Origin of the sequence: Micromonospora sp. NPDC005087, from assembly GCF_042872965.1 — a bacterium.
Taxonomy (GTDB): Bacteria; Actinomycetota; Actinomycetes; order Mycobacteriales; family Micromonosporaceae; genus Micromonospora.
Genome location: NZ_JBIALB010000007.1, coordinates 113,849 through 170,727, shown reverse-complemented (window position 1 = coordinate 170,727; position 56,879 = coordinate 113,849). Strand labels below are relative to the sequence as shown.

Annotated in this window: 53 protein-coding genes (2 of these 53 running past the window's edge); 44 read left to right on the top strand and 9 right to left on the bottom strand. The window is 72.6% G+C overall.

All coding sequences use genetic code 11. The features are described from left to right. From ACFYPS_RS18530 to ACFYPS_RS18510, 5 genes are all read left to right on the top strand, one after another. A protein-coding gene (locus ACFYPS_RS18530; RefSeq protein ID WP_121654462.1) for a branched-chain amino acid ABC transporter permease crosses the window boundary here: on the top strand, window positions 1-817 show its 3' portion. It extends 65 nt beyond the left edge of the window; only the last 817 of its 882 coding nucleotides appear in the window; the start codon falls outside the window, past its left edge; the stop codon is at window positions 815-817. After that, window positions 814-1,827, top strand: coding sequence for a branched-chain amino acid ABC transporter permease (locus ACFYPS_RS18525; protein WP_354964192.1), 1,014 nt, complete (start codon window positions 814-816; stop codon window positions 1,825-1,827). Before ACFYPS_RS18530 ends, ACFYPS_RS18525 begins: the two co-directional genes overlap by 4 nt. 78 nt (window positions 1,828-1,905) lie before the next feature. Beyond that, entirely contained in the window at window positions 1,906-2,538 is a 633-nt protein-coding gene (locus ACFYPS_RS18520; protein ID WP_354964193.1) for a transcriptional regulator, read from the top strand. Window positions 2,539-2,881: 343 nt separating this feature from the next. Next, window positions 2,882-4,450, top strand: a complete 1,569-nt coding sequence (locus ACFYPS_RS18515) for a DHA2 family efflux MFS transporter permease subunit (RefSeq protein ID WP_354964194.1) — start codon at window positions 2,882-2,884, stop codon at window positions 4,448-4,450. 11 nt (window positions 4,451-4,461) lie between these two features. After that, window positions 4,462-5,070 (top strand): TetR/AcrR family transcriptional regulator, encoded by a 609-nt coding sequence (locus ACFYPS_RS18510; RefSeq protein WP_354964195.1) that lies wholly within the window; start codon window positions 4,462-4,464, stop codon window positions 5,068-5,070. 18 nt (window positions 5,071-5,088) lie between these two features. On the opposite strand, the gene ACFYPS_RS18505 is transcribed toward ACFYPS_RS18510, so the two are convergent. Together ACFYPS_RS18505 and ACFYPS_RS18500 are read right to left on the bottom strand one after the other, a co-directional pair. Continuing rightward, window positions 5,089-7,008: a helix-turn-helix domain-containing protein gene (locus tag ACFYPS_RS18505; RefSeq protein ID WP_354964196.1), complete on the bottom strand. Its 1,920-nt coding sequence runs from the start codon at window positions 7,006-7,008 to the stop codon at window positions 5,089-5,091. Between the two features lie 14 nt (window positions 7,009-7,022). Continuing rightward, entirely contained in the window at window positions 7,023-7,805 is a 783-nt protein-coding gene (locus ACFYPS_RS18500) for a 3-hydroxybutyrate dehydrogenase (protein ID WP_354964197.1), read from the bottom strand. A gap of 271 nt (window positions 7,806-8,076) precedes the next feature. Between ACFYPS_RS18500 and ruvC the strand changes: the two genes are divergently transcribed. The 8 genes from ruvC (at window position 8,077) to ACFYPS_RS18460 (ending at window position 17,520) form a co-directional block, all read left to right on the top strand. Further along, complete coding sequence (ruvC, locus tag ACFYPS_RS18495; protein WP_354964198.1) at window positions 8,077-8,604, top strand: crossover junction endodeoxyribonuclease RuvC; 528 nt, start codon at window positions 8,077-8,079, stop codon at window positions 8,602-8,604. Then, window positions 8,601-9,203, top strand: a complete 603-nt coding sequence (gene ruvA, locus ACFYPS_RS18490; protein WP_354964199.1) for a Holliday junction branch migration protein RuvA — start codon at window positions 8,601-8,603, stop codon at window positions 9,201-9,203. Before ruvC ends, ruvA begins: the two co-directional genes overlap by 4 nt. Beyond that, on the top strand, window positions 9,200-10,267 hold the full coding sequence (gene ruvB, locus ACFYPS_RS18485; RefSeq protein ID WP_354964200.1) for a Holliday junction branch migration DNA helicase RuvB: 1,068 nt from the start codon (window positions 9,200-9,202) through the stop codon (window positions 10,265-10,267). Before ruvA ends, ruvB begins: the two co-directional genes overlap by 4 nt. Before the next feature lie 122 nt (window positions 10,268-10,389). Further along, entirely contained in the window at window positions 10,390-10,746 is a 357-nt protein-coding gene (gene yajC / locus ACFYPS_RS18480) for a preprotein translocase subunit YajC (protein ID WP_354964201.1), read from the top strand. 278 nt (window positions 10,747-11,024) lie between these two features. Beyond that, window positions 11,025-12,959 (top strand): protein translocase subunit SecD, encoded by a 1,935-nt coding sequence (gene secD / locus ACFYPS_RS18475; protein ID WP_354964202.1) that lies wholly within the window; start codon window positions 11,025-11,027, stop codon window positions 12,957-12,959. 1 nt (window position 12,960) lies between these two features. Beyond that, window positions 12,961-14,154 carry a protein translocase subunit SecF gene (gene secF, locus ACFYPS_RS18470; protein ID WP_354964203.1) on the top strand — a complete coding sequence of 398 codons (1,194 nt, stop codon included), beginning with the start codon at window positions 12,961-12,963 and terminating at the stop codon, window positions 14,152-14,154. Window positions 14,155-14,260: 106 nt separating this feature from the next. Then, entirely contained in the window at window positions 14,261-14,827 is a 567-nt protein-coding gene (locus ACFYPS_RS18465; RefSeq protein WP_354964204.1) for an adenine phosphoribosyltransferase, read from the top strand. A gap of 170 nt (window positions 14,828-14,997) precedes the next feature. Next, window positions 14,998-17,520, top strand: a complete 2,523-nt coding sequence (locus tag ACFYPS_RS18460; RefSeq protein ID WP_387325704.1) for a RelA/SpoT family protein — start codon at window positions 14,998-15,000, stop codon at window positions 17,518-17,520. 93 nt (window positions 17,521-17,613) lie between these two features. Here the strand turns inward: ACFYPS_RS18460 and ACFYPS_RS18455 are convergent, their stop codons facing one another. After that, a complete protein-coding gene (locus tag ACFYPS_RS18455; protein ID WP_354964205.1) occupies window positions 17,614-18,453 on the bottom strand; it encodes a peptidylprolyl isomerase in 840 nt (279 codons plus the stop codon). Window positions 18,454-18,513: 60 nt separating this feature from the next. Further along, window positions 18,514-19,398, bottom strand: coding sequence for a peptidylprolyl isomerase (locus ACFYPS_RS18450; RefSeq protein WP_354964206.1), 885 nt, complete (start codon window positions 19,396-19,398; stop codon window positions 18,514-18,516). 266 nt (window positions 19,399-19,664) lie between these two features. Here ACFYPS_RS18450 and ACFYPS_RS18445 point away from each other — a divergent pair, with 266 nt between their 5' ends. From ACFYPS_RS18445 to ACFYPS_RS18435, 3 genes are all read left to right on the top strand, one after another. Then, the gene (locus ACFYPS_RS18445; protein WP_354964207.1) at window positions 19,665-20,384 is read left to right on the top strand and encodes an MBL fold metallo-hydrolase; all 720 of its coding nucleotides are present in this window, start codon (window positions 19,665-19,667) and stop codon (window positions 20,382-20,384) included. A gap of 70 nt (window positions 20,385-20,454) precedes the next feature. Then, window positions 20,455-21,783 (top strand): histidine--tRNA ligase, encoded by a 1,329-nt coding sequence (gene hisS, locus ACFYPS_RS18440; RefSeq protein WP_354964208.1) that lies wholly within the window; start codon window positions 20,455-20,457, stop codon window positions 21,781-21,783. 70 nt (window positions 21,784-21,853) lie between these two features. Next, window positions 21,854-22,795 carry an acyl-ACP desaturase gene (locus ACFYPS_RS18435; RefSeq protein WP_354964209.1) on the top strand — a complete coding sequence of 314 codons (942 nt, stop codon included), beginning with the start codon at window positions 21,854-21,856 and terminating at the stop codon, window positions 22,793-22,795. A gap of 109 nt (window positions 22,796-22,904) precedes the next feature. Here the strand turns inward: ACFYPS_RS18435 and ACFYPS_RS18430 are convergent, their stop codons facing one another. Continuing rightward, window positions 22,905-23,420, bottom strand: a complete 516-nt coding sequence (locus tag ACFYPS_RS18430) for a PaaI family thioesterase (RefSeq protein ID WP_387325699.1) — start codon at window positions 23,418-23,420, stop codon at window positions 22,905-22,907. A 55-nt stretch (window positions 23,421-23,475) separates the two neighbouring features. Between ACFYPS_RS18430 and ACFYPS_RS18425 the strand changes: the two genes are divergently transcribed. Together ACFYPS_RS18425 and ACFYPS_RS18420 are read left to right on the top strand one after the other, a co-directional pair. Next, a complete protein-coding gene (locus ACFYPS_RS18425; RefSeq protein WP_354964211.1) occupies window positions 23,476-23,952 on the top strand; it encodes a helix-turn-helix domain-containing protein in 477 nt (158 codons plus the stop codon). Window positions 23,953-24,244: 292 nt separating this feature from the next. Continuing rightward, window positions 24,245-25,291, top strand: coding sequence for a S1 family peptidase (locus ACFYPS_RS18420; RefSeq protein ID WP_354964212.1), 1,047 nt, complete (start codon window positions 24,245-24,247; stop codon window positions 25,289-25,291). A gap of 63 nt (window positions 25,292-25,354) precedes the next feature. On the opposite strand, the gene ACFYPS_RS18415 is transcribed toward ACFYPS_RS18420, so the two are convergent. Then, window positions 25,355-26,074: a DUF998 domain-containing protein gene (locus tag ACFYPS_RS18415; protein WP_354964213.1), complete on the bottom strand. Its 720-nt coding sequence runs from the start codon at window positions 26,072-26,074 to the stop codon at window positions 25,355-25,357. A gap of 153 nt (window positions 26,075-26,227) precedes the next feature. Between ACFYPS_RS18415 and aspS the strand changes: the two genes are divergently transcribed. The 4 genes from aspS (at window position 26,228) to ACFYPS_RS18395 (ending at window position 30,926) form a co-directional block, all read left to right on the top strand. Beyond that, the gene (gene aspS, locus ACFYPS_RS18410; RefSeq protein ID WP_354964214.1) at window positions 26,228-28,033 is read left to right on the top strand and encodes an aspartate--tRNA ligase; all 1,806 of its coding nucleotides are present in this window, start codon (window positions 26,228-26,230) and stop codon (window positions 28,031-28,033) included. 101 nt (window positions 28,034-28,134) lie between these two features. Next, a complete protein-coding gene (locus ACFYPS_RS18405) occupies window positions 28,135-28,947 on the top strand; it encodes a sugar nucleotide-binding protein (RefSeq protein WP_354964215.1) in 813 nt (270 codons plus the stop codon). Window positions 28,948-29,022: 75 nt separating this feature from the next. After that, a complete protein-coding gene (locus ACFYPS_RS18400; protein WP_354964216.1) occupies window positions 29,023-29,631 on the top strand; it encodes a helix-turn-helix domain-containing protein in 609 nt (202 codons plus the stop codon). Continuing rightward, a complete protein-coding gene (locus ACFYPS_RS18395; RefSeq protein WP_354964217.1) occupies window positions 29,628-30,926 on the top strand; it encodes an MFS transporter in 1,299 nt (432 codons plus the stop codon). Before ACFYPS_RS18400 ends, ACFYPS_RS18395 begins: the two co-directional genes overlap by 4 nt. A 12-nt stretch (window positions 30,927-30,938) precedes the next feature. On the opposite strand, the gene ACFYPS_RS18390 is transcribed toward ACFYPS_RS18395, so the two are convergent. Further along, entirely contained in the window at window positions 30,939-31,679 is a 741-nt protein-coding gene (locus tag ACFYPS_RS18390; RefSeq protein WP_354964218.1) for an N-acetyltransferase, read from the bottom strand. A gap of 139 nt (window positions 31,680-31,818) precedes the next feature. On the opposite strand from ACFYPS_RS18390, the gene ACFYPS_RS18385 reads away from it, so the two are divergent. From ACFYPS_RS18385 to ACFYPS_RS18330, 12 genes are all read left to right on the top strand, one after another. Beyond that, window positions 31,819-32,031, top strand: a complete 213-nt coding sequence (locus ACFYPS_RS18385) for a hypothetical protein (protein ID WP_089016611.1) — start codon at window positions 31,819-31,821, stop codon at window positions 32,029-32,031. Between the two features lie 75 nt (window positions 32,032-32,106). Further along, window positions 32,107-33,633, top strand: a complete 1,527-nt coding sequence (locus tag ACFYPS_RS18380) for a replication-associated recombination protein A (RefSeq protein WP_387325692.1) — start codon at window positions 32,107-32,109, stop codon at window positions 33,631-33,633. Between the two features lie 2,189 nt (window positions 33,634-35,822). Continuing rightward, the gene (locus ACFYPS_RS18375) at window positions 35,823-36,497 is read left to right on the top strand and encodes a hypothetical protein (protein WP_387325896.1); all 675 of its coding nucleotides are present in this window, start codon (window positions 35,823-35,825) and stop codon (window positions 36,495-36,497) included. Window positions 36,498-36,651: 154 nt separating this feature from the next. Further along, window positions 36,652-37,116, top strand: coding sequence for a DUF948 domain-containing protein (locus ACFYPS_RS18370; RefSeq protein ID WP_354964220.1), 465 nt, complete (start codon window positions 36,652-36,654; stop codon window positions 37,114-37,116). Between the two features lie 29 nt (window positions 37,117-37,145). Continuing rightward, on the top strand, window positions 37,146-37,451 hold the full coding sequence (locus ACFYPS_RS18365) for a hypothetical protein (RefSeq protein WP_354964221.1): 306 nt from the start codon (window positions 37,146-37,148) through the stop codon (window positions 37,449-37,451). Continuing rightward, entirely contained in the window at window positions 37,448-40,126 is a 2,679-nt protein-coding gene (gene alaS / locus ACFYPS_RS18360) for an alanine--tRNA ligase (protein ID WP_354964222.1), read from the top strand. The genes ACFYPS_RS18365 and alaS overlap by 4 nt, the downstream gene beginning before the upstream one ends. Window positions 40,127-40,199: 73 nt before the next feature. Continuing rightward, window positions 40,200-40,658 carry a Holliday junction resolvase RuvX gene (ruvX, locus tag ACFYPS_RS18355; protein WP_354964223.1) on the top strand — a complete coding sequence of 153 codons (459 nt, stop codon included), beginning with the start codon at window positions 40,200-40,202 and terminating at the stop codon, window positions 40,656-40,658. Beyond that, window positions 40,658-41,851, top strand: coding sequence for an endolytic transglycosylase MltG (gene mltG, locus ACFYPS_RS18350; RefSeq protein WP_387325687.1), 1,194 nt, complete (start codon window positions 40,658-40,660; stop codon window positions 41,849-41,851). The genes ruvX and mltG overlap by 1 nt, the downstream gene beginning before the upstream one ends. Further along, entirely contained in the window at window positions 41,851-42,672 is an 822-nt protein-coding gene (locus ACFYPS_RS18345) for a shikimate dehydrogenase (RefSeq protein ID WP_354964225.1), read from the top strand. Before mltG ends, ACFYPS_RS18345 begins: the two co-directional genes overlap by 1 nt. A 204-nt stretch (window positions 42,673-42,876) precedes the next feature. Further along, window positions 42,877-43,446, top strand: coding sequence for a hypothetical protein (locus tag ACFYPS_RS18340; protein WP_354964226.1), 570 nt, complete (start codon window positions 42,877-42,879; stop codon window positions 43,444-43,446). Window positions 43,447-43,999: 553 nt separating this feature from the next. Then, window positions 44,000-45,178, top strand: coding sequence for a chorismate synthase (gene aroC, locus ACFYPS_RS18335; RefSeq protein WP_387325683.1), 1,179 nt, complete (start codon window positions 44,000-44,002; stop codon window positions 45,176-45,178). Further along, a complete protein-coding gene (locus ACFYPS_RS18330) occupies window positions 45,178-45,681 on the top strand; it encodes a shikimate kinase (protein ID WP_354964228.1) in 504 nt (167 codons plus the stop codon). The genes aroC and ACFYPS_RS18330 overlap by 1 nt, the downstream gene beginning before the upstream one ends. A gap of 69 nt (window positions 45,682-45,750) precedes the next feature. On the opposite strand, the gene ACFYPS_RS18325 is transcribed toward ACFYPS_RS18330, so the two are convergent. Then, complete coding sequence (locus tag ACFYPS_RS18325; RefSeq protein WP_354964229.1) at window positions 45,751-46,479, bottom strand: alpha/beta hydrolase; 729 nt, start codon at window positions 46,477-46,479, stop codon at window positions 45,751-45,753. Window positions 46,480-46,558: 79 nt separating this feature from the next. Here ACFYPS_RS18325 and ACFYPS_RS18320 point away from each other — a divergent pair, with 79 nt between their 5' ends. The 5 genes from ACFYPS_RS18320 to nusB all read left to right on the top strand — a co-directional run bounded on the left by ACFYPS_RS18320 (window position 46,559) and on the right by nusB (window position 50,739). After that, window positions 46,559-47,557: a YafY family protein gene (locus ACFYPS_RS18320; protein ID WP_354964230.1), complete on the top strand. Its 999-nt coding sequence runs from the start codon at window positions 46,559-46,561 to the stop codon at window positions 47,555-47,557. A gap of 10 nt (window positions 47,558-47,567) precedes the next feature. Further along, complete coding sequence (aroB, locus tag ACFYPS_RS18315) at window positions 47,568-48,647, top strand: 3-dehydroquinate synthase (protein ID WP_354964231.1); 1,080 nt, start codon at window positions 47,568-47,570, stop codon at window positions 48,645-48,647. Further along, on the top strand, window positions 48,644-49,075 hold the full coding sequence (gene aroQ, locus ACFYPS_RS18310; RefSeq protein ID WP_354964232.1) for a type II 3-dehydroquinate dehydratase: 432 nt from the start codon (window positions 48,644-48,646) through the stop codon (window positions 49,073-49,075). Before aroB ends, aroQ begins: the two co-directional genes overlap by 4 nt. A gap of 672 nt (window positions 49,076-49,747) precedes the next feature. Next, window positions 49,748-50,305 (top strand): elongation factor P, encoded by a 558-nt coding sequence (gene efp / locus ACFYPS_RS18305; protein WP_074318567.1) that lies wholly within the window; start codon window positions 49,748-49,750, stop codon window positions 50,303-50,305. Between the two features lie 23 nt (window positions 50,306-50,328). After that, window positions 50,329-50,739 carry a transcription antitermination factor NusB gene (nusB, locus tag ACFYPS_RS18300; RefSeq protein WP_354964337.1) on the top strand — a complete coding sequence of 137 codons (411 nt, stop codon included), beginning with the start codon at window positions 50,329-50,331 and terminating at the stop codon, window positions 50,737-50,739. 75 nt (window positions 50,740-50,814) lie between these two features. On the opposite strand, the gene ACFYPS_RS18295 is transcribed toward nusB, so the two are convergent. Next, the gene (locus tag ACFYPS_RS18295; protein WP_007458348.1) at window positions 50,815-51,303 is read right to left on the bottom strand and encodes a transcriptional regulator; all 489 of its coding nucleotides are present in this window, start codon (window positions 51,301-51,303) and stop codon (window positions 50,815-50,817) included. A gap of 288 nt (window positions 51,304-51,591) precedes the next feature. On the opposite strand from ACFYPS_RS18295, the gene pyrR reads away from it, so the two are divergent. The 5 genes in view from pyrR to carB are tightly spaced (each overlapping or abutting the next) and all read left to right on the top strand, a layout consistent with a single transcriptional unit that may run on beyond the window. Further along, window positions 51,592-52,176: a bifunctional pyr operon transcriptional regulator/uracil phosphoribosyltransferase PyrR gene (gene pyrR / locus ACFYPS_RS18290; RefSeq protein ID WP_354964233.1), complete on the top strand. Its 585-nt coding sequence runs from the start codon at window positions 51,592-51,594 to the stop codon at window positions 52,174-52,176. Next, window positions 52,173-53,099: an aspartate carbamoyltransferase catalytic subunit gene (locus ACFYPS_RS18285; protein WP_354964234.1), complete on the top strand. Its 927-nt coding sequence runs from the start codon at window positions 52,173-52,175 to the stop codon at window positions 53,097-53,099. Before pyrR ends, ACFYPS_RS18285 begins: the two co-directional genes overlap by 4 nt. Next, a complete protein-coding gene (locus tag ACFYPS_RS18280) occupies window positions 53,096-54,373 on the top strand; it encodes a dihydroorotase (RefSeq protein ID WP_354964235.1) in 1,278 nt (425 codons plus the stop codon). The genes ACFYPS_RS18285 and ACFYPS_RS18280 overlap by 4 nt, the downstream gene beginning before the upstream one ends. After that, window positions 54,373-55,536, top strand: coding sequence for a glutamine-hydrolyzing carbamoyl-phosphate synthase small subunit (gene carA, locus ACFYPS_RS18275; RefSeq protein ID WP_354964236.1), 1,164 nt, complete (start codon window positions 54,373-54,375; stop codon window positions 55,534-55,536). The genes ACFYPS_RS18280 and carA overlap by 1 nt, the downstream gene beginning before the upstream one ends. Next, window positions 55,529-56,879 carry the 5' portion of a carbamoyl-phosphate synthase large subunit gene (carB, locus tag ACFYPS_RS18270; protein ID WP_354964237.1) on the top strand. The gene runs 1,997 nt beyond the window's last position, so 1,351 of the gene's 3,348 nt are visible here — the first part of the coding sequence; its start codon is at window positions 55,529-55,531; its stop codon lies beyond the right edge, outside the window. Before carA ends, carB begins: the two co-directional genes overlap by 8 nt.

Genomic DNA, 56,879 nt, shown 5'->3' with positions numbered 1-56,879 from the left:
CCTCGGGCTCGCGGTCATCTTCGGCATGCTGCGGGTGGTCAACTTCGCCCACGGCGCGTTCTACATGCTCGGCGCGTTCGGCGCGTACGTGCTGCTCACCGAGGCGGGCGTGCCGTTCTGGGCGGCCCTGGTGATCATGCCGGTGGGGCTGGGTCTGCTGGGCATGGCCCTGGAGCGGGCGGTGATCCACCGCCTGACCCGACTCGACCCGCTCTACAACTTCCTGCTCACCTTCGGCCTGACGCTGATCCTGCAGGACCTGGTGAAGCTGCGCTACGGCGTGCAGTCCAGCCCGTACGAAACCCCGTCGCTGTTGAGCGGGACGGTCAACTTCGGGCTGTTCGACTTCCCGACCTACCGGGTGTTCATCCTCGGCTTCGCGGTGCTGCTCTGCGTCGCCGTGTGGTGGGTGCTCACCCGGACTCGGATCGGCATGGTGGTCCGCGCGTCCACCGAGCGGCCCGACCTGACCCGCGCGTTCGGTATCGACGTCGGGCGCTGGGTGACCCCGGTCTTCGGCTTCGGCATCGGGCTGGCCGGGCTGGCCGGTGTGCTGGCCGCGCCGATGCGCGCGGTCAACCCGCTGATGGGCGCCGACCTGATCATCGTGGTCTTCGCGGTCGTGGTGATCGGTGGGCTGGGGTCCATCTTCGGGTCGGTCGCCGCCGGCTTCGGCATCGGCCTGGTCCAGGCGTGGGGCGAGGCGTACCTGTCGAACTTCCCGATCGTGTCCCAGACGATCGTCTTCATCGTGATGGCCGCGGTGCTGCTCTGGCGCCCGGCCGGCCTGTTCGGCCGTGAGGAGGCGCCGGCATGACCAGCACCGTGGACACTCCGGCCGACGCGCCCCGGGCGGCGCCGCCGTCCGGGCTGGTCACCGTGGCCCGTGCCCCCGGCTGGGTGCGGTACGCGCTGCTCGCCGTCGGGCTGGCCGTCGCTGCGTGGCTGCCCAACGGCCTCTATCCGGCGGTCGCGGTGGACATCCTCTGCTGGGCGTTGTTCGCCGTCGCGGTGGACCTGCTGCTCGGCTTCACCGGGCTGATGTCGTTCGGGCACGCCGCGTTCTGGGGCACCTCGGCGTACGTCACCGGGTTGGTGGCGATCCACGCCGGCCTGCCGTTCCCCCTGGCGGTGCTGGCCGGGGCGCTGGCCGCGGCCGTGCTGGCGGTGCCGATCGGCTACCTGGCGGTCAAGCGGACCGGCATCTACTTCGCCATGGTGACGCTGGCCTTCGCGCAGATGGTCTACTACGTCGCCAACGAGTGGCGCTCGGTGACGCAGGGCGAGAACGGCCTCCAGGGGGTGCCCCGCGCGCTGTTCGGCTGGGACCTCACCGACGACTACTACTTCTATTACGCGATCCTGCCGATCGTGCTGCTCGGGCTGGCCGCGGCCTGGCGGATCGTGCACTCGCCGTTCGGTCGGGTGCTGGTCGGCATCCGCGACAATCCGGCCCGCGCGCGGGCGCTGGGCTATCCGGTGCACCGCTACAAGCTCACCGCGTTCGTGCTCTCCGGGTTCATCGCCGGCCTCGGCGGCGGACTGTTCGCGGTGGGCCACCGGTTCGTCTCGCTGGACGTGCTGCACTGGACCACCTCCGGCAAGGCGGTCATCGTGGTGGTGCTCGGCGGGATCGGCACCCTCTGGGGCGGGGTGCTGGGCGCCGGGATCGTGGTCCGTCTGGAGGACTGGCTGTCGTTCTCCGGGTTTGAGGCGATCGGCCTGGTCACCGGGGGCATCTTCGTCCTCGTCGTGGTGCTGTTCCGGCGCGGCATCTGGGGCAGCGCCGCCGCGCTGGCCCGCCGGCTGATGGCGCGCCGCCGGTAGATCTCCGCGCCGGCGCATCCGCCGCGCGCCCTCGTGGCGTACCCCAGGGTAGCGAACACCTACCCGGGGGTACGTCTGGTGCTGACCGATCCGATGCCGGCGGAGGCCGTGGAGACCGCGCACAAGCGGGTCACGCTGGCGGCCGAGGACCTGGACGGCAACCGGGTCGCCACGTTGTTGCTGGAGCTGGCCGGGGAGTGGGGTGTACCGGCGCTCTGGCAGCAGGTCTGCCAGCCGCTGCTGGCCCGGCTGCCGGGGCGTACCGCCGCCGAGATCGCCGTCGAGCACGCCCTCTGTGCGGGCGTGCGGGTCGGGCTGGACGTGTACCGGCGGGAGCCGGGGCGGTCGCTGCCCACCGGCGGCGTGCTGCTCGCCGGGGCCGAGCGGGAGGCGCACTGCCTCGGCCTGCACGCGCTCGCCGCCGCGCTGCGCGAGCACGGTCGCGGCTGCCTGCACCTCGGCCCCGCCCTGCCGTGGACCGCACTGACCAGCGCCGTGTACCGGGCCCGCCCGAGCATCGTCGTGCTCTGGTCGCAGACGCCGGTCACCGGCCGCGCGTACCGCCTCGTGCGCTTCGCCCGGGATTTCCCGCTGCTGCGGGTGTACGGCGCCGGGCCCGGTTGGATCGAGCCGCTCGCCGCGCCGGCGACGCGCCTGCGTACGCTGCCCGCCGCCGTCGCCGCCTGCCTGGCCGCCCCGCGACCATGCTGACCTCGGCGGCTAACCGGCCCCCGCGGTGTGGCCGGCCCCCGCGGGGTGGCCGGCCCCCGCGGGGTGGCCGGCGCGAGGGCGACCGGTGCCGGGTCCGCCTTTGCTCTGCTTCAACCGACGCAACACTCACCGCCCGAAACCGTTGCGCGGGTTGAAGCAGAGCAAAGGCGGCGGGGGGGGTGCCCCACGGGTCAGACCGGGACCGGGACCGGGACGACGTGACGCCGGCCACATACGATACGGATCGGTTCCGTATCGTTAATGCCGCCAGTACTCTGACCGGAGTTACGAGTCTGGCCCGTATCGTATTGCGCGGCCGGTGAAACCGGGGGGAGAACCGGGCATGGAGCTGCACGAGAACACCGGACATCCGAGGAGGTGGGCGATCCTGGGGGTGCTGGTGATCAGCCTCCTCGTCGTCGTCCTCGACAACACGATCCTCAACGTCGCCCTACGCACCCTGGCCGACCCGGTGCACGGCCTCGGCGCCAGCCAGGGCGAGCTGGAGTGGTCCATCAACTCCTACACGCTGGTCTTCGCCGGGCTGCTGTTCACCTTCGGGGTGCTCGGTGACCGCGCCGGCCGCAAGCGCTTCCTGATGATCGGGCTGGCGCTGTTCGGCCTGGCGTCGCTGCTCTCCGCGTACGCCCAGGACCCGGCACAGCTGATCGCGGCCCGCGCCCTGATGGGGGTCGGCGGCGCGGCCATCATGCCGGTGACGCTGTCGATCATCTCCAACGTCTTCGACCCGCGCGAGCGTGGCCGGGCGATCGGCGTCTGGGCCGGCGCGGTCGGGCTCGCGGTGGCGATCGGTCCGATCCTCGGCGGCGCGCTGCTGGAGCACTTCTGGTGGGGCTCGGTCTTCCTGATCAACGTGCCGGTTGTGGTCGCCGGCGTCATCCTGGTCGCCCTGCTGGTGCCCGAGTCGCGCGACCCGCGCCCGGGCCGGGTCGACCTGCTCGGCGTCCTGCTCTCCGTGGTCGGCCTGGTCGCCCTCTCCTACGGCATCATCGACGGCGGCGAGCACGGCTTCGGCCGCCCGGTGGCCTGGGGTTCGATCGTCGTCGGCCTGGCGGTGCTCGCCTGGTTCGTGGAGCACGAGCGGCGCAGCGACCACCCGTCGCTGGACGTCCGGCTGTTCCGCCTGCCCCGGTTCGCCGCGCCGGTGGCCATCGTCGGCCTGGTGTTCTTCGCCGCGATGGGCGTGATGTTCTTCAGCTCGTTCTACCTGCAACTGGTACGCGACTACAGCCCGCTGCAGACCGGTCTGCTCTTCCTGCCCTTCGCCGGCGCCCAGCTGATCTTCGCGCCGCGCAGCGCCGCCATGGTCCGCCGCTACGGCGGCCGGGCGGTCGCCACCGTCGGGCTGGCGCTGACCACGGCGGCGCTCGCCGCGTTCGCCTTCGTCGACGCGTCCACCCCGATCTGGATCGTGCTGGTCGTCTTCTTCTTCCAGGGCGTCGGAATGGCCAACATCATGCCGCCGGCCACCGAGTCGATCATGTCGGCGCTGCCCCGGGAGAAGGCCGGCGTGGGCTCCGCGGTGAGCAACACCGTCCGCCAGGTGGCCGGCGCGCTCGGCGTGGCGGTTCTCGGCTCGGTGCTCTCCGCGGTCTACCGGGCCGACGTGGACGGCGCGCTGACCGGCCTGCCCGCGCAGGCCCGTGACGCGGCGAACGAGTCGATCTCCGGGGCGTACGCGGCGGCCGGGCAGCTCGGGCCCGCGGGGCCGGCGCTGATCTCGGCGGCCAACGACGCCTTCGTCACCGCCATGCACTGGGCGGCGGCGCTCTCCGCGGTGGTCGCCGCGCTCGGGATCGTGGTGGTGCTGCGCTGGATGCCCGGCCGGGAGGCCGTGGCGGACGCGCCGGCGGCGCCGGTCGCCGAGCCCGAGTTGGCCGGGACAGCCTAGGTTCGGGGACAATGTCCGACATGACGTCCACTGCCGATGCTCCGCGGTCGCCCGGGCGACCGCGGAGCCTCCGCGCCGATGAGGCGATCATCGAGGCCACCCTCGACCTGCTCGCCGAGGGCAGCACCATCGAGGCGCTCTCGATCGAGGCGATCGCCGCCCGCGCCGGGGTCGGCAAGGCCACCATCTACCGCCGCTGGGCCGGCAAGGACGCGTTGCTGCTGGACGCGCTGCGCCGGCTCAAGGGCATCCTGCCGCAGCCCGAGGGGCACTCCGTCCGGGACGACCTGGTGCTGCTCGTCGGCGCGATCGGGAAGAACGTCGACCCGCGAGCGGCGAAGATCATGCCCTGCCTGGTGCCCGCGGTGAATCGCAGCCCCGACCAGTTCCAGCTCTACCAGAACATCATCGCCCCGCGCCGGCAGCTGATGCGCGAGGTGTTGCGGCGGGGTATCAGCGAGGGTCTGCTCCGGCCGGACATCGACCTGGAGGTGACCATGGCGCTCCTCACCGGGCCGATGCTGATCCAACGGGTGCTGCGCTGGAACCCGGAGCTGGACGAGCGGGCCCTGCCGGAGCCGGTCGTCGACGCGGTGCTGGAGGGCATCCGCGCCCGCTGACCCGTACCCGGCCGGTGGTCAGCCGGCCGGGGTGCGCAGCCGGTGCAGGCGCAGCGCCAACTGCACCTCCAGCGCCCGCTCGGGCCGCTGCCAGTCGGCGCCGAGCAGCTGACCGACCCGCTCCAACCGCTGGGTCACCGTGTTGACGTGCACGTGCAGCTGCTCGGCGGCCCGGGCCAGGCTGCCGCCCACCCCGAAGTACGCCTCCAGCGTCTTCACCAGCGCCGTGCCCCGCCGGGCGTCGTAGTCGAGCACCGGCCCGACGGTGGCGGTGAGGAACTGGGCCACGTCCTTCTCGCCCCGGTCACCGACCGTGCCCAACAGCAGCCCGACGAAGCCCAGCTCCGCCGTGCTCGCCCCCTGACCGGAGCGACCCAACGCGCCCAGGGCGGTGAGGCAGCGATCCGCCTCGTGGAACGCGCCCGCGAGGGTCGCCGGCCCGGCCGACGGGCCGCTCGCCCCGGCGGTCACCGGCCGACCGGTCACCCGGGACAGGTCCCGGGCCACCGCACGGGCGCTGCCACCGGCGTCCCGCCCGGGCAGCATCAGCACCACCCGACCGTCGCGCGCCGCCGCCAGCCCGCCCCGCGCCGAGGCGTACGTCGTGGCCCAGGAGAGCACCCGCTGCCGGGCTGAGCCGGTAGCCGCGATCGCGTCGTCGCCCACCGCCACCAGCACGTGCGGGGCGTCCAAATCGACCCCGAGGCGGCGGGCCCGACTGCGCAGCGCGTCGGTGTCCCGCAGCGGCCGGGCGATCAGATCATCCAGCAGCTCACCGCGGACCCGCCCCTCCGCCTCCGCCACGGTGCGCCGGAACAACAGCAGCAGAGCGGTCACCAGCGCGGCCCGCTCCAGAATCCGCTGGTCGGCGTCGACCAGCTCGTCGTCCGGGCGCAGCACCAGGGCGCCGAGGTTCTCCGCGCCCGCCACCACCGCCGCGTACCAGAGCGGGCCCCGGCGCACGCTGCGCCCCTCCGTCCGGGACGCGGCCACCGCCTCGACGATGTCCGCGCGATCCGGCTCCTCGATCTCACCGACCCGGGCCAGCAGCCGCCCCTCGGCGTCCAGTGCCAGCAGCGCCCCGTCCAGCACCTCGGTCACCGCGGCCGCCACGTCCTCCACCCCGCCGCCGCGCAGCACCAGCGCGGTCATCCGGTCGTGCGCCGCCGCGGCCCGCTCCACCGAGCTGCTGTGCGCCCGGATGGTGGTGTTCGCCGCCGACAGCTCCGCCAGCGCCGAGCGGGTCTCGGCGAGCAGCCGAGCGGTGTCGATCGCCACGGCGGCGTGCGCGGCGAGGGAGACCAGCAGCGCCACCTCCTCCCGGGCGAACGGCCGGGCCGAGCGGTTCGCCGAGTACAGCACCCCGATCGAGGTGGAGCCGAGCCGCAGGGGCACCCCGAGGATCGCCACCAGGCCCTCCTCGCCGACCCCGGCGTCGATCTCCCCGGTGTGGTGGAAGCGCTCGTCCTCGCCGTAGTTGGCGGTGACGTACGGCGCGCCGGACTGGGCCACCAGTCCGCCGAGGCCGGCGCCCATCGGCAGCCGCAGTCGCTGGAAGCGGGCCGAGACCGAACCGTCGGTCACCCGCATGTAGGTGTCGCCGTGCTCGTCGTCGTTGAGCGTCATGTAGGCCACGTCGGCGCCGAGCAGGTTGCGGGCCCGGTGCACGATCGCCCGCAGCACGTCGTCCAGGTCGCGCAGCCCGGCCAGGTCGCTGACCGTGTCGTACAGGCCGGACAGCTCGGTCTCCCGGCGGCGCCGGCGCTCCAGCAGCGCGCGGACCCGCAGCGCCACCGTCTTCGCCTGCTCCAGCTCGGCCAGCCGGTCGGCGGGCAGCCCGGCGGCCCGCGCGGCCACCAGCGGTCCCTCGAACTCGACCGCCGCGGCCTCACGGGCGAGCAGTTCCAGGAACTCCACCGGCGACGACATGGTCGACATTGTGCTCGGGCCCACTAGTTGGCCGTCCAGCCCCCGTCGAGCGCGATCGACGCGCCGGTGATGAACGCCGCCGGCGGTGAGCAGAGGTACGCCAGCAGCTCCGCCACCTCCTCCGGTTCGATCAGCCGCTTGATCGCGGCCCGGGCCAACATGATCTTCTCGATCACCTCGGCCTCCGGGATGCCGTGGCTGGCCGCCTGGTCGGCGATCTGGCTCTCCACCAGGGCGGTGCGCACGTACGCCGGGTTGATGCAGTTGGCGGTCACGCCGTGCGCGGCACCCTCCAGCGCCACCACCTTCGACAATCCCTCCAGCGCGTGCTTCGCCGAGACGTAGGCCGCCTTGTACGGCGACGCTCGCAGCCCGTGCACGGAGGAGATGTTGACGATCCGGCCCCAGCCACGCGCGTACATGTGCGGTAGCGCGCGGCGGATCAGCAGGAACGGCGCCTCGACCATCACCCGCTGGATGTACTCGAAGCGCTCGACGGGGAAGTCCTGCACGGGCGCCACGTGCTGGAGCCCGGCGTTGTTCACCACGATGTCCACGTCCACGTCGAGCCGGTCCACCGCGGCGGCGTCGGCCAGGTCCACGCCCTCGGCGCGGCCACCGACCTCGGCGGCGACCGCCTTGGCCGCGTCCAGGTTGCGGTCCACCACGAGCACCTTGGCGCCGGCCGCGCCCAGCCGCAGGGCGCAGGCTCGCCCGATGCCGCTGCCACCCCCGGTGACCAGGGCGGTCCGACCAGCGAGGTCGACGTGTACGACGTGGGGGACCGCCACGGGTTCTGCCGTCATGGCGCAAGAAGTTACGAGCTGTGTGGCCCCGCGCACATGTTCCGACAACACATATCCCACACCAAGTCTGTGTGGCCCCCCGCGCACGGCGGGTCTCCCGGCCGCTCTCGTCGATCATGGAGTCCTGGTGCCCGATCAGCGGGCTTTCGCGGCCTTCGTGACCCACCACACCTCCATGATCGACAGGGGCGGGCGTGTCTCTTCCGTGCCCTTGGGGGTGGGGCAGTAGGGTGTCGAACACACGTACTGCTGACGGGTGGAGGGGGGCGGCGTGCGGGTTCTCGGGGTTGACCCGGGGTTGACCCGGTGCGGGGTGGGCGTGGTCGAGGGCGTGCCCGGCCGGCCCTGCACCCTGATCGCCTACTACGTGGTCTACACCGACCCGGCCGACGACCTGCCGCTGCGGCTGCTGCACCTGGACCGGTCGCTGACCGAGTTGGTGGCCGAGCATCAACCGGACAGCGTCGCCGTCGAGCGGGTGTTCAGCCAGCACAACGTCCGCACGGTCATGGGCACCGCGCAGGCCAGCGGCATCGCCGTGCTGGCCGGGGCGCGCGCCGGGCTGCCGGTGCAGACGTACACCCCGAGCGAGGTGAAGGCGGCGGTGACCGGCTCCGGTCAGGCCGACAAGGCGCAGATGACCGCCATGGTGACCCGACTGCTGCGGCTGGCCGAGCCGCCGAAGCCGGCCGACGCCGCCGACGCGCTCGCCCTGGCCATCTGCCACGTGTGGCGCGGCGGGACCCGCTCCAAGCTGGCCGCGGCGGCCGACCGGGCACGACGAGGAGGAGCGGGATGATCGCCAGCGTGCGCGGCACGGTGACCGCGACGGGTCCGGACCAGGCCGTGATCGAGGTCGGCGGGGTCGGCCTGGCCGTGCACTGCGCCCCCGGGATTATCGCCGAGTTGCGGGTCGGCCAGAGTGCCCGGCTCGCCACCAGCCTGGTGGTCCGGGAGGATTCGCTGACCCTCTACGGCTTCGCCGACGACGATGCCAAGGCGCTGTTCGAGCTGCTCCAGACCGCGAGCGGCGTCGGCCCGAGGCTGGCCCAGGCGGTGCTGGCCGTGCACACCCCGGACGCGGTGCGCAAGGCGATCGCCAACGCCGACACCGCCGCGCTGACCCGGGTGCCCGGGATCGGCAAGAAGGGCGCCGAGCGACTGGTGCTGGAGCTGCGCGACCGGATCGGCCCGGTGTCGATCGGCGCCGACGGCGTGGGCGGGGTGACCGGCGGCGCCTGGCCCGATCAGGTCCGCCAGGCGCTGGTCGGGCTGGGCTGGACGGCGGGGCAGGCCGACCAGGCGGTGGCCGCGGTGGCGGAGACCGTCGACGGCGAGACCCCGCCCGTGCCGGTCCTGCTCAGGCAGGCCATCCGCCTGCTGGGTCGTACCCGATGAGTGAGACCGAAGGGCTCGTCTCGGCGTACGTCACCGACGCGGAGCGGGACGCGGAGGCCACCGTACGGCCCAAGCGGCTGGCCGAGTTCATCGCTCAGGACCGGGTCCGCGATCAGCTCGACCTGTTGTTGCAGGGCGCCATGCGGCGGGGCTCCCCGCCGGACCACATCCTGCTTTCCGGCCCGCCCGGCCTCGGCAAGACCAGCCTGGCCAACATCGTCGCCGCCGAGCTGGGCTCGGGCATCCGGGTGACCAGCGGCCCGGCGATCGAGCGCTCGGGCGACCTGGCGGCCATCCTGACCAGCCTCGCCGAGGGTGACGTGCTGTTCATCGACGAGATCCACCGGATCGCGCGGCCAGCCGAGGAGCTGCTCTACAGCGCGATGGAGGACTTCCGGGTCGACGTGGTTGTCGGCAAGGGGCCGGGCGCCACCGCCATCCCGCTGGACGTCGAGCCGTTCACGCTGGTCGGGGCGACCACGCGGTCGGGCCTGTTGACCGGGCCGATGCGGGACCGGTTCGGTTTCGTCGCGCACCTGGACTTCTACGCCCCGAAGGACCTGGAGACCCTGCTGCACCGCTCGGCGCGGATCCTCGGTGTGCCGATCACCGCCGAGGGCGCGGCCGAGATCGCCGGCCGGTCCCGGGGCACCCCGCGGATCGCCAACCGGCTGCTGCGCCGGGTCCGCGACTACGCGGAGGTGCGGGCCGAGGGCGTGGTCAACCTGGGCACGGCCCGGGCCGCGCTGACCGTGTACGACGTGGACGCGCTCGGCCTGGACCGGCTGGACCGGGCGGTGCTGACCGCGCTGGTCGACTCGTTCCGGGGCGGCCCGGTGGGGCTGTCCACGCTCGCCGTGGCGGTGGGGGAGCAGCCGGACACGGTCGAGGAGGTCTGCGAGCCGTTCCTGGTCCGCGCCGGCCTGCTGGCCCGTACCCCGCGCGGCCGGGTGGCGACCGAGGCCGCCTGGCGGCATCTGGGCCGAACACCACCGAATGGTACATTTGGGGTGGATGTCCCACCGGCGCCCGATCTGTTCTCGTTGGACGCCGAACAGCCGTGATGTGAACGTGATCTGCACCGCATTCGGTGTTCTCAGGTGCAGGGATTAGACTTCGCCGCGGTCTGTACAGGACGTGAGAATCCGCCTCCGCTCCGGCACCCCGTGTGCCGGGCAGGTGGCCAATGGGAAGGTCAGTAACCGTGCATTACGCAGCAGCGGGTGGCGGGGCCGGCAGCTTCACGCCGATCCTGATGATCGCCCTGCTCTTCGGTGTCATGTACTTCATGATGATCCGTCCCCAGCAGAAGCGCCGCCGCGAGGCGGCGTCGATGCAGTCCAACCTCGGCCCCGGCGACGAGGTCGTGACCATCGGCGGGCTCTACGGCACGGTCACCGGCATCGAGGACGACAGCGTCCTGCTGGAGGTCGCCCCGGGCGTGCAGACCCGGTACGCCCGGCCGGCCATCGCCCGGGTGGTCACCCGCGCGGAGCTGCCGAGCGAGCCGGCCACCGAGGACGCGGACACCGTCAAGGAGTGACCCCTCCCTCCCGGGGGTGGCGGGTCCGGCGTACGGCCGGCCCACGGCCCTCGGGCCGCCGCGCCCGACGGGGCAGCGGACGTGACGTGAAAACTGGATAGTTGGGTCGACGCCGGGCGTCGGCACGTTCCCGTGACCGTCGGCGTCCCGCGCCGGCGCGTACGGCCACCGTGTCGGCCCCTCGCCGGCCCAGGTCAAACCCGTCGGCCGGGACCCCCGGCCCGACACCCGCCGCCGCCGCGCGCAGCGGCGCGACCGTACAGGGAGACAGGACAACCGTGGCACCACCTCAGGGACAGATGCGGCCCGGCCGGCAGCTCGCCGTGCTCGGGTTCATCTTCGTCGTCCTCTACCTATTGGTGTTCTTCGCGGGCGGCGCCAGCGGGAGCTTCAAGGACCGGCTAGAGCCCAAGCTCGGCCTGGACCTGATCGGCGGCACCCGGATGACGCTGGAGGCGACCAACAGCGTCGACGGCAAGCCCCCGACGGCGGAAAACCTCGAGGAGGCCCGCCAGATCATCGAGAGCCGGGTCAACGCGTTCGGCGTGGCCGAGGCCGAGGTGGTCACCGAGGGCAACCGCAACATCGTCATCTCCCTGCCCGGTGAAAACCGGGACCTCACCGACGTGGGCAGCGCCGCCGAGCTGCGCTTCCGCAAGGTGCTCAAGGCCGCCGACGGCAGCGGGACGGCCGCGGTGCCGCCGCCCGCCGCCACGCCGGCCCCCTCGGGCAGCGCAAGCCCGACCCCGTCCGGCAGCGCGTCGCCGACCCCGTCGGGCAGCGCCGCGCCGAAGGTGACCACGTCGCCGAGCGGCGGGCAGGGCGGGATGGCGCCGACGCCCAGCGCCAGCGCCAGCGCCAGCGCCACGCCGACCCCGTCGGCCTCGGCCTCGCCGAGTGCCGCCACCCCGTCGCCGAGCGCCAGCGAGGAGCCGGTGCCGGCCAGCATCGAGGAGCAGCGCAAGGCCGTCGAGCAGAAGGTCGGGGCTCCCACCTGGCAGGCCGCCAGCGGGTTGCAGGCGCCGGCCGACCTGACCGCCGAACCGTCGCTGGCCGACAAGCTCAAGCCGTTCGGCACGCTGTCGCCGCAGGAGGTGGCGGTGCTGCCGGCGCAGATGCAGTTCAACGTGCCGACGATCAGCTGTGCACAGCTCGACAAGCGCCCGCCGGCGTCGATCTCCGACCCGAAGCAGCAGGTGGTCTCCTGCGAGGACGGCGCTTCCAAGTACCTGCTCGACCAGGCCAAGGTGCTGGGCACCGACGTGGACGACGCCGACGCGGTGCTCGACCAGACCAACGCCTGGGTGGTCAGCCTGGACTTCACCGGCGACGGCCAGGGCAAGTGGACCGCCCTCACCCGTGAGGCGTTCAACAACGAGGGCCAGGCCTGCGACGCGACCGCGCTGGGCCAGGACGGCAAGTGCCGGGTGGCCGTCGTGCTGGACAACGAGATCGTCTCCTCGCCGGAGATCCAGGGCGTGCTGACCGGCAACTCCCAGATCACCGGCAACTTCACCCAGAAGGACGCGAGCACGCTCGCCGGCCAGCTCCGCTACGGCGCGCTGCCGGTGACCTTCGAGCCGCAGGAGTCGCAGAACGTCACCGCCACGCTGGGTGCCAGCCACCTGCGGGCCGGTCTGCTCGCGGCCGGCATCGGCATGCTGCTGGTCATCATCTACGCGTTCTTCTACTACCGGCTGCTCGGCTCGGTGATCTTCCTGAGCCTGATCCTCTCCGCGCTGCTGGTCTTCGGCGCGCTGGTGGTGCTCGGCCGGCAGATCGGCTTCACGCTCACCCTCGCCGGCATCGCCGGCATGATCGTCTCGCTCGGTGTGGCGGCGGACTCGTTCGTCATCTACTTCGAACGGTTGAAGGACGAGATCCGGGAGGGGCGCAGTCCGCGTAGCGCGGTGCCCCGGGCCTGGATCCGGGCCCGCCGGACGATCATCTCGGCCAACGCGATCACCCTGCTCTCCGCGGTGGTGCTCTACGTGGTCTCGGTCGGCACGGTCAAGGGCTTCGCGTTCGCCCTCGGCCTGGCCACCGTGCTGGACCTGGTCGTGGTCTTCCTCTTCCGGCACCCGATCATGACGATGTTCGCCCGGACCCGGGCGTTCCTGTCCCCGCGGGTCAGCGGTCTGGGCCGGGCTCTTCCGGCCCGCAGCCAGCAGACTCAGACTCAACCCCGCAACCCGCGCGCCAAGGAGGCCTGAGATGGCTCAGAACGGTCTGGCGAGCCGCCTCTACAACGGCGAGGCCGGTCTCAACGTCGTCGGTCGACGCAAGCTCTGGTTCGGCGTCGCCGGGGTCCTGGTCCTGATCGCGATCCTCAGCTTCTCGATTCGTGGGTTCAGCCTCGGCATCGAGTTCGCCGGCGGCAACTCGTTCCAGGTGCCGGCCAGCGTCGGCACCCTGGAGCAGGCCGAGGAGGAGGTCAACTCCGCCCTCGCCGCCGAGAACACCGGCGTCGAGGTGGCCACCGCGCAGAAGGTCGGCGGCCCTGGCGGCGACTCCTACGAGTTGCGCACCGGGCAGCTCTCCGCCGAGCAGGCCAATGCCGTCAAGGCCCAGATCGCCGAGGATCTCGGCATCGATGTCGGCCAGATCAGCGGCAACCAGGTCAGCGAGGCGTGGGGCAGCCAGGTCACCGAGCGGGCCGTCCTCGGCCTGGTCATCTTCATCGCGCTGGTGATGGTCTACCTGATCCTGCGGTTCGAGTGGCGGATGGCGGTCGCCGCCGTCTCCTCGCTGTTCATGAACCTGATCCTCACCGCCGGCATCTACTCGCTGGTCGGCTTCGAGGTCACCCCGTCAACGATCATCGGTTTCCTCACGATCCTGGGCTTCGCGCTCTACGACGTGGTGGTGGTCTTCGACAAGGTCCAGGAGAACACCCGGGGCATCACCGCCAACAACAACCAGACGTACGGCGAGGCGGCCAACCTGGCCGTCAACCAAAGCCTGATGCGGTCGCTGAACACCTCGGTGGTCGCCCTGCTGCCCGTCGGTGGTCTGCTCTTCATCGGCGCCGGCCTGCTCGGCGCCGGCACGCTGAAGGACCTCGGCCTGGTGCTGTTCGTCGGTATGGCGGTGGCGTTCCTGACCTCCATCCTGGTGGCCACGCCGCTGCTGGCGCTGCTGAAGAACTACGACCCGCGGATCCAGGCCCACAACAAGCGGGTGCTGACCCGTCGGGGCGCGCTGTCCCGTGGCGAGATCACGCCGAAGGGTGCCCCGAGCCCGGGCCAGGCCGACGGTGCGGAGACCCCGGTCGACCCGGACTCCGCCGCGCTGGCCGGCGCCGCCCCCAAGGTGGGCGCCCGGCCGACGGGTAAGCGGCCGACCGGCGCCCGGGGCGGTCGCCCCGGTGGCGGCGGCAACCGGCCGGGTGGCGCCAAGCGGCGCTGACCGGCGCCCCGGGGCGGACCCGGGAGGAAACACCCGAACGGCGTCCGGCATGCTGTGCGAGCAGCATCGCCGGACGCCGTCGTCGTTGGAAGGAAACGGAACAGCCGTGACGGAGACCCACAGCACCGCGGCGCGCGGGGACAGCGGCCCGGAGACCGCCCGGCTGGTGGCCAGCCGGGTGCTGGACGTGCCCGACTTTCCCCAGCCCGGTGTCATGTTCAAGGACCTGATGCCGCTGTTCGCCGACGGTAAGGCGTTCCGCGAGGTGACCGACGGGATCGTCGCGTACCACGGGCGGGACAGCTTCGACGTCGTGGTCGGCATCGAGGCTCGCGGGTTCGTCGTCGCGGCGGCAGTCGCGTACGCGGCCGGGGTGGGCGTGGTGCCGGTGCGCAAGGCCGGCAAGTTGCCCCGCCCGGCACACGCGGTGTCCTACGCCCTGGAGTACGGCGAAGCCACCCTGGAAGTGCACGAGGACGCCTTCACCGCCGGGCACCGGGTGCTGGTCGTCGACGACGTGCTGGCCACCGGCGGCACCGCCGAGGCGACGCTGGATCTGGTCGAGCGGGCCGGCGGGACCGTCACCGGCTTCACCGTGCTGCTGGAGCTCGCCTTCCTGGGTGCCCGCAAGCGGCTGGCCCCGCGTCCCGTCCATGCCCTGCTGACCGTTTGAACCCGGGCCCGTCGGACGGACCGGGCACCGACCGTCCGGCGGAGCGGCAGGGGACCGTCCGTGCGGGTAGCATTGCCCTTTGCTGACGCCGGCGGTCACGCCGTCCGGCGGCGCGAGACCAGGCCGGCCGACGTACGGCCGGTGCGTTCCGGCGAGCGGTGAGGAGGCCGGTGTCCCACGATGTCGTCCCTCCGGTGGAGGGCACGGTGCACCCGACAGGCGACGCTGACGGCTCGGTGACGGAGCGGAACGGTGACGCGCCGACCAGGGTGACGGGCGCCGGCAACGGCACCAGCAAGGCTCCGGCCGAGGGCGCGGTGCGTCCGACCGTGGCGGTGCCGAGCGCGGAGGCGTCCCCCGGTGCCGACGGGGTCGTGGTCCCGTTCCCGACCGACGCCGGCGTCGAGCCGCTGCCCAGCGGCGGCTTCGGGCTGTCCAACGCGCCCACCGGGCGGCGGGTCCGGGCCCGGCTCGCGCGGTTCAACGCGCCGTGGCAGACCTCGCAGGTCAGCGAGGTGCTCGAACCGCTCATCGCCAGCCACCGGGAGAACCACCCGAAGGCCGACGCCCGGCTGCTCCAGCGCGCCTTCGACACGGCCGCGCGGTGGCACTCCGGGCAGTACCGCAAGTCCGGCGACCCGTACATCACCCACCCGCTCGCGGTGGCGACCATCCTGGGCAACCTCGGTATGGACACCACCACGCTGGTCGCCGCGCTGCTGCACGACACCATCGAGGACACCGAATACACCCTCGACCAGATGCGCGCCGACTTCGGCGGCGAGGTCGCCCTGCTGGTCGACGGCGTCACCAAGCTGGACAAGGTCAAGCTGGGCGACGCGGCCAAGGCCGAGACGATCCGCAAGATGGTCGTGGCCATGGCCAAGGACCCGCGGGTGCTGGTGATCAAGTTGGCCGACCGGCTGCACAACATGCGCACCCTGACCTTCCTGCCCCGGCCTAAGCAGGAGCAGAAGGCCAAGGAGACGCTGGAGATCCTGGCCCCGCTGGCCCACCGGCTCGGTATGAACACGATCAAGTGGGAGCTGGAGGATCTCGCCTTCGGCACGCTGTTCCCGAAGCGCTACGAGGAGATCAACCGGCTGATCGGGGAGCACCAGCCGCAGCGCGAGGCGCTGCTGCGGCAGGTGACGCAGAAGGTGCAGTCCGACCTCAAGGCCGCCAAGATCAAGGCGGAGACCACCGGCCGGCCGAAGCACCTCTACTCGATCTACCAGAAGATGATCGTGCGGGGTCGCGACTTCAACGACATCTACGACCTGGTCGGCGTGCGGATCCTGGTCGACACGGTTCGGGACTGCTACGCCGCGCTGGGCGTGATCCACGCCAACTGGCAGCCGGTGCCGGGCCGGTTCAAGGACTACATCGCGATGCCCAAGTTCAACATGTACCAGTCGTTGCACACGACGGTCATCGGGCCTACCGGCAAGCCGGTGGAGATGCAGATCCGCACGTACGCGATGCACCGCACCGCCGAGTTCGGCATCGCCGCGCACTGGAAGTACAAGGAGCACAAGGGCACCCAGATCGTCGGCCCGCCGGCGCACATCGACGAGATGACCTGGCTGCGGCAACTGCTGGACTGGCAGCGCGAGGCGGCCGACCCGAGCGAGTTCCTGGACGCGCTGCGCTTCGACCTGTCCAGCCAGGAGGTGTACGTCTTCACCCCGAAGGGTGACGTCATCCCGCTGCCGACCGGCTCGACGCCGGTGGACTTCGCGTACGCGGTGCACACCGAGGTCGGGCACAAGTGCATCGGCGCGCGGGTCAACGGCAAGTTGGTGCCGTTGGAGTCGACGCTCTCCAACGGCGACGTGATCGAGATCTTCACCTCGAAGTCCGAGACCGCCGGCCCGACCCAGGACTGGTTGGGCTTCGTCAAGAGCCCGCGTGCGCGTACGAAGATCCGCCAGTACTTCAACAAGGAGCGGCGCGAGGAGGCGATCGAGGCCGGCAAGGACGCGATCGTCAAGGCGATGCGCAAGCAGGGCATGCCGTTGCAGCGGATGCTCACCTCCGACGCGCTGATGTCGATCGCCCGGGACCTGCACCTGGCCGACGTGGCCTCGCTCTACGCGGCGGTCGGCGACAGCCAGGTCTCCGCGCAGTCGGTGGTGCAGAAGCTGATGGCCGCGTACGGGGGCGAGGAGGGCGCGGCGGAGGACATCGCCGAGACCGCCGTCGCCACCCGGCCGCCGCGCAGCCGGCAGAGCAGCGCCGATCCCGGCGTGGTGGTCCGGGGCGTCAGTGACGTCTGGATCAAGCTGGCCCGCTGCTGCACCCCGGTGCCACCGGATTCGGTGTTCGGCTTCGTCACCCGCTCCGGCGGGGTGAGCGTGCACCGCGACGACTGCGCCAACGCGGAGGACCTGCGGGCGCAGAGCGAGCGGGTGGTCGAGGTGAGCTGGAAGCTCACCTCCGCCTCGACGTTCCTGGTGGCCATCCAGGTGGAGGCTCTGGACCGGCACAAGTTGCTGGCCGACGTCACCCGGGTGCTCTCCGAGGAGCGGGTCAACATCCTCTCCGCCACCGTCACCACCACCCGCGACCGGGTGGCGGTGAGCCGGTTCAGCTTCGAGATGGCCGACCCGAAGCACCTGGGCCACCTGCTGGCCACGGTTCGCAAGGTCGACGGCGTCTTCGACGCCTACCGGGTCACCTCCGGCGCCTGACCGCCTGCGCCGCGTACCCCTGCGGCAACGAGTCTCCGGACACGGAAGCGCCCGCCGGCTCAGCCGGCGGGCGCTTCGTCGTCTCCTCGGGCGTCAGCCCTGCGGCGCGCTCATCGTGAGGTCGTTGATGACGACCTCCTTCTTCGGGTGGCCACCGCCGGCCTGCTGCGCGAACGCCCCGTCGTCGCCGGCCTTGGCCACGTCCTTGACGATGTCCAGGCCACCGGTGATGGTCCCCAGCACCGTGTACGCGGGGTCCAGAGGCGAGTCGCCGTAGACGATGAAGAACTGGCTGCCGGTGCTGCCCGGCTGGCCCGAGTTGGCCATCGCGATGACGCCCTCCGGGTATGGCGGGCGCTTGTCGGTGGGCAGGTTCTCCTCGGGCAGCCGGTAGGTCGGGCCACCCGTGCCGTCGGTGTCCCGCCAGCCCTTGCCGGTGGCGCTCGGGTCACCGCACTGCAGCACCTTGATGCCCTCGGTCACCAGGCGGTGGCACTTGCTGTTGTCGAAGAAGTTCTTCTCCGCGAGGTGGGTGAAGCTGCCCGCCGTGCAGGGCACCAGCGATCGGTCGACCTTGGCGGTGATCGGGCCGAGATTCGTGGTGATCGTCATGGTCTGCACGCCGGTGCCGGACTGCTCGTTGCTCGGCAGCCCGACGTCCTTGACTTGTGGGCTCCGCTGGTCGGCGGGCAGCGCGTTGTAGGCGCACTCGGACGCGCCGGGTGCCTGGGCGGTGGTGTCGGTCTTGTCGTCGTCGCCGCCGAGGCTCATGGCCAGCCAGACGGTGCCGGCGACCACGAGCACCAGCGCGGCGGCCGCGCCGATGATCGCCTGCGTCTGCCGACGCTTGCGGGCCCTGGCCGCGCGCTCGGCCATCTCCTTCTCGAGCCGGGCGCGTGCCGCCGCGCGCTGCCGCTCTCTGGTGGACGTCACGCCTGGATCCTCCTGGCTGTCTGCTTCTGGGTGCCGCTCGGGTGGGGGTAGGGCCACCGGTCAGCCGGCGCTAGGGCTGCTGGCCGGGGCGCCGGAGGCCGACGGCGACGGTGCCGCGGCGGTGACCGGCTCACCAACGGTGAGGCTCTGGATCACCACGTCGGTCTTGGGCTTGACCTTGGCCCCCGTCCCATTGTCCACGGTCGGCAGGGCACCGATCTTCTCCACCACGTCCAGCCCGCCGGTCACCCGGCCGATCACGGGGTACTTCGGGTCGGTGGTGGTGAAGTCCTTGAAGAAAATCAGGAACTGGCTGCCGTTGCTGCCCGGCGGGTTGGAGATCATCGCCACGGTCCCCTTCGGGTACGTGGGCGGCTGGCCGGGTGCCGGGCTGGCCGACGGCGACGCCGACGGCACGGTCGGCACGTCCTCGTCGTAGAACGAGTAGGTGGGCCCGCCGAGGCCGGTGCCGCTGGGGTCGCCGCAGCGCAGCGCGCCGTCGGCGGTGATCTCGTGGCACTTGGTGTTGTCGTAGAACGACCGGCTCGCCAGGTGGGCGATGCTCGCCGCGGCACACGGTGAGTTGGTCAGACTCAACTCAGCGGTGATCGGCGCGCCCTGGTTGGTGGTCACGGTCATCGCCCGGGTGCCGTCGGTGGGCAGGTCCTTCGTCGCCGGCGTGCCGACGTCCTTGAGGTTGGTGTTGGCCGTCGCGTCCTGCGGCGTCCAGAGGCAGGTGTCCGCCGCGGCCGTGTTCTGCTTCGGGTCGGAGTCGAACGCGCCCAGTGCCCACGCCGAGCCGGCCACGATCACCGCGAGGACCAGGAAGGCGCCAACGCCGGCCTGGATCTGCCGACGGCGCCGCGTTGCGGCGGCCCGGCGGGCCAACTGCCGGTCGAGCTTGGCCCGCGCCAGTTTGCGCTGCCGGTCCCTGCTGGAAGCCACCCGTGCTCCCCTTTCCTCTACCTGGTCGTCGCCGGCGGCCGGGCGTCCCGGCCCGTCCGGGCGTCACGTGTGCCGCGCCACACGCCCGGCAGAGTGTACGGCTAGCGACTGGGAATGTGGTGTACGAGGTCCACCCGTCCGCCAGCAGCCCTTATCGGGCGATGTCACTGTGCCCGGCGGGGCGGGTGGGACGGACGCGGCAAACCGGCTCGCCCCGCCGGTTAGGCTGCTGGGCAGGACGACAGCTCGACGGAAGGACAGCGCCCGTGCTCGTGGCCGGCTTTCCCGCGGACGCCTTCGGCACCAACTGCTATGTGGTGGCCACGGCACCGGGGGAGCAGTGCGTGGTGGTCGACCCCGGCATCGGGGTGCTCGACCAGCTCGACGCCCTGCTCGCCGAGCACCGCCTGCACCCGGCCGCCGTGCTGCTCACCCACGGCCACCTGGACCACACCTTCTCGGTCGCGCCGGTCTGCGGCGCCCGCGGCATCACCGCGTACGTGCACCCCGGCGACCGGGAGATGCTGGCCGACCCGGCCAAGGGCCTCTCGACCGACCTGACCTCGCTCTTCGGCGGCCGGCTGAGCTACACCGAGCCGGAGGACGTGGCGGAGCTGACCGACGGCGCCACCCTCGCGCTGGCCGGTCTGGAGATCGCCGTCGACCACGCCCCGGGCCATACCGGCGGGTCGGTGCTGTTCCGGCTGCCTGGCGCGGGCTCGGGCTGGGACGCCGAGGAGCTGTGCCTCTCCGGTGACGTGCTCTTCGCCGGCTCGATCGGCCGCACCGACCTGCCCGGCGGGAGCATGCCCGCGATGCTCACCAGCCTGCGCGACAAGATCCTTCCGCTGGCCGACGACACGGTCGTGCTGCCCGGCCACGGCCCCAGCACGACCATCGGCCGCGAGCGGGCCAGCAACCCGTACCTCATCGAGGTGGCGCAGGTCGGCGGCGGCCGACCGGCGGCGCCCACCCGGGGCCTCTAGATCTCCTCCGCGCCGTGCGCGGACCCACGACAGCACCGCGCCCAGACGCGGGACCGCAAGGAGTACTCCGATGAGCAAGCCCACGCCCATCTCCGGCTTCCCGGAGTGGACCCCCGGCCAGCGGATGATCGAGCAGTTCGTGCTCGACAAGATCCGGGCCACGTTCGAGCTGTACGGCTTCGCCCCGCTGGAGACGCGCGCGGTGGAGCCGCTGGACCAGCTGCTGCGCAAGGGCGAGACCTCGAAGGAGGTCTACGTGATCCGGCGGCTGCACGCCGACGCTGAGGGCGCGGGCGGCGACGACCAGCTCGGCCTGCACTTCGACCTCACCGTGCCGTTCGCCCGGTACGTGCTGGAGAACGCCGGCAAGCTGGCCTTCCCGTTCCGCCGCTACCAGATCCAGAAGGTGTGGCGGGGCGAGCGGCCGCAGGAGGGGCGCTACCGGGAGTTCGTCCAGGCCGACATCGACATCGTCGACCGGGACACTCTGGCCCCGCACCACGAGGCGGAGATGCCGCTGGTGATCGGGGACGCGCTGCGCACGCTGCCGATCCCGCCGGTGACGATCCAGGTCAACAACCGCAAGATCTGCGAGGGCTTCTACCGGGGCATCGGGCTGACCGACCCGGAGGCGACGCTGCGCGCGGTGGACAAGCTCGACAAGATCGGCCCGGCGAAGGTGGCCGAGCTGCTGGCCCAGACCGCCGGGGCGAGCGAGGCGCAGGCCAAGGCGTGCCTCGCGCTGGCCGAGATCTCCGCCCCGGACGCGTCGTTCGCCGACGCGGTGCGCGCGCTGGGGGTCGACGACCCGCTGCTGACCGAGGGCATCGAGGAGCTGGTGCGGGTGGTGGAGACCGCCGCCGAGCACTCGCCCGGCCTGTGCGTGGCCGACCTGCGCATCGCCCGTGGCCTGGATTACTACACCGGCACGGTCTACGAGACGCAGCTGCGCGGCTACGAGCGTTTCGGCTCGATCTGCTCCGGCGGCCGGTACGACAACCTGGCCAGCGCCGGCGCCACCTCGTACCCCGGCGTGGGCATCTCGATCGGCGTGACCCGGCTGCTCGGGCTGCTCTTCGGCGCGGGGGAGCTGTCGATCTCCCGCGAGGTGCCGACGGCCGTGCTGGTCGCGGTGAGCAGCGAGGAGCGGCGTTCGGCCAGCAACCGGGTGGCCGAGGCGCTGCGGCGGCGCGGGGTGCCGACCGAGGTGTCGCCGAGCGCGGCGAAGTTCGGCAAGCAGATCCGCTACGCGGAGCGGCGCGGCATCCCGTACGTCTGGTTCCCGGGTGTCGACGGTGCGCCGGACGAGGTGAAGGACATCCGTTCCGGTGAGCAGGTCACGGCCGGTGCGGGGGAGTGGATGCCGCCCCGCGAGGACGTGAAACCGGCGGTTGGCTGAGCGTTCCACTGGCGCGTACGGCCGCGGGGACCTACGGTAGCGTAAGTTACGCCACCGTAGGGAGTTTCTTGTGACCGTGAGCACCACGCTGAGTCAGACCGCACTGCTCGTCGAGTTGGAGCCGGTTGTCGCGCGCAACCTGGACCGCCACCTCTCGCTGGCCAAGGAGTGGTTCCCGCACGAGTACGTGCCGTGGAGCGAGGGTCGTACCTTCGACGGGCCGCTCGGCGGCGAGGCGTGGTCGCCGACCGACTCCACCATCCCCGACGTGGCCCGCACGGCGCTGATCGTCAACCTGCTGACCGAGGACAACCTGCCCTCGTACCACCACGAGATCGCCACCCTGTTCGGTCGGGACGGCGCGTGGGGCACCTGGGTGCACCGGTGGACCGCGGAGGAGGGCCGGCACGGCACGGCGATCCGCGACTACCTGACGGTCACCAGGGCGGTCGACCCGGTGGCGCTGGAGCGGGCCCGGATGACGCACATGTCCGAGGGCTACGAGAACGTGCACGGTGACGAGGTGCTGCACTCGCTGGCGTACGTCTCGTTCCAGGAGCTGGCCACCCGGATCTCGCACCGCAACACCGGCAAGGCCACCGGCGACCCCGCCTGTGAGGCGCTGTTGGCCCGGGTGGCCGCCGACGAGAACCTGCACATGGTCTTCTACCGCAACCTGCTCGCCGCCGCGTTCGAGCTGGCCCCGAGCCAGGCCATGCGGGCCGTCGCCGACGTGGTGGCCGACTTCCAGATGCCGGGCAACGGCATCGAGGGGTTCGCCCGCAAGTCGGTGGCGATCGCCCTGGCCGGCATCTACGACCTGCGCCAGCACCGCGACGAGGTGCTGCTGCCGGTGTTGCGCCAGTGGGACGTCTTCAACGTGACCGGCCTGAACGCCGACGGCGAGGCCGCCCGCGAACAGCTGGCCGGCCAACTCGACACGCTGGAGCGCGCCGCCGCCCGCTTCGAGGAGAAGCGCGACGCCCGCGCCTCCCGCCTGGCCCTGCGCTGAACCCCACCCAGCTGGCTGCCCGCTGCCACGCCCACCCTCGTTGATCACGAGGTTGACGGTTGGTCGATGTCCAGATCGTCCGTCAACCTCGTGGCCGGCCGGTGGAAGGTCAGGCCGGCGGGTCGAGGGGGAAGAGCAGGCAGGTGCTGGTGGCGTGGGCGATGAGACGGGAGTCGGCGTCGGTGAGGCGGGCCTCGGCCAGGGACGTGCGGCGGCCCCGCTGGAGCACGGTGCCCTCGCAGCGCAGGATTCCGCTGTCGACGGTGACCGGGCGGAGGAACTTCACGTTGAGGTCCAGCGAGGTGTAGCCGACGCCGGCGGGCAACGTGGTGTGCACGGCGCAGCCGGCGGCGGTGTCCAGCAGGGTGGAGATGACGCCACCGTGGACGGTGCCCAGCGGGTTGTAGTGGAACTCCTGCGGGACCAGTTCGACCGTGACCCGGCCCTCGTCGGCCTCCATCCGCGCCATGTCGATCAGGTGCATCACCGGCGGCGCGGCCAGCTCCCCGGCGATCATCGCCCGGAGCAGGTCGAGGCCGGCGCGTCGACCGACCTGCGCCGCGTTGGCCGCCGGGTCCGACCAGGTGAAGGTACGGCTGCGCGTCGGCTCCTGCGTCTGTGTCATGGACGCAGCCTCGCAGCACGTTGCTGAGTCTGTCAATCAGACTTAGCCTGGTCGGATGAAACCCGCGGCACTGGACTGGTCGGTGGAGAACTGCACCATCGCCCGCGCGATGGAGATCCTCGGTGAGCGGTGGACCCTCGTGGTGCTCCGCGAGGTGTTCAACGGCGTACGCCGCTTCGACGACATGCGGGTGCGCACCGGGATCCCACGCCAGGTGCTGACCAACCGGCTGGCCGCCCTGGTGGAGCAGGGCGTGCTGCGCCGCGAGCCGTACCGCGAGCCGGGCAGCCGGCTACGCCACGAGTACCGGCTGACGGAGAAGGGCCTGGACCTGTGGCCGGTGCTGGTCGCCGTGCTCGGGTGGGGCGACCGCCACCTCGCCGACCCGGAGGGCTCACCGATCAGCGTGGGTCACCGGGACTGCGGCGCGGAGGTGCGCGTCGAGCTGCGCTGCGCGGACGGGCACGAGGTGAGCCGGCACCGCGACGTCGTGCCCCGGCCGGGCCCCGGCGCCCGTCGCCGTACCCCCTGACGCGGACCGCCGCCCGCCGTCCGTTGCCGCGCTGCGGCGTCTGACGGCAGGTGGTGTCCGGAAGGGATCCGGCGGTGGTTCGGTGTGACGGTGGGCGTCCGCGAGCGTGTCCGAGGTGTTGCGGCCATGTGACCGGCGCGGATCGGCGAATCCGGGTGAAACAGGTCTTGCGAATGATCTTATGCATGTGAATACTTCAGTTCACTTGGCCGGTTTTCCCAGATCGGCCGGGTGGCCCCCGCGGGTTCGCCACCCCGGCGAGACCCGTTCCCCCGCCCAGGAGGTTTGTTACATGCGAACCACGAGGTCATCACTCCGTGTTGCGGCCACCGCCGCCGTGGCCGGAGCCCTGGTTGCCGGCTCGCTCATCGGCGCGCCCGCCCAGGCCGCCCCCGCCGCCTCGCCCGATGCCGCCGCCGCCCTCTCCGCACAGCTCGGCGACAGCTCCGCCGGCTCGTACATCGACGCCAGCGGCAAGTCCGTCGTCACCGTGACCGACGCGGTCGCCGCCCGCAAGGCGAGCAACGCCGGCGCCACCGTCCGGTACGTCACCCGTGGCGCCGCCGAGCTCAACCGGGCCACCGCGGACCTGGAGCGCTCGGCCAAGATCCCGGGCACCGCGTGGTGGAGCGACCCGGTCACCAACCAGGTCGTCGTCTCCGTGGACAGCACCGTCACCGGTGCCAAGCTGGAGCGGGTCAAGGCCACCGCCGCGCGGGCCAACGGCGCGGTCCGGGTCGAGGCCGAGGCGGGCGTGCTGAGCACCCGCATCTCCGGCGGCCAGGCCATCTACGCCGGCGGTGGCGGGCGCTGCTCGCTCGGCTTCAACGTGCGCAGCGGCAGCACCTACTACTTCCTGACCGCCGGGCACTGCACCAACATCTCGGCGAGCTGGTACTCGAACTCCGGGCAGACCTCGCTGATCGGCACCCGTACCGGCACCAGCTTCCCGGGCAACGACTACGGCATCGTGCGGCACAGCAACTCCGCCAACGCCGCCGGTAACGTCTACCTCTACAACGGCAGCTACCGGGACATCACCGGCGCCGGCAACGCCTCCGTCGGCCAGTCGGTGCAGCGCTCCGGCAGCACCACCGGCCTGCGTTCCGGCTCGGTGAACGCGACCAACGCCACGGTGAACTACGCCGAGGGCTCGGTCTCCGGCCTGATCCGCACCAACGTCTGCGCCGAGCCGGGCGACAGCGGCGGCTCGCTGTTCAGCGGCGGCACCGCCCTGGGCATGACCTCCGGCGGTAGCGGCAACTGCCGCACCGGCGGCACCACCTACTTCCAGCCGGTCACCGAGGCGCTGAGCCGCTACGGCGTCAGCGTCTTCTGATCGATCCACCGCCCGCGGGCCGCCGGAGTCCTCCGGCGGCCCGCGCCGCGTGTGGGGCCCGCCTCACGCGAGCCGATCGGGCCCGTCCGCTGGTCGCAGGGGATCCGGGGGTACGACACCAGCCGCCGGCAGGGCCGGACCGACGGATGTGGCACCAGCGGTGGCCCACGCCAGATGCGCCTGCCGGGCCGAGATGACCGCCAGCAACGGCCAGAGCGACACGGCCACCGCCGTCACCCGCTCGGCCAACCCGGTCCGGGATCCGCTGGTCACCTCGAACGCGCTCCAGGCGAAGAGGGCGAGCAGCGCGAGCGTGGCGCTCAACCCCACGGTTCGGCGGAACGCCCACGGCGGCTGCGGAGCCTCCGGGTGCGCGGCGTTCGGGCCGCGCGGCAGCCGCAGCGCCGTGCCGGCCGGCCACAGCACCAGGGCGAGGACGGCCACCGTCGCCGCGATGCCGTGGCTGAGCGAACCGCCCACCGGCGGCCGGGGAAAGGCGACCAGCGCGATGGTGGCCACACCACCGATCGCGAGCAGGAAGCGGCTGGGCAGCCCGGCCGCGTGCAGCACGGCGGCCACCGCCAGGTAGCAGCAGCCGAGCAGCACCAGACAGGTGATCATGATCCAGGCGTCGGTGGCGTCCTGCCCCGCCAGCTCGCTGATGGTGTCCCGGATCGGGTCGTACCCGGCGGGCTGCCGGGCCTGCGCCACCGTCCAACCGGTCGCCAGCAGCACGGGTGCGGCCGCGGCCGTGGCGACGGCCCAGTTCGGTACGGCGCGCATTCGGCCACGTTAACCGTCGCGGCGGCCCGCGAACCGGGGTTCGCCGCGCTGCCCACCGACAGATCACCCGGCCTGCCGGGTGCCCCGGAACAACGACTGCCGCCCCTGACAGAATGCCGGTGAGGACTGTTCCACGATGAGGAGTTGCCAGCCGTGATCCGTACCCACAATGCCGGAAGCTTGCGCGCGACGGACGCCGGCACGACGGTGACGCTCGCCGGGTGGGTGGCCCGTCGGCGCGACCACGGCGGCGTCATCTTCGTCGACCTGCGCGACGGCTCCGGCGTGGTCCAGGTGGTGTTCCGCGAGGAGGACGCGCACGCGCTGCGCAACGAGTTCTGCGTGAAGGTCACCGGCGAGGTGACCCGCCGGCCGGCCGGCAACGAGAACCCGGAGCTGCCCACCGGTGAGGTCGAGGTGACCGCCGTCGAGCTGGAGGTGCTCTCCGAGGCGGCGCCGCTGCCGCTGCCGGTGGACGACCAGATCGAGGCCGGTGACGACATCCGGCTCAAGTACCGCTACCTGGACCTGCGCCGCAGTGGCCCGGCGAGCGCGCTGCGGCTGCGCTCGCGCGCCAGTCAGCTCGCCCGGGGCGTGCTGCACGAGCGGGACTTCCTGGAGATCGAGACGCCGACGCTGACCCGGTCGACGCCCGAGGGCGCCCGCGACTTCCTGGTCCCGGTCCGGCTCCAGCCGGGCAGCTGGTACGCGCTGCCGCAGTCGCCGCAGCTGTTCAAGCAGCTGCTGATGGTCGGCGGCATGGAGCGGTACTACCAGATCGCCCGCTGCTACCGGGACGAGGACTTCCGCGCCGACCGGCAGCCGGAGTTCACCCAGCTCGACATCGAGATGTCCTTCGTCACCGAGGACGACGTGATCGACCTCGGCGAGGCGATCGTCTCGACGCTCTGGAAGGACCTGGCGGGGCACGAGATCAGCCAGCCGATCCCGCGGATCACCTGGCACGACGCGATGTCCCGCTACGGCTCGGACAAGCCGGACCTGCGCTACGGCGTCGAGCTGACCGAGCTGACGGACTACCTGCGCGGCACCGAGTTCCGGGTCTTCGCCGGGGCGATCGACGCGGGCGGCTACGTCGGCGCGGTGGTGATGCCGGGTGGCGCGGCGCAGAGCCGCAAGGAGCTGGACGGCTGGCAGGACTGGGCGAAGGCGCGTGGCGCGCGCGGCCTGGCGTACGTGGTGCTGGACGCCGAGACCGGCGAGGCACGCGGCCCGGTGGCCAAGAACCTCTCCGCCGAGCACCTCGCCGGGCTCGCCGACACGGTCGGCGCCAAGCCGGGCGACGCGGTCTTCTTCGCCGCCAGCGCCACCACCCGGGAGGCGCAGGAGCTGCTCGGCGCCGCCCGGGTCGAGATCGCCAAGCGGGCCGGGCTGATCGACGAGAGCGCCTGGGCGTTCTGCTGGGTGGTCGACGCGCCGATGTTCGAGCGCACGGACGAGGGCGGCTGGACGGCGGTGCACCACCCGTTCACCTCGCCCAACGCCGAGTGGGTGGACAAGTTCGAGGAGGCGCCGGACCGGGCGCTGGCGTACGCGTACGACATCGTCTGCAACGGCAACGAGATCGGCGGTGGGTCGATCCGTATCCACCGGGGCGACGTGCAGAAGCGGGTCTTCGACCTGCTCGGCATCACCCCCGAGGAGGCGCAGGACAAGTTCGGCTTCCTGTTGGAGGCGTTCAAGTACGGCGCCCCGCCGCACGGCGGCATCGCGTTCGGCTGGGACCGGGTCTGCATGCTGCTCGCCGGCGCGGACTCGATCCGCGAGGTGATCGCGTTCCCGAAGACCCGTGGCGGCTTCGACCCGCTGACCGGCGCACCGACGCCGATCACCGCGCAGCAGCGCACCGAGGCCGGCGTCGACGCCAAGCCGAAGCCCCCGGCCACCGCGCACACCGGCACCGCCGGTCCCGCCGCCCCGGTCGCCGACCCGGTCTGACCGACCCACCCTGCACCTGCTTGGTTGATCAAGAGGTTTGCGTCATCATCGCTCGGTCGGGATGACGCAAACCTCTTGATCGTCGACGGGGGAGTGGTGGCATGCGGGTGCTCGTGGTGGGGGCCAGTGGGTTTCTGGGCGGGGAGGTGTGCCGGCGGGCTTCGGGCGCTGGATGGTCGGTGGTGGGCACGTGCCACTCCGGCGACATCACCACGCCGGGTGTCGCGGTGCGCCGGCTGGATGTGACCGACCGGGCCGCCGTGCGCGCGCTGGTGGCCGAGGTGCGCCCGGACGCGGTGGTCTCCACCCCCTACCGGTACGACGACTGGACGGTCACCGCCGACGGGGCTGCGCACGTGGCGGTCGCCGCGGCGGAGGTGGGCGCCCGGCTGGTCCACATGTCCAGCGACGCGTTGCACGGCGGCCGGGCCGAGCCGTACGGCGACGACGAGCCGCCGAGCCCGGTGAACGCGTACGGGGCAGCGAAGGCGGCGGCCGAGACCGCCGTGCGGGCGGTCGATCCCGGTGCGGCGCTGGTGCGTACCTCGCTGATCCTGGGGGAGGGCAGCAAGCAGATCGAGCTCTGCCGGGAGGCGCTCGCCGGGCGGGTCACCCTGTTCACCGACATGATCCGCTGCCCGGTCGACGTCACCGACCTGGCCGACGCCGTGCTGGAGCTGGTCGACGGCACGTACGCCGGGCCGCTGAACGTGGCCGGCGCGGACGCGGTCAGCCGTGCCGAGCTGGGTCTGCTGGTCGCCGAGCGGTTCGATCTCGATTCGGCCGGGCTGAAGACCACCACCAGCGCCGCCGCAGGGTTGGCCGGGCCCGGCGACGTCCGCCTGGACTGCGCCCGTGCCGCCGGTCTGCTGCGTACCCGGCTGCGCGGGGTGCGCGAGTTCCTGGCCCGCTGAGCCGCCGCCCCACGAATGCACACTTCCTATGCACAACTCTTGTGCATAGGAAGTGTGCAGAGATAGTGTGCAGTCATGGCGGATGACGAAGAGGCGCCCCGGCCGGCGCCGCGCGAGGTGCGGATCGACAAACGGCAGGTCCGGGTGCTGGCGCACCCGCTGCGGATGCGGCTCCTCGGGGCCCTGCGGGTGAACGGGCCCGCCACCGCCACCACCCTGGCGGAACTGCTCGGCACCAACACCGGCGCGACCAGCTACCACCTGCGCCAGCTCGCCGAGGTCGGTCTGGTCACCGAGGATCCCGACCGGGGCAGCGGACGGCAGCGCTGGTGGCAGGCGGCGCACGACGTCACGAACTGGGAGCCGACCGACTTCGACGACGACCCCGACGCCCGGGCCGCGATCGAGTGGATCCAGGGCGACCAGGTACGCCTCCTCGCCGAGACCGCCGAACGCTGGTTCACCACCCAGCACGAGTGGTCCGTCGCCTGGCGGGACGCCATCGGCATGGGCGACATCTTCATGACCATCCCGCCGGACCGGCTGAAGGAACTCCAGGCGGAGGTGTGGCAGGTGCTGGAGCGGTATCACCGCGAGGCCGACTCCGTCGACACCGCCGACCCGCAGGCCCGCCCGGTGCAGGTCTTCCTGGCCGCCTACCCGTTGCGCGAGGGCCTCCGGTGAGCGCGCTGACCGTACGCCAGGTCCGGCGTCGCTACCTCACGCTCTACGGCCTGCGCTGGCTGCCCACCGGTCTGATGATCCCGGTGATGATCCTGCTGATGCAGGAGCGCGGCCTGTCGCTGCCACAGATCGGCCTGGTCGGCACCGCGCAGGGGCTGCTGGTGCTGGCGCTGGAACTGCCCACCGGCGGGCTCGCCGACGCCCTCGGCCGCCGACCGGTGCTGCTCGCCGCCGGAGCGCTCAACCTCGTCTCGCTGTCCCTGTTCGCGGTGGCGAACTCGTTCGTGCTGTTCTTCGCGGTCTGGGCGTTGCAGGGGATCTACCGGGCGCTGGACAGCGGCCCGTTGGAGTCCTGGTACGTCGACGCCACCGTGGCCGCCGACCCCGAGGCGGAGTACGAGCGCGGGCTCGGCCACGCCGGCACCGTCGCCGGGCTGTCCATCGGCGCCGGCGCGCTGCTCAGCGGCGGCCTGGTCGCACTCGGCCCGATCGGGCCGGTCAGCGCGCTCACGCTGCCCGTGCTGGTCGCCATCCTCGCCCAGGCGGCGGCGCTTGTCGCCCTGCTCGTCCTGCTGGTGGAGCAGCGCCCGGCCACCGGAGCGGCGGCACTGCGGGCCTCGGTCGTCCAGGCGCCCCGGATGATCGGCGAGGCGGTCGGGCTGCTGCGCCGGTCCCGGGTGCTGCTGGCCCTGGTCGCGGTGGAGCTGTTCTGGGGCTTCGGCATGGTCACCTTCGAGTCGCTGCTCCCGGTCCGGCTCGCCGAGGTGGTCGGCGATCCCGAACGTGCCGCCGCGCTGCTCGGGCCGGCCAACTCGGCCGCCTGGCTCGCCTCGGCGGCCGGCGCGGCGCTGACACCGCTGCTGCTGCGCTGGCTCGGCGCCGCGCCGGGCGCGGCCCTGCTGCGCATCCTTCAGGGCATCACGGTGGTCGGGATGGGCCTGTTCGCCGGACCCATCGGGGTGCTCCTGGCCTACCTGGCCTGCTACACCGTGCACGGCGCGTCGAACCCGCTGCACAGCGGACTGCTGCACCGGCAGGTCGACGGCCCGTACCGGACCAGCGTGCTCTCGCTGAACTCGATGATGGCGCAGCCGGCCGGCGCGCTCGGCGGGGTGGTGCTGACGGCGCTCGCCGCCGCGACCAGTGTGGGCACCGCCATGGTGGTCGGCGCGGTGGTGCTGGCCGTCGCCGCACCGCTCTACCTGCCCGCCTGGCGGGCAGGCCGCCGGATCGCCGCGGACCCGACCGACCCGCCCCTGGCTCCCGTACCCGCCGAGCAGCACGCCAGCCGTTAGGCAGGGGCGCGCTCAGGCAAGGCGGATCGAGGTGAGGTGGTGGGTGTTGGTGAAGCCGAGCCGCCGGTAGAGGCGTACCGCCCCGACGTTGTCGGGGTAGACGCCGAGCCCGACGGTGTCGTGGCGGGCCAGTAGCGCGCGGGTCATCGCGGCGGTCAGCGCCGCGCCCCACCCGCGTCCCCGCTGGTCGGGAGCCACGGTCAGGCCGGCCAGGAAACCGATGTCACCCCGGCTGCGGTCCGCGCCGCACGCCACGAGCCGACCACCGGCCCGGATGCCGTACCAGTCGACCACCCGTGGATCACCCGGCCGGGAGGTGGTGTTCGGGAACGCCTCGTCGATCAGCGCGTCGAGCGCCGGATGGTCGGCCTCGGTGAGCCGGACGACCCGTTGCTCACCCGGCTGCGTCGGCGGCGCCACGACGGTCCAGTGGAAGTCCCAGTCGACGTGCTCGGCCACCGCCAGCCGGCCGGCCACCAGGTCGGGATCGAGCCGGGGCAGGTGCATCCGATGCTCCGGCCGCAGCACCCCGTCGGCGACCAGCGCGACGACCATGTCGAGCACCGGTCCGGCGGGACCGATCGCGTCCGCGCCAGGACCGCGCTCGGGCGGCAACAACCAGAGCACCGCGCCGTCGCGCCGGTAGCCGCGTGCCGGCGCGCCGCGCCAGAGCGCGTGCCGGGCGAACGGGTGGTGGCCGGCGGCGGCCAGGACGTCGGCCCGGTCGTGGAGCACCTGGTCGTCGATGATCATGGCGTCCAGCCTAGGAGCCGGGGAACGGAGGACCGCGCCGGGTCGGGGTGACTGCCCGGATCCACGGTGGAGATTGACGGGTCGACCGATTGGGTACATCACGCGCCGACCTACTGGGAACCCCCACCGGAGGACCGACATGCTCGCCATTCTCGCGGCCATCGTCTTTGGCTTCGCCCTGCTGATCGACCTGCTCGACACGAACTTCGGGGCGCCTGACCTGTTCAACTGGAACACTCTCGTGCTCCTCGGGCTGTTCCTGCTCGCGCTCTACCTGGGTGGCGTGGGCAGCGGCCCGCGCGGCGGTGGCGGCGGCCGCTGGTACCGGGGTCGGCGCCCTGGTCGTGGCTGACCGGAACCGATCACGGGTTGCCCGGCTCGCGGCGCGATTCCGGCGTCGCGGGCCCGGCCCGGTACTGTCTTCGTGATGGAGTCCGACGCTCTCTTCTCCCTCGGTGCACCCGCCGGGCCGCGCAGCGCGCCCGCCGGTCCCGCCGGTGTCGACGGCTTCACTCCGGTAGCGGACGATTCGCCCCTGCCCGTCCGGATGCGCCCGGCGAACCTCGACGAGCTGGTCGGGCAGGACCACCTGCTCGCCCCCGGTGCGCCGCTGCGGCAGTTGGTCTCCGGCGGCGCCCCGATGTCGGTGATCCTCTGGGGACCGCCGGGCAGCGGCAAGACGACCATCGCGCACCTGGTGGCCGCGGCCACCGACCGCCGGTTCGTCGCCATGTCGGCGCTCTCCGCCGGGGTCAAGGACGTCCGGGCGGTGATCGAGACGGCCCGCCGCCAGCGCCGCTCGGGCGGCCCGCAGACCGTGCTCTTCATCGACGAGGTGCACCGGTTCAGCAAGACCCAGCAGGATTCCCTGCTCGCCGCCGTCGAGGACCGTACGGTCACGCTGCTGGCCGCGACCACCGAGAACCCGTACTTCTCCGTCATCTCCCCACTGCTGTCGCGGTGTGTGCTGCTCACTCTGCAACCGCTGAACGACGACGCCGTGCGAGGGCTGCTCCGCCGTGCCGTCGCCGACGAGCGCGGCCTGGGCGGCGTGCTCACCCTCGCCGCCGAGGCCGAGGACCACCTGGTCCGGCTCGCCGCCGGTGACGTCCGCAAGGCGCTGACCGCGCTGGAGGCGGCGGCGGCCTCCGCCACGGCGCTCGGCGCCGGACGGATCGACCTCGCCACCGCCGAGCAGGCGGTCGACGTGGCGGCGGTGCGCTACGACCGCGACGGCGACGCCCACTACGACGTGGTCAGCGCGTTCATCAAGAGCATGCGCGGTTCGGACGTGGACGCCGCAGTGCACTGGCTGGCCCGGATGCTGGTCGCCGGGGAGGACGCCCGGTTCATCGCCCGCCGGCTGGTCATCTTCGCCAGCGAGGACGTGGGCATGGCCGACCCGGCCGCGTTGAGCGTGGCCACCGCCGCCGCGCACGCCGTCGAGTACGTCGGTCTGCCGGAAGCGCAGCTCAACCTGGCCCAGGCGGTGATCCACCTGGCGACCGCGCCCAAGTCGAACTCGGCGACCACCGCCATCGGCGCCGCCATCGCCGACGTCCGGGCCGGCAAGGGCGGGCCGGTGCCGCGCGGGCTGCGCGACGCGCACTACGCCGGCGCCCGGGGGCTGGGCCACGGCACCGGCTACCGCTACCCGCACGACGACCAGCGCGGCGTGCTCACCCAGCAGTACGTCCCGGACGACCTGGTGGGCACCGACTACTACCGGCCCAGCCCACACGGGGCGGAGCGGTCGGTGGCCACCCGGCTGCCGTTGCTGCGCCGGATCGTGCGCGGGCTGCCGGCTCCGGCGGCCCCGCCGGTCGGATCGTCCGTAACGGCGCAGACCGCGCCGGCGCTTGCCGACGAGAACGGTCGTCCCGCGACGGGCACGCCTGGTCCCGGCGCGATGCAGGACAGCGGCATGAACGCCGCAGGAGAGGGTCAACAGTGAAGTCGCGTGGTGCGGACCGCCCGGACGAGGGCCCGGACGAGCGGCGCGATTCCCGCGCCAAGGGGCGCCGCTGGGGTCGAGGCCGGGCCGAGGCCGAGCCGGAGGCACCGGTACGCGGTGAGGAGTTCGGCTGGATCGACGACCTGCGCTCGGCCAAGCAGCAGCGCGGCGAGCTGGGCCCCGACGGTGCCCCGGCCGAGCCCACCGGCCCGCGCGGGGGCGCGCCGGTGCCGCCGCCGGACGGACCGTGGCCGGGCGAGGCGCCGCCGCAGCCGGGCCGCCGGCCGGACGAGCGGCCCGCCACCGACCGACCCCGGCCCGCTGCCGGCGCCGCCGTCCCCGGTCAGCCGCCGCGCCGCGGTGCGGTGCCGGTGCCCGGCACCGGGCCCCGTGGCGCCGTGCCGCCGCCGGCTCCACCCACCGTCGCCCGACCGGTCGGCGGTGATCCGGCGGGCCCACCCGGGACCCGCCCGACGTCCGGCGCGCCGGCCGGCCCGACCCGGCCCCGTCCGGCGGCCGTCCCGCCCGGCGCACCCGCCGGCCCACCGACCTCAGGCGCTCCTCAGACCGGCCGTAGGCCGGCCGCCGCCGCGCCGGCCGGCCGGGCGGACGCGATGCCGCCACTGCGCCGCCCGGACGCCGCGCCGCAGGGCCGCCGACCGGCCCCGGAGCCGACCGAACCGGGCCGCCCGCTGCCCACCGACGGCGGCCCTGCCGGCCGGCGCGCGGCCGGCCCTGCGCCCGATCCGGCCCGGGCTGCCGCCGCGGCCGGCCCGGCCCGGCCCGGCGCCACACCGGCCGGCGCAACGCCGCCGGTCCCCGATGGCCTGCGACCCGATCCCGCCGTCGACCGTGACCCGCGCACCGCCCGGCGTCGCCCCGGCCCGGTCGACCCAGGCGCACCGGAGCCGTCCGGCCGCGGGCCCGCGGCGCCCGCCCGTCCGGCCGCCGGCGGTCGCCGTCGCGCCGCCGAGCCCGCCGCGCCGGTGGTGCCCCGATCGGGCAACGCGCCGGCACTGCCCGACGCGTCCACCGGTCACACCGGCGGCACGCCCACCGTCGGTCCGGGCGGCACCGGGCGGCGCCGGGCCGTCCCGGACGAGCAGGGCCGACGCGCGCCGGCCGGCGGCGAGCCCCGGGCGGAGCGCCCGGAGCGGCCAGCCGACTGGCTGCGCCAGGCCGGCCGCCTGCCGCACACCGACCCCGCCCTGCCGGTGGTCAACCGGCGAGGCGGCACCCCGCCCGCCGCGGAACGCCGTCCGGCGCCGCCCGCGGGTCCGGATGTCACCGGCGGTTCACCCGGCCCGCTCGCCGTGCCGGACCCGGTCGCGCCGCGCGCCGGCCGCCGGCCCGCCGGTCCGCCGCCCGACCCGGGCGCGAATGCCCCCACCGGTCGCCGTGCCGCCCGGCCGGGCACGCCCGAGTCCACCGGTGAGCAGCCGAGCGGGAGCCCGAACTATCCACCGGCCGCTGGCGAGCGGCCCGCCGGCCGTCGGGGCGCTCCGGCGAACACCCCGGACCCCAACGGTCGACGCCGCCGCCCGTCGGCGGAGCCCGGCAACGACGTGCCCGCCGGCCCGGGGCGACCCGGCGCGGCGGGCAACCGCGGCGACGACCCGTACGCCGGTCCCGCCGGCGGCGGGCGGCCGGCACCTGGTGGCGCTCCAGCCGGTCCCGGCGCACCGCCCCGGGGCGCCGCCCGCTCCACCCCGCCGGGCCGGGCCCGACCCGCCCCCGGCGACGCGCCGGTCTCGGGCGCCGGCCGGCGTGGCCCCGACGGACCGCCCCGGACCGCCCCCGGCGTCGAGCCTGCCGCCCGGGGCGCCGCCCGCCCGGACGGCCCGGCCCGTGCCGCTGTCCGCCCGCCCGGCGCCGCACAGCCGCCCGGTGGCGACGAGCGAGCGGGCGGCGAGCCCGGCAGCGGTCCCGCTGTACCCGGGGTGGCCCGCGCCGGTGCGCCCGTTCGGCCCGCGCCGGCGGACCGCGCCGCCGGCCGTGCGCTGCCGCCGCACCGGGAGCCCGGCCGCCCCGAACCGACCGGCGTCGCTCCGGTGCCGCCACCCGGCCGCGCGGGCGAGCCCGTCGGCGTGGCGCGGGCCGCCGCCGTGGTGCCCCCGCCGGCTGGCGCGGTGGACCGGCCGGCGCCCGAGCCGACCGCCGGGCCCGCGCTGCGCGCGCCCGGCCGGGACGTGTCCGACGACGACGCTGCCCCGGGTGGCCGGTCCGAGGCGCGCCGGCAGTCGCGCGAGCGTCGCCGCCTGCGGGCGGCGGTGCTGGCGCTGGTCAGCATCGTGCTGCTCGGTGCGGTGCCGCTCTTCTTCGGCATCCGTACGCTGAGCCGTGACCCGGTCTTCGACAACCTGGACCAGCTGAACGTGCCGGGCTGGGCCGCCGCGAAGACGGTCGACGACGTCAGTGGCAGCCGCTGGTGCCTGCTCGACTGCCGGCTGCGCGAGCGCACCGTCACCTCGGAGAAGTCGCCGGAGGAGACGGCGCGGGTCTACGAGAGCGCGCTGCGCCAGGACGGCTGGCAACCGTGGAAGGTGGCCCGCTGCCCGGAGCCGGAGACGAAGGGCAGCTACACCTGCTGGCGTCGTGACGAGCTGACCCTCGACCTGTGGGTACGCGAGCCGACCTGCGTGCCGCCGCCGGTCGACAACAAACCGGCGGTCGTGCCGTCTCCCGAGCCGTCGGCCGCTGCGGCGGAGTGCGCCGGCTCGTTGGTGTCGGTGAAGGTACGCAACGCGATCGACGACGAGCGGACCAGGCCACAGCCGAGCACCGATCCGTCACTGACCGGAGAGGATCCGTTCCCGACCGTCAGCGCGGACCCGCTGGGTGAGTTGACGCCCTCACCGTCGTGAGCGGGTCTCCATCACGGACGGTAGGGTCTGGGGCTGGCGGGCCCGAGCCCCGCTGCCGCTGACCGGTGACGGCTCGGCGGGCCCGATACGGGTACCACGGTTGTGTGTTCCGGGGGCGTCGGGTCCTGAGGAACTCTGCTTGAGGAGGACAGGCGTGGGCGACATTGGTGAGGTTGCGGCGCTGGTCGCGGCGTGCGCGTTCGCGGTGCTGGTGCTCATCCTGACGCTGCCCATCCTGCGGCTGCGGCACACGGTGGACGCCACCACCCGGATGATCAACGACCTCAACGATCGGACCGCGCCGCTGCTCGGTGACGTGAACACCACGGTGAAGAACGTCAACACCGCCCTGGAGCAGGTGCAGACCTCGCTCGACGGCGTGAACCTCCAGCTGGCGAAGGTCGACACGATGACCAGCCACGCGCAGAACGTCACCGCGAACGTCGCCAACCTGGCCACCGTGGTCTCCGCCGCGGCCGCGAACCCGCTGGTCAAGGTGGCCGCGTTCGGCTACGGCGTGCGCCGTGCCGCCGCCAGCCGCCGGCACGCCGAGACCGAGCGCGAGGTGCGCGACACCATCAAGCAGCAGCGGCGGGCCGCCCGGCGCGGCAACCACTGACCGGCCGGTCCACCAGGAGGTAGCGAGACATGAGGCGGTTGTTCTGGCTCGGCATCGGTCTGGCCGTCGGCGTGGTGGTGGTCCGCAAGGCGACCCGGACCGCGCAGGCGTACACCCCGGCCGGCATCGCCAGCACGTTGTCGGAATCCGCTGGCGGGCTGGTCGAATCGCTGCGTAGCTTCGTGGAGGACGTTCGGGTTGGGATGGCCGAGCGCGAGCAGGAGATCCACCAGGCGTTCGCCCAGGGTGAGGCGTTCGACGACCAGTTCGCCGAGTTGCGGGAGGACCCGCGGATCGGTGATCGAGAAATCTTTCCGGAGGAACACCAGCGATGAAGACGGCGGAGATCAAGCGGCGGTACCTCGCCCACTTCGAGGCGAACGGCCACGCCGTGGTGCCGTCCGCTCCGCTGCCCGCCATCAGCGATCCGAACCTGCTGTTCGTCAACGCCGGTATGGTGCAGTTCGTCCCCTATTTCCTGGGCCAGCAGACCCCGCCGTACCAGCGGGCGGTCAGCGTGCAGAAGTGCATCCGCACCCCGGACATCGACGAGGTCGGCAAGACCAGCCGTCACGGCACGTTCTTCCAGATGAACGGCAACTTCTCCTTCGGTGACTACTTCAAGGAGGGGGCGATCCCGCTCGCCTGGGAGCTGATCACCAAGCCGCAGGACCAGGGCGGGTACGGCCTCGACCCGGAGCGGGTCTGGCCGTCCATCTATCTCGACGACGACGAGGCGTTCGAGATCTGGCGCTCGATCGGCGTGCCGGCCGCGCGGATCGTCCGCCGGGGCAAGGCGGACAACTTCTGGTCGATGGGCATTCCCGGGCCGTGCGGCCCGTCCTCGGAGCTGTTCTACGACCGGGGCCCGGAGTACGGCCGCGAGGGCGGCCCGGCGGTCGACGAGGACCGCTACATGGAGTTCTGGAACCTCGTCTTCATGCAGTTCGAGCGGGGTCCGGGCACCACCAAGGACGACTACCCGATCCTGGGTGACCTGCCGGCGAAGAACATCGACACCGGCATGGGCCTGGAGCGGATGGCCTCGATCCTGCAGGGCGTCGACAACCTCTACGAGATCGACGAGGTCCGGCCGATCCTGGCCCGGGCGGCTGAGCTGACCGGCAAGCGCTACGGCGCGCACTCCGGCCACGTGGCCAGCGAGTCGCACCCGGACGACGTCCGGCTGCGGGTGATCGCGGATCACGTGCGGACCGCGCTGATGTTGATCGGCGACGGCGTGACCCCGAGCAACGAGGGGCGCGGTTACGTGCTGCGTCGGATCGTGCGCCGGGCGATCCGGTCGATCCGGTTGCTCGGTTGGCAGGAGCGGGCGCTGCCTGAGCTGCTGCCGGTGGCCCGGGACTGCATGGCGCCGTCGTACCCGGAGCTGGCGACCGACTTCGACCGCATCTCACAGTACGCGTACGCCGAGGAGGAAGCCTTCCTGTCGACGCTGCGCGCCGGCACCACGATCCTGGACACGGCGATCGCCGAGACCCGCACCGCGGGCGGCGCGGCGCTGTCCGGGGCGAAGGCGTTCCAGCTGCACGACACGTACGGCTTCCCGATCGACCTGACCCTGGAGATCGCCGCGGAGCAGGGCCTTCGCGTCGACGGCGAGGGCTTCCGCCGGCTGATGGCCGACCAGCGGACCCGGGCGAAGGCGGACGCGCAGGCCCGCAAGACCGGGCACACCGACGTGTCGGCGTACCGGTCGGTGCTCGACGCGGACGGCCCGGTGACGTTCACCGGGTACAGCGAGGTGGCGCGCGAGTCGCGGGTGCGGGCGCTGCTCGGCGAGGACGGCCCGCGCCAGGCGGCGACCGAGGGCGACACCATCGAGCTGGTGCTCGACACGACCCCGTTCTACGCCGAGGGCGGTGGTCAGCAGCCCGACCAGGGCATGATCACCGTGGGCGGTGGTCAGATCGAGGTGTTCGACGTGCAGCAGCCGGTGCCCGGCCTGATCGTGCACCGGGCCCGGGTGATCCGGGGTGAGGTGCGTGCAGGCGAGACCGGCTTCGCGGAGATCGACGCCACCCGGCGGCGGGCGATCTCCCGGTCGCACACCGCGACCCACCTGGTGCACCAGACCATGCGCAACTTCCTCGGCGACTCGGCTACCCAGGCGGGTTCGCTGAACGCGCCGGGCCGCCTGCGGTTCGACTTCAACACCCCGACCGGTGTGTCGCCGAGCGTGCTGCACGACGTGGAGCAGCAGGTCAACGAGGTGCTCCTGGCCGACCTGGAGGTGCACGCCTTCATCACGTCGCTGGACGAGGCGCGGCGGATCGGGGCGATGGCGCTCTTCGGTGAGAAGTACGGCGAGGAGGTGCGGGTCGTCGAGGTGGGCGACTACGCCCGGGAGCTGTGTGGCGGCACGCACGTGGCCCGCTCGGCGCAGCTCGGCCTGGTGAAGATCCTCTCCGAGTCGTCGATCGGCTCCGGCGTCCGTCGGGTCGAGGCGCTGGTCGGCATGGACGCCTTCGGCTTCCTGGCCCGCGAGCATCTGCTGGTCTCCCGCCTGGCCGAGCTGTACCGGGTGCCGAACGACCAGGTCGCCGACCGGGTGGAGCAGACCGTCACCCAGCTCCGGGACGCGGAGAAGGAGCTGGAGAAGCTGCGCGCCCAGCTGGTGCTGGGCGGGGCGGCGGCGCTCGCCGCGCAGGCCAGGGACGTGCGCGGGGTGGCGTACGTGGGCACCGAGGCGCCGGAGGGCGCGGCCGGCAACGATGTGCGGACGCTGGCCCAGGAGATCCGCGGCAAGATCGACCCGTCGCGGCCGGCGGTGGTCGCGGTGGCGGCTCGCGCGAACGGCAAGGCGTCCCTGGTGGTGGCGGTCAACCAGGCCGCTCGCAGTCGGGGCCTGGCCGCCTCGGATCTGGTGAAGGCGGCGTTCTCCGGGCGCGGCGGGGGCAGCCCCGATCTGGCCCAGGGCGGCGGCCTGCCGGCGGCCGAGGCGCCGAACCTGTTGCTCACCGTCGAGAAGGCGGTCACCGAGGCGTGATGGACGACCATTGTTCGACCAGGGCGGGCCGATCGGTCCGCCCTGGTTCGTTCGGGCCCAGGGGTGACGGTCGGTGACTGAGCTGACGCGTGGGGTGCGGATCGGGGTGGATGTCGGTCAGGTCCGGGTGGGGGTGTCCCGCTCGGACCCGGACGGCGTGCTGGCGGTACCGCTGGTCACCCTGGCCCGCGACCTGACCGCGGCGCCGGACGCGGTGCCGAGCGACCTCGCCGAGCTGGCGGCGCTGGTGGCCGAGCACGAGGCCGTCCAGGTTGTCGTCGGCCTTCCGGTCAATCTCGCCGGGAAGCACGGCCCGGCCGCTGTCCACGTGAAGGCGTACGCTGACCGACTGGTCGATGTGATAGCGCCCGTCCCGGTAACGCTCACTGACGAGAGGATGTCGACCGTGGTCGCTTCTCGTAGGCTTGCCGAGCGTGGCGTTCGGGGCAAGCGTCAACGTGCGGTTGTCGATCAGGCGGCCGCAGTGGAGATTCTGCAGAGCTGGCTGGACGCGCAGCGGAGGCGGACGTAATGATCGACGATCTGGATCTTGGGTTCGACGAGCCGGAGCGGGGGCAGAAGGGTCGGCACCGGCACGGCTTCGTCCGCAAGCGCAAGGGCGGGTCCGGGGGTCGGGGCAAGACATTCCTGGCCCTGCTGCTGGCCCTGTTCCTGCTGGGCGGCATCGGCGGCGGAGCCTTCTACGGCTTCGACCGGATCCAGAACTACTTCGTCACCCCGGACTACGACGGCGCCGGCGCCGGTGAGGTCACCGTCGAGATCAAGCAGGGCGCACTGCTCGCCGACATGGCCGACGCGCTGGTCGCCGCCGACGTGGTGAAGAGCCAGAAGGCGTTCGTCGAGGCCGCCGAGGCGAACTCGCGCAGCAAGAACATCCAGCCGGGCACGTACAAGCTGCGCAAGCAGATGAGCGGCGCGAGCGCCGTCACCGCGATGCTCGACCTGAAGAACAAGATCGTCAACGGCCTGACCATCCCCGAGGGCCGCACCAGCTTGAACATCTACAAGCTGCTCTCCGAGAAGACCAAGATCCCGGTCAAGGACTTCCAGGCCGCCGCGAAGGACCCGGAGGGGCTCGGCGTCCCGGAATGGTGGTTCAAGCGCGACGACGGCAAGAAGGTCGTCAAGTCCGTCGAGGGCTTCCTCTACCCGGACACGTACGAGATCCCGCCCAAGGCCACCGCGGAGAGCATCCTCAAGCTCATGGTGGACAACTTCCTGTCGGTGACCGGCGAGATGAAGTTCGCCGATCGGGTGCAGAAGGAACGCAAGGTCAGCCCGTACGAGGCGTTGATCGTGTCCTCGCTGGCCCAGGCCGAGGCGGGCAACAAAGACGACCTGGGCAAGGTCGCCCGGGTGGCCTACAACCGGGTGTACGGGGAGTTCCCCTGCAACTGCCTGGAGATGGACGTCACGGTCAACTACTACCTGGAGTCGATCGGCAAACCGACCAAGAGGTCCGCGGACATGACGGAAGCCGAGCTGACCGACCCGAAGAACCCCTACAACCGCAAGCTGCGGGGCCTGATCCCCACCCCGATCAACAACCCAGGCAAGGAAGCCTTGGCAGGTGCGATGGATCCGCCACCGGGCAAGTGGGTCTTCTTCGTGGCGATCGACAAGCAGGGCCACTCCGAGTTCGCCGAGACGTCCGAGCAGCACGAGCGCAATAAGGCCAAGGCTCGGGAGGCCGGCATCATCTGATGACGCTGCGACGACGGGCGGCGGTGGTGGGCAAGCCGATCGCGCACTCCCTCTCCCCGGTGATCCACACCGCTGGCTACACGGCGGCCGGGCTGGTCGGGTGGTCGTACACCCGGATCGAGTGCGCGGCGGCGGAGCTGTCGGACCTCGTCGCCGGTCTCGGTCCGGAGTGGGCCGGGCTGTCGGTGACCATGCCGGGCAAGGAGGCGGCGCTCGCGGTGGCCGCGGAGGCGTCGCCGGTCGCGGTCGCCGTCGGCGCGGCCAACACGCTGGTACGCCGGCCCGACGGCTCCTGGTACGCGGACAACACCGACGTCGCGGGCATGGTCCAGGTGCTCACCGTGGCCGGGGTGACGCCCGGCGCCAGCGTCACCGTGCTCGGCGCCGGCGGCACCGCCCGCGCGGCCCTGGCCGCCGCCGCCCGACTCGGTGCGACCTCCACGACCGTGGTGGCCCGGCGGGCGGTGGCGGTCGACGAGCTGCGACCGGTGGCGGCGGCGGTCGGGGTGGAGCTGACGGGAGTGGCCTGGGAGCACGCGGCCGCGCGGGCCGGTGCCGACGTCGTGGTCTCGACCGTGCCGAAGGGGGTTGCCGACCCGCTTGCTGGGACGGTTCACTGGCGACCGTCCACCGTGCTCTTCGAGGCGCTCTACGATCCGTGGCCGACACCGCTGGCCGCGTCCGCGCTCGCCGCCGGCTGCCCGGTGGTGTCCGGACTCGACCTGCTGCTCGCCCAGGCGGTGGGCCAGTTCGAGCAGTTCACCGGGGTGCCCGCGCCGGTCGAGGCGATGCGTGCGGCGCTCGCCGCGGCCCGGCGCTGAGTTGGGCGACGCCGCCGTCCGGGTCCGCCGACCAGGTGGGCGTAACCGACGCGCCGCCAGGTCGTTTGCCGGCCCTGCTTGCCTGTACGCGACCTCTCTTATGCTTTGGTTAAGTCGTGTCGTAGGTTCGGTTTCCTGCGCGCCACGAGTGTCGCCGGTCGATACGCTGCTGCCGGTAATCGCCGCCTAGACAGGGAGTGTTCCTTGAGCAGGCACGGAGTCGACCACGCCGCACCGGGTGCAGGAAAGCGACGCAAGGCCGTCGTCCTCAGTGTCCTGAGTGCCGGCGTGGTGGCCACGATGATGCCGCTGACGGCGGCGGAGGTGTCACCGATCGTGCTGACCGCGGCGGCGGACACCACCGCCACGCAGGTCGCGCAGGACGGCGACAACGGCGTCAAGACGACGCTGGCCAGCTGCCCGCGACTCTGCGACGGCAACCGCAACGGCCAGCGCGACGCGCTGCTGGAGTTCGCGGTGCGCGGCCTGCCCGCCGACGCAGTGAACGTCCGGGCCACCCTGCGGGTGTACGCCTGGCAGCAGTTCGCCTCGCGGGTGCGGGCGCACCCAGCGCAGGGCAGCGCCGCGGGGGCGGGCGCCTGGGCCCAGCGGCCCCCGATCGGCGATCGTCGCCAGCTGGGGAAGATTCGTCAGGTCTCGGTGGGGTCGGGCAGCGACTGTCGCCCTGGTGGCAAGCCTCGTGACGAGCATCTCCGAGGTGCCCGCTTAGCGAGCCGAAGCGGCACCTCGTCCCAAGCCGGCCGAGGTACTTGAGCATCCGGACGAGATCGCTGCTCTCGTCACCGCCCGGATGACCGGCCAGCTGGTCCGGATCACCGGCATGACACGGAGTTGGCTGAGTACGTCGCCCACCCCAACGGGCAGATCGAGGCGAAGGTTCACGCCGGTCCGGTCCGGATGCGGCAGGACGGGAGGTGGGTCCCGATCGACCTCACCCCGCAACCCGCGGCGGACAGCTCCGTCCGAGCCCTCGCACACCCGTTGGAGCCAAATGGAACCGCCGACCGACGATCACCGGGGCCGCCGTCGTTGTCCCGGCTCGACCTTGACCAAGCGCCCACCTCCGTCCCGGTGCCTGCTCGCTCGGACCAACGCGATGCGAACATCTGGCCGGTGGGGGTGAGAAGCGGCCCGAGCAGTAGCGCTTCCAGCTACCCAGCCCAATGAACTCGTTCCATCAGTGCTCATCAGCAGTTTCCAGCGACCACTCCCACACGTCGAGGTTCGCGTCAACGTCCGCGTCCGCAGGGCGGGACGCGCCGGGCGGCACGTCGGGGCGGCCACCGGCCGTGACAGACTGACCGCTGTGTTGCGCTGGTTGACTGCAGGTGAATCGCACGGTCCCGCCCTCGTCGCGCTGCTGGAGGGGGTGCCGGCCGGCATCGAGGTGAGCACCACCGAGATCGCCGACGAGCTGGCCCGCCGGCGGCTGGGCTACGGCCGTGGCGCCCGGATGTCGTTCGAGCGGGACGAGGTCGACGTGCTCGGCGGCCTGCGGCACGGCGTCACCCTGGGCAGCCCGGTGGCGATCCGGGTGGGCAACTCCGAGTGGCCGAAGTGGCGCACGGTGATGGCCGCCGACCCGGTGGACCCCGACGAGCTGGCCCGGCAGGCCCGCAACGCGCCGCTGACCCGCCCCCGGCCGGGCCACGCCGACCTGGCCGGCATGCAGAAGTACGGCCACACCGACGCCCGGCCCATCCTGGAGCGGGCCAGCGCCCGGGAGACCGCGGCCCGGGTGGCCGTGGGCGCGGTCGCCAAGGCGCTGATCCGGCAGGCGCTCGGCATCGAGATCGTCTCGCACGTCGTCGAGCTAGGCCCGGTTGCCGCGAAGTCCGGGCTGCGCCCGAGCCCGCAGGACGCCGCCCGGATCGACGCCGACCCGCTGCGCTGCCTCGACCCGGAGGCCAGCGCCCTGATGGTCGCCGAGGTGGACGCCGCGAAGAAGGCCGCCGACACCCTCGGCGGCGTGGTCGAGGTGCTGGCGTACGGGGTGCCGCCGGGGCTGGGCAGCCACGTGCAGTGGGACCGCAAGCTCGACGCCCGACTGGCCACCGCGCTGATGTCGATCCAGGCGATCAAGGGTGTGGAGATCGGTGACGGCTGGCAGCAGGCCCGGTCCCGCGGCTCCGAGGCGCACGACGAGATCATCCCGTCGGCGACCGGCGTCCGCCGGGTCACCGACCGGGCCGGGGGGCTCGAGGGCGGCATCACCACCGGTGAGCCGCTGCGCGTCCGTGCCGCGATGAAGCCCATCTCGTCGCTGAACCGGGCCCTGGCCACCGTGGACGTCACCACCGGCGAGCCGGCCACGGCGATCAACCAGCGCTCGGACGTCTGCGCGGTTCCCGCCGCCGCGGTGGTCGCCGAGGCGATGGTCGCGCTGGTGCTGGCCGAGGCGGCCACCGAGAAGTTCGGCGGGGACTCGGTCGCCGAGATCCGCCGCAACGTGACCGGCTACCTCGACGCGCTGGTCATCCGCTGATGGCGCCGGTCGTCGTCCTGGTCGGTGCGCCCGGCTGCGGCAAGACCACGGTCGGGGAGGCGCTCGCCACGGCCCTCGGGGTGGAGTTCCGCGACACCGACACCGACATCGAGCGGATGGCCGGCAAGCCCATCCCGGAGATCTTCATCGACGAGGGTGAGGAGCACTTCCGTACCCTCGAACGGGCCGCGGTGGCCGCGGCGCTGGCTGCCAGCCCGGGGGTGCTCGCCCTCGGCGGCGGCGCGGTGCTGGCCGAGGAGACCCGCGCCGCCCTGGTCGGGCACCGGGTGGTGCACCTCTCGGTCGAGCTGCCCGACGCGGTGAAGCGGGTCGGGCTGGGCGCCGGCCGCCCGCTGCTGGCGATCAACCCGCGCGCCACCCTCAAGCACCTGATGGACCAGCGCCGGCCGCTGTACGCGGAGGTGGCCACCGCGACGGTGGCCACCGACGGCCGGACCCCGGCGGAGATCGTCGCCGAGATCGCCGCGCTGCTCACCCGCTGACGCCGGCCCGGCCGGTGCGCGACCGGCCGGGCGGCGGGCGGGGCGGTTCCCCGTTCGCGGGGCCTCTCCTCAGCCTCGGGCGGCGGCGTCGAGCACGTCGGCCAGGGCCTTCGGCTCGCTGAGCATCGGCCAGTGCCCGGTCGGCAGCTCGAACAGCTGGCCACCGGCCAACCCGGTGAAGAACGGGTGCCGCTCGGCGATCATCTGCCGCACCACCGCCAGCGGGAAGGTGCTGGCGACCAGCGCGGTCGGGACCGGGCGACCGCCGGTGCGGCGCACCGGTTCGGTGGCGGCCCGCAGCGGCTGCGGGGTGGCCCGGGCACGCAGCAGGGCCAGCGTCGGTTCGTCCAGCCCGGCCAGGTTGGTCGGGTCGGCGTCCGGGTCGAAGGCCGGTGGCGGCAGCAGGTGGCCGGTGCCGATCGCGGCCCGAAGCTTCTCCTGCTCCTCCGGCGGCACGGTGTCGAACTGCGCGACGCCGTCCGGCAGCGGCCCGCTCTCCACGTAGACCACCCGGGCGATCCGGTCCGGGATGCGGTCTGCCGCCTGGGCGACCGGCATGCCGCCGCCGGAGTGCCCGACCAGCAGCACCTCGCGCAGGTCCTCGACCTCGATCAGCCGGACGATGTCCGCGGTGTGCGTCTCCAGGCCCACCTCCGGCCCGCCCAGGTGGTCCCGCTCGGCCAACCCGGTCAGCGTCATCGGATACACCTCGTGCCCCTGCGCGCGCAGCGCCGCGGTCACGTCCCGCCACGCCCAGGCGCCCAACCAGAAACCCGGCACCAGCACGAACGTCGCCATCTGTCGCTCCTTCTCTCGGTTACCGGATGACCGTACGATCGAAACCGGACAGAATCCGCCCGGTTTCGAGGAGTTGTCGGTGTCGCATCCCGCCGGCCGCGTGCTGGCCCTGCTCGAACTGCTGCAGACCCGGCACCGTTCGACGGCCGCTGATCTCGCGGGCTGGCTAGGCGTGGACGAGCGCACCGTGCGCCGGTACGCGGCCACCCTGGTCGAGCTGGGCATCCCCGTCATCGCCGACCGGGGCCGCTACGGCGGCTACCGGCTGCACCCCGGGTACAAGCTGCCGCCCCTGATGCTCACCGACGACGAGGCGGTGGCCGTGCTGCTCGGTCTGGTCGTCGCCGAACGGGTCGGGCTGGCCACCGAACTGCCGGCCACCGCCACCGCGCTGGCCAAGATCCGCCGGGTGCTGCCGGTGGCGCTCGCCGACCGGCTGACCGCCGTGCAGGAGCACCTCGGCTTCACCCTGCGGCGTACGGAGCCGGAACGGGGACCGGCGTCCGGCACCCTGCTCACCCTGGCCGCGGCCGCCCGACACCGGCAGCGGGTGGCGCTGGACTACCGCTCCTGGCGAGGTGAGTCGTCGCACCGCGAGCTCGACCCGTACGGGCTGGTCTTCCACGCGGGCCGCTGGTACGTCACCGGCCACGACCACCGGCGCGGGGAGGTCCGCACCTTCCGGCTGGACCGGATCGGCGCCGTGACGCCCGGCGTGGCGACGTTCACCGTGCCGGACGGCTTCGACCCGGTGGCCCGGGTGACCCGGTCGCTGGCCGGCGTGCCCTACACGCACGAGGTCGAGGTGCTGCTGGAGACCGACCTGGTCACCGTTCGACGCCGCGTCCCGCCCACCGTGGCCGAGCTGACCGCCACCGGCGACGGGGTGCTGCTGCGGGCGCGGGCGGAGAGCCTGCCCGGCATGGCGGCGCTGCTGGCCGGGCTGGGCTGCCCCTTCACCGTGCGGCACCCGGACGCGTTGCGCACCGCCGTGGCCGAGCACGCCCGTGCGCTGGCGGACTGGGCCGCCCGGCCAGCAGGTGGGCGGCCGCCCTCGCCACGCCGGCCGCTGGACTAGGCTGCCGGCGATGGACGAGGTGACCCGGATCCCGGTCGGCGGCGAACGGCCGTACGACGTGCTGGTCGGACGCGACCTGTTGGACACGCTGCCCGGGCTGCTGCCCGGCGCGACCCGGGCGGCGGTGCTGCACGCGCCCCCGCTCAAGGGGCTGGCCGATGCGCTCGGCGAACGGCTGCGCGCGGCCGGCGTCGAGCCGCTGCCGATCGAGGTGCCCGACGCCGAGGGGGGCAAGCAGATCGACGTGGCCGCCGCCTGCTGGGATCGGCTCGGCGCGGCCGGCTTCACCCGTACCGACGCGGTGGTCGGTGTCGGCGGCGGCGCGGTGACCGACCTGGCCGGCTTCGTCGCGGCCTGCTGGCTGCGCGGGGTGCGCTGGGTGCCGGTGGCCACCTCACTGCTGGGCATGGTGGACGCCGCGGTCGGCGGCAAGACCGGGATCAACACCGCCGCCGGCAAGAACCTAGTGGGCGCGTTCCACCCGCCGGTCGGCGTGCTGGCCGACCTGGCCACGCTGGACAGCCTGCCCGCGGTCGACCTGGCGGCCGGGCTGGCCGAGGTGGTCAAGTGCGGCTTCATCGCCGATCCGGCGATCCTGGATCTGATCGAGCGTGAGCCGGCGGCCGCCACCGACCCGCGCGGGGCGGTCACCCGGGAGCTGATCGAGCGGGCGATCCGGGTCAAGGCCGACGTGGTCTCCGGTGACCTGCGTGAGTCGGGCGTGCGGGAGGTGCTCAACTACGGCCACACGCTGGCCCACGCGATCGAGCAGGTCGAGGGCTACCGCTGGCGGCACGGCCATGCCGTCGCCGTCGGCCTGGTGTACGCCGCCGCGCTGGCCCGGCTCGCCGGCCGGCTGGACGCGCCGACCGCCGACCGGCACCGGGTCACCCTGGCCGCGCTCGGCCTGCCGGTGAGCTACCCGGCCGACGCCTGGTCGCAGCTGCTGGCCGTGATGCGGGTGGACAAGAAGGCCCGCGGCAGCCGGCTGAGGTTCGTGGTGCTGGACGGGCTGGCCCGCCCGGCAATGCTCGAGGGCCCGGACGACGCGCTGCTCGCGGCCGCCTACCGGGAGGTGGGCACGGCGTGAGGGTGTACGTGTTGAACGGGCCGAACCTGGGCCGGCTGGGCACCCGCGAGCCGGCGGTGTACGGCGCGACCAGCTACGCCGACCTGGTGGCGCTCTGCGAGCGGACCGGCCGGGAGCTGGGGCTCGACGTGACGGTCCGGCAGACCGACGCCGAGCACGAGCTGCTCGGCTGGCTGCACGCCGCCGCCGACGAGGGCGCCGCGGTGGTGCTCAACCCGGCCGCCTGGTCGCACTACTCGTACGCGGTGCGGGACGCCTGCGCCATGCTGCGCGGGCCGTTGGTCGAGGTGCACATCTCCAACATCCACGCCCGCGAGGAGTTCCGGCACCACTCGGTGATCTCCGCGGTGGCGACCGGGGTGATCTGCGGGCTCGGCATCGACGGCTACCGACTCGCCCTGCACCACCTGGCCACCCGCTCCAGCTGAGCAGCACTCGGGCTCTGGCCCGCAGCCCCCGCCGCCGTGGTGGCCTGGTGGCCTGATGGCTTGGTCGCCTGATGGCTTGGTCGGCGGTGATGCCGACAGCTCGCGAGCAGTCGCCAGGTCTCACCCATCGTGATGCCCTCTCCTCGTCACCGAGCGTCACGATTGACATCGGCGGCTCCGACCCCCGCCGGTGGAGAGCGTTCCTGGTTCGCGTCCTTTGCTCTGCTTCAACGGACGCAACAGAGGCGGTGAGCTGCGGATATGTGATTTTCGTCGGGGTGTCGGGTGCTCGTCCGCGCCTCACGGACCGTGACTGTTGCGTCGGGTGAAGCAGAGCAAAGGGCGTGGGGGTGGCGGGCGGCTTGAGGTGCCAGCGTGACGATCTGTCACGGTTCTCGGGTCCCTGTCGCCAGCACCGGTCGACGCCCGAACGACGGCGGGTAACGCGCCTCGACGCAGCTAGGGCGTGTTTCAGAAGTGCTGGCCGGCCTGCGCCGGGCCCAGCCGCCGCCCGGCAGCGTTGTCGCGGTGTCCGGATACAACACCGGTATCCGGACACCGCTCCGCCTTGCCGAACGACGCCTGGACTCCGGCTCGGCTCGACCGACACTTCTGAAACACGCCCTAGTAGACTCCTAGGGTCTGTCCGCCAATTGATGATCAAGGCAGGAAATGGCCTCCACCAACGACCTCAAAAACGGCCTGGTACTCAACCTTGACGGCGAGCTCTGGGCCGTCGTCGAGTTCCAGCACGTCAAGCCCGGTAAGGGTGGTGCGTTCGTGCGCACCACGCTGAAGAACGTGCTGTCCGGGAAGGTGGTCGACAAGACCTTCAACGCGGGCACCAAGGTCGAGACCGCGACCGTGGACAAGCGCACGATGCAGTACCTGTACGCCGACGGCGAAGACTACGTCTTCATGGATCTGGAGACCTTCGACCAGATCACCGTCCCCGGCGGCACCGTCGGTGAGGCGGCCAACTACCTCCTCCCCGAGGCCGAGGCGACCGTCGCCACCCACGAGGGCGTCCCGCTCTACATCGAGCTGCCCACCAGCGTTGTGCTGGAGGTCACCTACACCGAGCCGGGTCTGCAGGGCGACCGGTCGACCGGCGGCAACAAGCCGGCCACCGTTGAGACCGGCGCGACCGTGCAGGTGCCGCTGTTCATCACCACCGGCGAGAAGATCAAGGTCGACACGCGCGACGGCCGTTACCTCGGCCGATCCTGATGGCAGAGGGTCCCAAGCAGCAGATGCCGGCGCGTCGCAAGGCGCGCAAGCGGGCGCTGGACGTCCTCTACGAGGCTGACCTTCGGGACCGGCCCCCGGTCGAGGTGCTCGCCGGCTACGTACAGCGGATCGAGCAGCCCCGACCGGAGCACCTGGGCTACGCGGCGAGCCTGGTCGAGGGGGTCGCCGAGCACCTCAACCGGATCGACGAGCTGATCGCCAGCTACGCCGAGGGTTGGACGCTGGAGCGGATGCCGGTGGTGGACCGCAACCTGGCCCGGATCGCGGTCTACGAGCTGCTCTACGTCGACGAGATCGACGACGCGGTGGCGATCAGCGAGGCTGTGGAGCTTGCCCGCCAGATGTCCACCAACGACTCGCCGCGCTTCCTCAACGGCATCCTCGGCCGGATCGCCGAGTACGCCACCCGCTGAGCGCACCCGCTCAGCACCCGTACCACGAAGAGGGCCCGTGCCGGACGGCACGGGCCCTTTCGGTGGATCGGTGGATCAGGAGGCGAAGAACGCCCGGGGGTCGGCGACCAGCACACCGTGCTCGGTGAGCCGCTCGATCAGACCCGACGGCGAGGCGTCGTAGACGATCGCGAGCGCCCGCAGGTCGTCGGCGCGGATGGAGAGCACCCGGCCGTTGTAGTCGCCGCGCTGCTGCTGGATGGCGCGGGCGTAGCGGGCCACGTAGGCCAGGTCCTCGGAGGCCTCGTCGTAGAGCCGCTCCAGGTCCAGGACGATCTTGCTGGTGGGCTCGTGACGGACCCCGCTGCCGTCGGGCAGCAGCTCCGAGACGGGGACGCGGTAGAACTCGGCAAGCTCGGCCAGGCGGGACACCGTCACGGCACGGTCGCCGCGCTCGTACGACCCGACCACCACGGCCTTCCACCGCCCGTTCGACTTCTCCTCCACGCCCTGCAGGGAGAGACCCTGCTGTTGGCGGATGGAGCGCAGGCGGGCGCCCAGAGATTTGGCGTATTCAGAGGGCATTCGGACACTCCCAGTGCTGCTCGGGGTTCTCCCGTCGATCGTTACGGAGCGTGACGGTACGGGGAATGCGACACCTGGTCAAGTGGTCGTGACCCTACCGTTGGGGAGCAGCGGGGGAGTTATCCCCATTTCGCCGGCCTGATCCGATGGTCAGCAGCCGCCGTCCATCCGCCCGGTGACCACTGGTAACGTGGCGTGAAGCCCCGGCCCAGGTCCGCCCGCGGTCCGGCCGGAGGTGCCCGACATCCTTTAACGACCCGTCCCGTGAGGCGGGGAAGGAGGTCCGCCGTGGCATACCCACCGGCTGCCCGCTCGTCACCACCGCGACAACCCTCGGTGAAGGTGATCCTCGCCAGCGCCGACGTGCAACGTGTGGTCGACCGCATCGCACACCAGATCCTGGAGAAGACCCAGGGCGCCGCCGAGACGGTGCTGCTCGGGATTCCCACCCGGGGTGCCCCCCTCGCCCGGCGGCTCGCCGCCCGGATCAGCACCTTCGAGGACGTCGCCGTCCCGGTCGGTGTGCTGGACATCACCCTGTACCGCGACGACCTGCGCCGGCACGCCACCCGCGCGATCGGCCCGACCGAGCTGCCGCCCGGCGGCATCGACGGCAAGCGGGTCATCCTCGTCGACGACGTCCTCTTCTCCGGCCGGACCGTCCGGGCCGCGCTCGACGCGCTCAACGACGTGGGGCGCCCAGCGTCCGTGCAGCTCGCCGTCCTGGTCGACCGCGGTCACCGGGAGCTGCCGATCCGCGCCGACTACGTCGGCAAGAACATCCCGACCTCGCTCGCCGAGAGCGTCAAGGTGACGCTCGCCGAGACCGACGGCACGGACGAGGTCAAGCTGTACGGGGGGACCACCTCATGATCAGGCACCTGCTCTCCGGCGCGGACCTGGACGCCGACACCGCCACCGAGATCCTGGACACCGCCGCCGAGATGGCCACGGTCGCCGGCCGCGAGATCAAGAAGCTGCCCGCGCTGCGCGGCCGGACGGTGGTGAACCTCTTCTACGAGGACTCGACCCGCACCCGGATCTCCTTCGAGGCGGCCGCCAAGCGGCTCAGCGCCGATGTGATCAACTTTTCCGCGAAGGGGTCCAGCGTCACCAAGGGCGAGAGCCTGAAGGACACCGCGCTGACCCTGCAGGCCATGGGCGCCGACGCGGTGGTCGTCCGGCACCCCGCCTCCGGCGCGCCGCACCGGCTGGCGAACTGGGTGGACGGGTCGGTGGTCAACGCCGGTGACGGCACCCACGAGCACCCCACCCAGGCGTTGCTGGACGCGTACACCATGCGGGCCCGGCTGGGCCGGCTGGCCGGCCTGTCGGTCGCGGTGGTCGGGGACGTGCTGCACTCCCGGGTGGCCCGCTCCAACGTGCTGCTGCTCTCCACCCTCGGCGCCAAGGTCACCCTGGTCGGCCCGCCCACCCTCATCCCGGTGGACATCGCCGCGGCGCTCGCACCCGGCACCGACGTCTCCTACGACCTCGACTCCGTGCTGCCCAACGTGGACGTGGTGATGATGCTGCGGGTGCAGCGGGAGCGGATGAACGACTCCTACTTCCCCTCCGCCCGCGAGTACGCCCGCCGCTACGGGCTGGACGGCCCGCGGATGCGCCGGCTGCCCGATCACGCGATCGTCATGCACCCCGGCCCGATGAACCGGGGGATGGAGATCACCCCCGAGGTGGCCGACTCGCCCCGCTCCACCATCGTCGAACAGGTCACCAACGGGGTCTCCGTGCGGATGGCCGTCCTCTACCTGCTGCTCGGAGGGAACAACCGGTGACCGCGTACCTGATCACCAGCGTGAGCGTCGTCGGCGCCGCGCCGACCGACTTGCTGATCCGCGACGGCGTGGTCGCCGAGGTCGGCCCGGGGCTGTCCGCCCCGGACGCCGCCGTGCTCGATGGGACCGGGCTGGTCGCCCTGCCCGGCCTGGTCGACCTGCACACCCACCTGCGCGAGCCGGGCCGGGAGGACGCCGAGACCGTCGAGTCCGGCTCCCGCGCGGCGGCCCTGGGCGGCTACACCGCGGTCTGCGCGATGGCCAACACCTCCCCGGTCGCGGACACCGCCGGCGTCGTCGAGCAGGTCTGGCGGCTCGGCCGGGAGGCCGGGCTGGTCGACGTGCAGCCGATCGGCGCCGTCACCGTCGGGCTGGCCGGCGAGCGCCTCGCCGAACTGGGCGCGATGGCCGACTCCGCGGCCCGGGTGCGGATCTTCTCCGACGACGGGCACTGCGTCGCCGACCCGAAGCTGATGCGCCGGTCCCTGGAGTACGTCAAGGCGTTCGACGGGATCATCGCCCAGCACGCCGAGGAGCCCCGGCTGACCGAGGGCGCCCAGATGCACGAGGGTGAGGTCTCCACCCGGCTCGGCCTGATCGGGTGGCCGGCCGTCGCCGAGGAGGCGATCATCGCCCGGGACGTGCTGCTCGCCGAGCACGTGGGCAGCCGACTGCATGTCTGCCACGTCTCCACGGCCGGCAGCGTCGAGGTGCTGCGCCACGCCAAGGCGCGGGGGGTGCGGGTCACCGCCGAGGTCACCCCGCACCACCTGCTGCTCACCGACGAGCGGGCGGAGACCTACGACCCGGTCTTCAAGGTCAACCCGCCACTGCGTACCGCCGATGACGTCGCCGCCCTGCGTGCCGCCCTCGCCGACGGGGTGCTCGACGTGATCGCCACCGACCACGCCCCGCACGCCGTGGAGGACAAGGAGTGCGAGTGGGCGTACGCCCGGCCGGGGATGCTCGGCCTGGAGACGGCGCTCTCCATCGCGCTGGACGTGCTCGGCCCGCAGTGGGACCTGATCGCCGAGCGGATGTCGCGCGCCCCGGCCCGGATCGCCGGGCTGGCCGGGCACGGCGTCGACCCGGCGCCCGGGGTGCCCGCCAACCTGACCCTGATCGACCCGGCCGCCCGCCGCACCATCGAGCCGGCGGAGCTGGCCAGTCGCAGTCGCAACACCCCGTACGCCCGCATGACGCTGCCGGGTCGCATCGTGGCGACCTTCCTGCGTGGCGAGCCGACGGTTCTGGACGGAAAGGCTGTCAAGTAATGGTCAAGCGCAGACCAGCGATCCTCGTGCTCGAGGACGGGCGCACGTTCCCCGGTGAGGCGTACGGCAGTGTGGGGGAGACCTTCGGCGAGGCGGTCTTCACCACCGGCATGACCGGCTACCAGGAGACCCTGACCGACCCGTCCTACCACCGGCAGGTGGTGGTGCAGACCGCGCCGCACATCGGCAACACGGGCGTCAACGGCGAGGACGACGAGTCCGGCCGCATCTGGGTGGCCGGGTACGTGGTGCGCGACCCGGCCCGGATCGGCTCGAACTGGCGGGCCACCGGCGGCCTCGAGGACCGGCTCGCCACCGAGGGCGTTGTCGGCATCAGCGGGGTGGACACCCGAGCGCTGACCCGGCACCTGCGCGAGCGGGGCGCCATGCGGGTGGGCATCTCCAGCGTGGACAACGACCCGCAGAGCCTGCTGGCCCGGGTCCGGCAGGCGCCGCAGATGGTCGGCGCGGACCTCTCCACCGAGGTGACCACCCCCCAGCCGTACGTCGTCCAGGCGATCGGCGAGCACCGGTTCACCGTTGCCGCGCTGGACCTGGGCATCAAGCGCAACGTTCCCCGCCGGCTCGCCGCCCGCGGGGTGACCACCCACGTGCTGCCGGCCTCCTCGGGCATCGACGACCTGCTCGCCACCGGCGCCGACGCGATCTTCCTGTCGCCCGGCCCCGGCGACCCGGCCACCGCCGACGGCCCGGTGGCGCTGGCCCGGGAGGCGCTGCGGCGGCGGGTGCCGCTGTTCGGCATCTGCTTCGGCAGCCAGATCCTCGGCCGGGGGCTCGGCTTCGGCACCTACAAGCTGGGCTACGGCCACCGGGGGATCAACCAGCCGGTTCTCGACCGGGCCACCGGCAAGGTCGAGGTGACCAGCCACAACCATGGCTTCGCGGTCGAGGTGCCCGGCGCGGGGCACGGCGCGGTGGTACCCGATCAGGTGATCGACACCGACTTCGGTGGCGTCCGGGTGTCGCACGTCTGTCTCAATGACAACGTCGTCGAGGGGCTGCGGGCCGTGGACGTGCCCGCCTTCACCGTTCAGTACCACCCGGAGGCGGCGGCCGGCCCGCACGACGCGGACTACCTCTTCGACCGCTTTGCCGAGCTCATCGAGGGCCGGATCCACAGCGAGGGGCGCAGCAATGCCTAAGCGGACCGATCTCAAGCACATCCTGGTGATCGGCTCCGGGCCGATCGTCATCGGGCAGGCTTGCGAGTTCGACTACTCCGGCACCCAGGCCTGCCGGGTGCTGCGCAGCGAGGGGATCCGGGTCAGCCTGGTCAACTCCAACCCGGCGACCATCATGACCGACCCGGAGTTCGCCGACGCCACGTACGTCGAGCCGATCACCCCGGAGTTCGTGGAGCTGGTCATCGCCAAGGAGCGCCCGGACGCCATCCTGGCCACCCTCGGCGGGCAGACCGCGCTGAACACCGCGGTCGCCCTGCACGAGTCCGGCGTGCTGGACAAGTACGGCGTGGAGCTGATCGGCGCGAACATCGACGCGATCAACCGCGGCGAGGACCGCCAGCTGTTCAAGGAGATCGTGGCGAAGGCCGGGGTCCGCCTCGGCGTCGACGACCCGACCGCCCTGGTGCCCCGCTCGCGGGTCTGCCACTCGATGGACGAGGTCGAGGCGACCGTTGCCGAGCTGGGCCTGCCGGTGGTGATCCGGCCGTCGTTCACGATGGGCGGCCTGGGCTCCGGTATGGCGCACACCCCGGAGGACCTGGCCCGCATCGCCGGTGACGGCCTGTCCGCCAGCCCGGTGCACGAGGTGCTCATCGAGGAGAGCGTGCTCGGCTGGAAGGAGTACGAGCTCGAGCTGATGCGCGACCGGCACGACAACGTGGTGGTGGTCTGCTCGATCGAGAACGTCGACCCGATGGGCGTGCACACCGGCGACAGCGTCACCGTGGCACCGGCCATGACGCTCACCGACCGGGAGTACCAGAGCCTGCGTGACCTGGGCATCGCGGTGCTACGCGAGGTCGGGGTGGACACCGGCGGCTGCAACATCCAGTTCGCGGTCAACCCGGTCGACGGCCGGATCGTCGTGATCGAGATGAACCCGCGGGTGTCGCGCTCCTCGGCGTTGGCGTCCAAGGCGACCGGTTTCCCGATCGCCAAGATCGCGGCCAAACTGGCGATCGGCTACACCCTCGACGAGATTCCCAACGACATCACGTTGAAGACCCCGGCGGCGTTCGAGCCGACCCTGGACTACGTGGTGGTGAAGATCCCCCGCTTCGCGTTCGAGAAGTTCCCCGGCGCGGACCCGGAGCTGACCACCACGATGAAGTCGGTGGGCGAGGCGATGAGCCTCGGGCGCAACTTCAGCGAGGCGTTGAACAAGGCGATGCGCTCGATGGAGACGAAGGAAGCCGGCTTCTGGACGGTGCCGGATCCGGCCGACGCGACGCGGGAGAACACCCTGACCGCGCTGCGGATTCCGCACGACGGCCGGCTGTACACCGTCGAGCGGGCGCTGC

Bases quoted from the DNA above. Each gene is read 5' to 3' on its own strand.
- ACFYPS_RS18525 (WP_354964192.1), top strand. From the start codon at position 814: ATGACCAGCACCGTGGACACTCCGGCCGACGCGCCCCGGGCGGCGCCG.
- ACFYPS_RS18515 (WP_354964194.1), top strand. From the start codon at position 2,882: ATGGAGCTGCACGAGAACACCGGACATCCGAGGAGGTGGGCGATCCTG.
- ACFYPS_RS18510 (WP_354964195.1), top strand. From the start codon at position 4,462: ATGTCCGACATGACGTCCACTGCCGATGCTCCGCGGTCGCCCGGGCGA.
- ACFYPS_RS18505 (WP_354964196.1), bottom strand. From the start codon at position 7,008: ATGTCGACCATGTCGTCGCCGGTGGAGTTCCTGGAACTGCTCGCCCGT.
- ACFYPS_RS18500 (WP_354964197.1), bottom strand. From the start codon at position 7,805: ATGACGGCAGAACCCGTGGCGGTCCCCCACGTCGTACACGTCGACCTC.
- ruvA (WP_354964199.1), top strand. From the start codon at position 8,601: ATGATCGCCAGCGTGCGCGGCACGGTGACCGCGACGGGTCCGGACCAG.
- ruvB (WP_354964200.1), top strand. From the start codon at position 9,200: ATGAGTGAGACCGAAGGGCTCGTCTCGGCGTACGTCACCGACGCGGAG.
- yajC (WP_354964201.1), top strand. From the start codon at position 10,390: ATGGGAAGGTCAGTAACCGTGCATTACGCAGCAGCGGGTGGCGGGGCC.
- secF (WP_354964203.1), top strand. From the start codon at position 12,961: ATGGCTCAGAACGGTCTGGCGAGCCGCCTCTACAACGGCGAGGCCGGT.
- hisS (WP_354964208.1), top strand. From the start codon at position 20,455: ATGAGCAAGCCCACGCCCATCTCCGGCTTCCCGGAGTGGACCCCCGGC.
- ACFYPS_RS18430 (WP_387325699.1), bottom strand. From the start codon at position 23,420: ATGACACAGACGCAGGAGCCGACGCGCAGCCGTACCTTCACCTGGTCG.
- ACFYPS_RS18425 (WP_354964211.1), top strand. From the start codon at position 23,476: ATGAAACCCGCGGCACTGGACTGGTCGGTGGAGAACTGCACCATCGCC.
- ACFYPS_RS18420 (WP_354964212.1), top strand. From the start codon at position 24,245: ATGCGAACCACGAGGTCATCACTCCGTGTTGCGGCCACCGCCGCCGTG.
- ACFYPS_RS18415 (WP_354964213.1), bottom strand. From the start codon at position 26,074: ATGCGCGCCGTACCGAACTGGGCCGTCGCCACGGCCGCGGCCGCACCC.
- ACFYPS_RS18405 (WP_354964215.1), top strand. From the start codon at position 28,135: ATGCGGGTGCTCGTGGTGGGGGCCAGTGGGTTTCTGGGCGGGGAGGTG.
- ACFYPS_RS18400 (WP_354964216.1), top strand. From the start codon at position 29,023: ATGGCGGATGACGAAGAGGCGCCCCGGCCGGCGCCGCGCGAGGTGCGG.
- ACFYPS_RS18390 (WP_354964218.1), bottom strand. From the start codon at position 31,679: ATGATCATCGACGACCAGGTGCTCCACGACCGGGCCGACGTCCTGGCC.
- ACFYPS_RS18385 (WP_089016611.1), top strand. From the start codon at position 31,819: ATGCTCGCCATTCTCGCGGCCATCGTCTTTGGCTTCGCCCTGCTGATC.
- ACFYPS_RS18380 (WP_387325692.1), top strand. From the start codon at position 32,107: ATGGAGTCCGACGCTCTCTTCTCCCTCGGTGCACCCGCCGGGCCGCGC.
- ACFYPS_RS18365 (WP_354964221.1), top strand. From the start codon at position 37,146: ATGAGGCGGTTGTTCTGGCTCGGCATCGGTCTGGCCGTCGGCGTGGTG.
- alaS (WP_354964222.1), top strand. From the start codon at position 37,448: ATGAAGACGGCGGAGATCAAGCGGCGGTACCTCGCCCACTTCGAGGCG.
- mltG (WP_387325687.1), top strand. From the start codon at position 40,658: ATGATCGACGATCTGGATCTTGGGTTCGACGAGCCGGAGCGGGGGCAG.
- ACFYPS_RS18345 (WP_354964225.1), top strand. From the start codon at position 41,851: ATGACGCTGCGACGACGGGCGGCGGTGGTGGGCAAGCCGATCGCGCAC.
- ACFYPS_RS18330 (WP_354964228.1), top strand. From the start codon at position 45,178: ATGGCGCCGGTCGTCGTCCTGGTCGGTGCGCCCGGCTGCGGCAAGACC.
- ACFYPS_RS18325 (WP_354964229.1), bottom strand. From the start codon at position 46,479: ATGGCGACGTTCGTGCTGGTGCCGGGTTTCTGGTTGGGCGCCTGGGCG.
- aroB (WP_354964231.1), top strand. From the start codon at position 47,568: ATGGACGAGGTGACCCGGATCCCGGTCGGCGGCGAACGGCCGTACGAC.
- efp (WP_074318567.1), top strand. From the start codon at position 49,748: ATGGCCTCCACCAACGACCTCAAAAACGGCCTGGTACTCAACCTTGAC.
- nusB (WP_354964337.1), top strand. From the start codon at position 50,329: ATGCCGGCGCGTCGCAAGGCGCGCAAGCGGGCGCTGGACGTCCTCTAC.
- ACFYPS_RS18295 (WP_007458348.1), bottom strand. From the start codon at position 51,303: ATGCCCTCTGAATACGCCAAATCTCTGGGCGCCCGCCTGCGCTCCATC.
- ACFYPS_RS18285 (WP_354964234.1), top strand. From the start codon at position 52,173: ATGATCAGGCACCTGCTCTCCGGCGCGGACCTGGACGCCGACACCGCC.
- carA (WP_354964236.1), top strand. From the start codon at position 54,373: ATGGTCAAGCGCAGACCAGCGATCCTCGTGCTCGAGGACGGGCGCACG.